This window comes from Terasakiella brassicae (genome assembly GCF_014641495.1).
Lineage (GTDB): Bacteria > Pseudomonadota > Alphaproteobacteria > Rhodospirillales > Terasakiellaceae > Terasakiella > Terasakiella brassicae.
The window spans coordinates 56,900-114,148 of record NZ_BMHV01000006.1 but is presented as its reverse complement, the minus strand read 5'-3'; the positions used below and the strand labels follow the sequence as shown (position 1 = coordinate 114,148).

General features: G+C 47.0%; 57 protein-coding genes, 1 pseudogene and 1 riboswitch (2 of these 59 only partly in view). Of the genes and pseudogenes, 20 read left to right on the top strand and 38 right to left on the bottom strand.

The window, feature by feature from the left end; translation table 11 throughout:
* From acs to IEW74_RS05680, 16 genes and pseudogenes are all read right to left on the bottom strand, one after another.
* Positions 1 to 1,063: the 5' portion of an acetate--CoA ligase gene (gene acs / locus IEW74_RS05750; protein WP_188662643.1), read on the bottom strand. The gene continues 875 nt to the left of window position 1, outside the view; the window shows 1,063 of its 1,938 coding nt (coding positions 1-1,063); its start codon is at positions 1,061 to 1,063; its stop codon lies beyond the left edge, outside the window.
* 210 nt (positions 1,064 to 1,273) lie between these two features.
* Entirely contained in the window at positions 1,274 to 1,615 is a 342-nt protein-coding gene (locus IEW74_RS05745; protein ID WP_188662640.1) for a Rieske (2Fe-2S) protein, read from the bottom strand.
* Positions 1,612 to 2,025 (bottom strand): EVE domain-containing protein, encoded by a 414-nt coding sequence (locus IEW74_RS05740; protein WP_188662630.1) that lies wholly within the window; start codon positions 2,023 to 2,025, stop codon positions 1,612 to 1,614. The genes IEW74_RS05745 and IEW74_RS05740 overlap by 4 nt, the downstream gene beginning before the upstream one ends.
* 14 nt (positions 2,026 to 2,039) lie before the next feature.
* Positions 2,040 to 2,324 carry a YciI family protein gene (locus tag IEW74_RS05735; protein WP_188662628.1) on the bottom strand — a complete coding sequence of 95 codons (285 nt, stop codon included), beginning with the start codon at positions 2,322 to 2,324 and terminating at the stop codon, positions 2,040 to 2,042.
* Positions 2,325 to 2,326: 2 nt separating this feature from the next.
* On the bottom strand, positions 2,327 to 3,316 hold the full coding sequence (locus tag IEW74_RS05730) for an NAD(P)H-dependent glycerol-3-phosphate dehydrogenase (protein WP_188662626.1): 990 nt from the start codon (positions 3,314 to 3,316) through the stop codon (positions 2,327 to 2,329).
* A 63-nt stretch (positions 3,317 to 3,379) separates the two neighbouring features.
* Positions 3,380 to 4,306 carry a hypothetical protein gene (locus IEW74_RS05725; RefSeq protein ID WP_188662623.1) on the bottom strand — a complete coding sequence of 309 codons (927 nt, stop codon included), beginning with the start codon at positions 4,304 to 4,306 and terminating at the stop codon, positions 3,380 to 3,382.
* A gap of 19 nt (positions 4,307 to 4,325) precedes the next feature.
* Positions 4,326 to 4,688, bottom strand: a complete 363-nt coding sequence (locus tag IEW74_RS05720) for a helix-turn-helix domain-containing protein (RefSeq protein ID WP_188662621.1) — start codon at positions 4,686 to 4,688, stop codon at positions 4,326 to 4,328.
* A 29-nt stretch (positions 4,689 to 4,717) separates the two neighbouring features.
* On the bottom strand, positions 4,718 to 5,305 hold the full coding sequence (locus IEW74_RS05715) for a Smr/MutS family protein (RefSeq protein ID WP_188662619.1): 588 nt from the start codon (positions 5,303 to 5,305) through the stop codon (positions 4,718 to 4,720).
* Positions 5,289 to 5,972 carry a LutC/YkgG family protein gene (locus IEW74_RS05710; protein ID WP_188662617.1) on the bottom strand — a complete coding sequence of 228 codons (684 nt, stop codon included), beginning with the start codon at positions 5,970 to 5,972 and terminating at the stop codon, positions 5,289 to 5,291. The genes IEW74_RS05715 and IEW74_RS05710 overlap by 17 nt, the downstream gene beginning before the upstream one ends.
* Complete coding sequence (locus IEW74_RS05705) at positions 5,969 to 7,393, bottom strand: LutB/LldF family L-lactate oxidation iron-sulfur protein (RefSeq protein ID WP_188662615.1); 1,425 nt, start codon at positions 7,391 to 7,393, stop codon at positions 5,969 to 5,971. The genes IEW74_RS05710 and IEW74_RS05705 overlap by 4 nt, the downstream gene beginning before the upstream one ends.
* A 4-nt stretch (positions 7,394 to 7,397) precedes the next feature.
* Positions 7,398 to 8,168 carry a (Fe-S)-binding protein gene (locus IEW74_RS05700; RefSeq protein WP_188662613.1) on the bottom strand — a complete coding sequence of 257 codons (771 nt, stop codon included), beginning with the start codon at positions 8,166 to 8,168 and terminating at the stop codon, positions 7,398 to 7,400.
* Between the two features lie 38 nt (positions 8,169 to 8,206).
* On the bottom strand, positions 8,207 to 9,097 hold the full coding sequence (locus IEW74_RS05695) for a DMT family transporter (RefSeq protein WP_188662611.1): 891 nt from the start codon (positions 9,095 to 9,097) through the stop codon (positions 8,207 to 8,209).
* A gap of 181 nt (positions 9,098 to 9,278) precedes the next feature.
* Positions 9,279 to 10,487, bottom strand: coding sequence for an SLC13 family permease (locus IEW74_RS05690; protein WP_373283783.1), 1,209 nt, complete (start codon positions 10,485 to 10,487; stop codon positions 9,279 to 9,281).
* An 87-nt stretch (positions 10,488 to 10,574) separates the two neighbouring features.
* A pseudogene (locus IEW74_RS17585) lies at positions 10,575 to 11,054 on the bottom strand (SLC13 family permease); the annotation flags it as partial.
* A gap of 321 nt (positions 11,055 to 11,375) precedes the next feature.
* A complete protein-coding gene (gene typA / locus IEW74_RS05685; RefSeq protein WP_188662607.1) occupies positions 11,376 to 13,193 on the bottom strand; it encodes a translational GTPase TypA in 1,818 nt (605 codons plus the stop codon).
* A gap of 121 nt (positions 13,194 to 13,314) precedes the next feature.
* The gene (locus IEW74_RS05680; RefSeq protein ID WP_188662604.1) at positions 13,315 to 14,310 is read right to left on the bottom strand and encodes an adenosine kinase; all 996 of its coding nucleotides are present in this window, start codon (positions 14,308 to 14,310) and stop codon (positions 13,315 to 13,317) included.
* 225 nt (positions 14,311 to 14,535) lie between these two features.
* Between IEW74_RS05680 and IEW74_RS05675 the strand changes: the two genes are divergently transcribed.
* Positions 14,536 to 16,716 (top strand): PAS-domain containing protein, encoded by a 2,181-nt coding sequence (locus tag IEW74_RS05675; protein WP_188662603.1) that lies wholly within the window; start codon positions 14,536 to 14,538, stop codon positions 16,714 to 16,716.
* 47 nt (positions 16,717 to 16,763) lie between these two features.
* Positions 16,764 to 16,940: a hypothetical protein gene (locus IEW74_RS05670; RefSeq protein WP_188662594.1), complete on the top strand. Its 177-nt coding sequence runs from the start codon at positions 16,764 to 16,766 to the stop codon at positions 16,938 to 16,940.
* Between the two features lie 4 nt (positions 16,941 to 16,944).
* Here the strand turns inward: IEW74_RS05670 and IEW74_RS05665 are convergent, their stop codons facing one another.
* A complete protein-coding gene (locus IEW74_RS05665) occupies positions 16,945 to 17,436 on the bottom strand; it encodes a low molecular weight protein-tyrosine-phosphatase (RefSeq protein WP_188662592.1) in 492 nt (163 codons plus the stop codon).
* A 39-nt stretch (positions 17,437 to 17,475) separates the two neighbouring features.
* On the opposite strand from IEW74_RS05665, the gene cobB reads away from it, so the two are divergent.
* Both cobB and IEW74_RS05655 read left to right on the top strand, forming a co-directional pair.
* Positions 17,476 to 18,201, top strand: a complete 726-nt coding sequence (cobB, locus tag IEW74_RS05660) for a Sir2 family NAD+-dependent deacetylase (protein ID WP_188662590.1) — start codon at positions 17,476 to 17,478, stop codon at positions 18,199 to 18,201.
* Positions 18,202 to 18,780 carry a uracil-DNA glycosylase family protein gene (locus IEW74_RS05655; protein ID WP_188662588.1) on the top strand — a complete coding sequence of 193 codons (579 nt, stop codon included), beginning with the start codon at positions 18,202 to 18,204 and terminating at the stop codon, positions 18,778 to 18,780. It abuts the gene before it with no gap.
* Here the strand turns inward: IEW74_RS05655 and IEW74_RS05650 are convergent.
* Together IEW74_RS05650 and IEW74_RS05645 are read right to left on the bottom strand one after the other, a co-directional pair.
* A complete protein-coding gene (locus IEW74_RS05650; RefSeq protein WP_188662587.1) occupies positions 18,777 to 21,560 on the bottom strand; it encodes a [protein-PII] uridylyltransferase in 2,784 nt (927 codons plus the stop codon). The genes IEW74_RS05655 and IEW74_RS05650 overlap by 4 nt on opposite strands.
* Positions 21,561 to 21,599: 39 nt before the next feature.
* Positions 21,600 to 22,634, bottom strand: coding sequence for a polysaccharide deacetylase family protein (locus IEW74_RS05645; RefSeq protein WP_188662584.1), 1,035 nt, complete (start codon positions 22,632 to 22,634; stop codon positions 21,600 to 21,602).
* Between the two features lie 159 nt (positions 22,635 to 22,793).
* On the opposite strand from IEW74_RS05645, the gene IEW74_RS05640 reads away from it, so the two are divergent.
* Complete coding sequence (locus IEW74_RS05640) at positions 22,794 to 23,375, top strand: hypothetical protein (RefSeq protein WP_188662582.1); 582 nt, start codon at positions 22,794 to 22,796, stop codon at positions 23,373 to 23,375.
* On the opposite strand, the gene IEW74_RS05635 is transcribed toward IEW74_RS05640, so the two are convergent.
* From IEW74_RS05635 to IEW74_RS05625, 3 genes are all read right to left on the bottom strand, one after another.
* Positions 23,364 to 25,637, bottom strand: coding sequence for a nitric-oxide reductase large subunit (locus tag IEW74_RS05635; RefSeq protein ID WP_188662580.1), 2,274 nt, complete (start codon positions 25,635 to 25,637; stop codon positions 23,364 to 23,366). The two genes, IEW74_RS05640 and IEW74_RS05635, sit on opposite strands and share 12 nt — an antisense overlap.
* 82 nt (positions 25,638 to 25,719) lie before the next feature.
* A riboswitch (cobalamin riboswitch) is annotated at positions 25,720 to 25,899 on the bottom strand.
* A 28-nt stretch (positions 25,900 to 25,927) separates the two neighbouring features.
* Positions 25,928 to 27,196, bottom strand: coding sequence for a murein transglycosylase A (mltA, locus tag IEW74_RS05630; RefSeq protein WP_188662578.1), 1,269 nt, complete (start codon positions 27,194 to 27,196; stop codon positions 25,928 to 25,930).
* A gap of 12 nt (positions 27,197 to 27,208) precedes the next feature.
* Positions 27,209 to 27,907, bottom strand: a complete 699-nt coding sequence (locus IEW74_RS05625; RefSeq protein WP_188662576.1) for a Tim44/TimA family putative adaptor protein — start codon at positions 27,905 to 27,907, stop codon at positions 27,209 to 27,211.
* 115 nt (positions 27,908 to 28,022) lie between these two features.
* On the opposite strand from IEW74_RS05625, the gene IEW74_RS05620 reads away from it, so the two are divergent.
* Both IEW74_RS05620 and secB read left to right on the top strand, forming a co-directional pair.
* Complete coding sequence (locus IEW74_RS05620; RefSeq protein WP_188662574.1) at positions 28,023 to 28,532, top strand: FxsA family protein; 510 nt, start codon at positions 28,023 to 28,025, stop codon at positions 28,530 to 28,532.
* A gap of 68 nt (positions 28,533 to 28,600) precedes the next feature.
* Complete coding sequence (gene secB / locus IEW74_RS05615) at positions 28,601 to 29,089, top strand: protein-export chaperone SecB (protein ID WP_188662572.1); 489 nt, start codon at positions 28,601 to 28,603, stop codon at positions 29,087 to 29,089.
* 65 nt (positions 29,090 to 29,154) lie between these two features.
* On the opposite strand, the gene IEW74_RS05610 is transcribed toward secB, so the two are convergent.
* The 6 genes from IEW74_RS05610 to IEW74_RS05585 are packed head-to-tail and all read right to left on the bottom strand — an operon-like array spanning position 29,155 to position 33,337.
* Positions 29,155 to 29,775, bottom strand: a complete 621-nt coding sequence (locus tag IEW74_RS05610) for a FecR family protein (RefSeq protein ID WP_188662570.1) — start codon at positions 29,773 to 29,775, stop codon at positions 29,155 to 29,157.
* Entirely contained in the window at positions 29,776 to 30,456 is a 681-nt protein-coding gene (gene dnaQ / locus IEW74_RS05605; protein WP_188662568.1) for a DNA polymerase III subunit epsilon, read from the bottom strand.
* A gap of 2 nt (positions 30,457 to 30,458) precedes the next feature.
* Complete coding sequence (gene coaE / locus IEW74_RS05600; protein ID WP_188662566.1) at positions 30,459 to 31,049, bottom strand: dephospho-CoA kinase; 591 nt, start codon at positions 31,047 to 31,049, stop codon at positions 30,459 to 30,461.
* Positions 31,050 to 31,051: 2 nt separating this feature from the next.
* Positions 31,052 to 31,891, bottom strand: coding sequence for a shikimate dehydrogenase (locus IEW74_RS05595; protein WP_188662564.1), 840 nt, complete (start codon positions 31,889 to 31,891; stop codon positions 31,052 to 31,054).
* A gap of 23 nt (positions 31,892 to 31,914) precedes the next feature.
* A complete protein-coding gene (locus IEW74_RS05590) occupies positions 31,915 to 32,502 on the bottom strand; it encodes a Maf family protein (RefSeq protein ID WP_188662562.1) in 588 nt (195 codons plus the stop codon).
* On the bottom strand, positions 32,492 to 33,337 hold the full coding sequence (locus IEW74_RS05585) for a pyruvate, water dikinase regulatory protein (protein ID WP_188662560.1): 846 nt from the start codon (positions 33,335 to 33,337) through the stop codon (positions 32,492 to 32,494). Before IEW74_RS05585 ends, IEW74_RS05590 begins: the two co-directional genes overlap by 11 nt.
* A 431-nt stretch (positions 33,338 to 33,768) precedes the next feature.
* On the opposite strand from IEW74_RS05585, the gene hemE reads away from it, so the two are divergent.
* The 3 genes from hemE to hemJ are packed head-to-tail and all read left to right on the top strand — an operon-like array spanning position 33,769 to position 36,325.
* Entirely contained in the window at positions 33,769 to 34,809 is a 1,041-nt protein-coding gene (gene hemE / locus IEW74_RS05580) for a uroporphyrinogen decarboxylase (protein WP_188662558.1), read from the top strand.
* A 35-nt stretch (positions 34,810 to 34,844) separates the two neighbouring features.
* Complete coding sequence (gene hemH / locus IEW74_RS05575; protein ID WP_188662556.1) at positions 34,845 to 35,885, top strand: ferrochelatase; 1,041 nt, start codon at positions 34,845 to 34,847, stop codon at positions 35,883 to 35,885.
* Positions 35,886 to 35,890: 5 nt separating this feature from the next.
* Entirely contained in the window at positions 35,891 to 36,325 is a 435-nt protein-coding gene (gene hemJ / locus IEW74_RS05570) for a protoporphyrinogen oxidase HemJ (protein WP_188662553.1), read from the top strand.
* A gap of 4 nt (positions 36,326 to 36,329) precedes the next feature.
* Here the strand turns inward: hemJ and IEW74_RS05565 are convergent, their stop codons facing one another.
* Complete coding sequence (locus IEW74_RS05565; RefSeq protein WP_188662551.1) at positions 36,330 to 36,944, bottom strand: hypothetical protein; 615 nt, start codon at positions 36,942 to 36,944, stop codon at positions 36,330 to 36,332.
* Between the two features lie 335 nt (positions 36,945 to 37,279).
* Here IEW74_RS05565 and rho point away from each other — a divergent pair, with 335 nt between their 5' ends.
* On the top strand, positions 37,280 to 38,539 hold the full coding sequence (rho, locus tag IEW74_RS05560; protein ID WP_188662549.1) for a transcription termination factor Rho: 1,260 nt from the start codon (positions 37,280 to 37,282) through the stop codon (positions 38,537 to 38,539).
* Between the two features lie 76 nt (positions 38,540 to 38,615).
* On the top strand, positions 38,616 to 39,587 hold the full coding sequence (locus IEW74_RS05555; RefSeq protein ID WP_188662547.1) for a glycosyltransferase family 2 protein: 972 nt from the start codon (positions 38,616 to 38,618) through the stop codon (positions 39,585 to 39,587).
* On the opposite strand, the gene IEW74_RS05550 is transcribed toward IEW74_RS05555, so the two are convergent.
* Together IEW74_RS05550 and IEW74_RS05545 are read right to left on the bottom strand one after the other, a co-directional pair.
* Positions 39,584 to 40,153, bottom strand: coding sequence for a potassium channel family protein (locus IEW74_RS05550; protein ID WP_188662545.1), 570 nt, complete (start codon positions 40,151 to 40,153; stop codon positions 39,584 to 39,586). The two genes, IEW74_RS05555 and IEW74_RS05550, sit on opposite strands and share 4 nt — an antisense overlap.
* Positions 40,150 to 40,896 carry a DUF4197 domain-containing protein gene (locus tag IEW74_RS05545; RefSeq protein WP_188662543.1) on the bottom strand — a complete coding sequence of 249 codons (747 nt, stop codon included), beginning with the start codon at positions 40,894 to 40,896 and terminating at the stop codon, positions 40,150 to 40,152. The genes IEW74_RS05550 and IEW74_RS05545 overlap by 4 nt, the downstream gene beginning before the upstream one ends.
* 126 nt (positions 40,897 to 41,022) lie before the next feature.
* On the opposite strand from IEW74_RS05545, the gene IEW74_RS05540 reads away from it, so the two are divergent.
* Entirely contained in the window at positions 41,023 to 41,850 is an 828-nt protein-coding gene (locus tag IEW74_RS05540) for a pirin family protein (protein ID WP_188662541.1), read from the top strand.
* A 208-nt stretch (positions 41,851 to 42,058) separates the two neighbouring features.
* Here IEW74_RS05540 and IEW74_RS05535 read toward each other — a convergent pair whose 3' ends face one another.
* The 3 genes from IEW74_RS05535 to IEW74_RS05525 all read right to left on the bottom strand — a co-directional run bounded on the left by IEW74_RS05535 (position 42,059) and on the right by IEW74_RS05525 (position 45,682).
* Positions 42,059 to 43,033, bottom strand: coding sequence for a quinone oxidoreductase family protein (locus IEW74_RS05535; RefSeq protein ID WP_188662539.1), 975 nt, complete (start codon positions 43,031 to 43,033; stop codon positions 42,059 to 42,061).
* A gap of 22 nt (positions 43,034 to 43,055) precedes the next feature.
* A complete protein-coding gene (locus tag IEW74_RS05530; RefSeq protein WP_188662537.1) occupies positions 43,056 to 43,526 on the bottom strand; it encodes a methylated-DNA--[protein]-cysteine S-methyltransferase in 471 nt (156 codons plus the stop codon).
* 113 nt (positions 43,527 to 43,639) lie between these two features.
* Positions 43,640 to 45,682, bottom strand: coding sequence for a thioredoxin domain-containing protein (locus tag IEW74_RS05525; protein WP_188662535.1), 2,043 nt, complete (start codon positions 45,680 to 45,682; stop codon positions 43,640 to 43,642).
* A gap of 151 nt (positions 45,683 to 45,833) precedes the next feature.
* Here IEW74_RS05525 and IEW74_RS05520 point away from each other — a divergent pair, with 151 nt between their 5' ends.
* From IEW74_RS05520 to IEW74_RS05495, 6 genes are all read left to right on the top strand, one after another.
* A complete protein-coding gene (locus tag IEW74_RS05520; protein ID WP_188662755.1) occupies positions 45,834 to 46,088 on the top strand; it encodes a DUF6489 family protein in 255 nt (84 codons plus the stop codon).
* A gap of 8 nt (positions 46,089 to 46,096) precedes the next feature.
* Complete coding sequence (mnmE, locus tag IEW74_RS05515; protein WP_188662533.1) at positions 46,097 to 47,428, top strand: tRNA uridine-5-carboxymethylaminomethyl(34) synthesis GTPase MnmE; 1,332 nt, start codon at positions 46,097 to 46,099, stop codon at positions 47,426 to 47,428.
* 174 nt (positions 47,429 to 47,602) lie between these two features.
* Positions 47,603 to 49,474 carry a tRNA uridine-5-carboxymethylaminomethyl(34) synthesis enzyme MnmG gene (gene mnmG, locus IEW74_RS05510; RefSeq protein ID WP_188662752.1) on the top strand — a complete coding sequence of 624 codons (1,872 nt, stop codon included), beginning with the start codon at positions 47,603 to 47,605 and terminating at the stop codon, positions 49,472 to 49,474.
* Positions 49,475 to 49,578: 104 nt separating this feature from the next.
* Positions 49,579 to 50,196 carry a 16S rRNA (guanine(527)-N(7))-methyltransferase RsmG gene (gene rsmG, locus IEW74_RS05505; protein ID WP_188662531.1) on the top strand — a complete coding sequence of 206 codons (618 nt, stop codon included), beginning with the start codon at positions 49,579 to 49,581 and terminating at the stop codon, positions 50,194 to 50,196.
* Positions 50,193 to 50,981, top strand: coding sequence for a ParA family protein (locus tag IEW74_RS05500; protein WP_188662529.1), 789 nt, complete (start codon positions 50,193 to 50,195; stop codon positions 50,979 to 50,981). Before rsmG ends, IEW74_RS05500 begins: the two co-directional genes overlap by 4 nt.
* A 2-nt stretch (positions 50,982 to 50,983) precedes the next feature.
* The gene (locus tag IEW74_RS05495; RefSeq protein WP_188662527.1) at positions 50,984 to 51,997 is read left to right on the top strand and encodes a ParB/RepB/Spo0J family partition protein; all 1,014 of its coding nucleotides are present in this window, start codon (positions 50,984 to 50,986) and stop codon (positions 51,995 to 51,997) included.
* A 264-nt stretch (positions 51,998 to 52,261) separates the two neighbouring features.
* Here IEW74_RS05495 and IEW74_RS05490 read toward each other — a convergent pair whose 3' ends face one another.
* Positions 52,262 to 52,762 (bottom strand): GNAT family N-acetyltransferase, encoded by a 501-nt coding sequence (locus IEW74_RS05490; protein ID WP_188662525.1) that lies wholly within the window; start codon positions 52,760 to 52,762, stop codon positions 52,262 to 52,264.
* A gap of 104 nt (positions 52,763 to 52,866) precedes the next feature.
* On the opposite strand from IEW74_RS05490, the gene IEW74_RS05485 reads away from it, so the two are divergent.
* The gene (locus IEW74_RS05485) at positions 52,867 to 53,757 is read left to right on the top strand and encodes a LysR family transcriptional regulator (protein ID WP_188662524.1); all 891 of its coding nucleotides are present in this window, start codon (positions 52,867 to 52,869) and stop codon (positions 53,755 to 53,757) included.
* On the opposite strand, the gene holA is transcribed toward IEW74_RS05485, so the two are convergent.
* The 3 genes in view from holA to leuS are tightly spaced (at most 19 nt apart) and all read right to left on the bottom strand, a layout consistent with a single transcriptional unit that may run on beyond the window.
* Positions 53,754 to 54,785, bottom strand: coding sequence for a DNA polymerase III subunit delta (gene holA / locus IEW74_RS05480; RefSeq protein ID WP_188662521.1), 1,032 nt, complete (start codon positions 54,783 to 54,785; stop codon positions 53,754 to 53,756). The two genes, IEW74_RS05485 and holA, sit on opposite strands and share 4 nt — an antisense overlap.
* A gap of 19 nt (positions 54,786 to 54,804) precedes the next feature.
* On the bottom strand, positions 54,805 to 55,356 hold the full coding sequence (locus IEW74_RS05475; protein WP_188662519.1) for a hypothetical protein: 552 nt from the start codon (positions 55,354 to 55,356) through the stop codon (positions 54,805 to 54,807).
* A protein-coding gene (leuS, locus tag IEW74_RS05470; protein WP_188662517.1) for a leucine--tRNA ligase crosses the window boundary here: on the bottom strand, positions 55,343 to 57,249 show its 3' portion. 661 nt of this gene lie beyond the right edge of the window; only the last 1,907 of its 2,568 coding nucleotides appear in the window; the start codon falls outside the window, past its right edge; its stop codon occupies positions 55,343 to 55,345. Before leuS ends, IEW74_RS05475 begins: the two co-directional genes overlap by 14 nt.

Here is a 57,249-nt window from a genome sequence, read left to right as displayed (position 1 = left end):
CCGTTGGTGCAGTGTAAAAGATATTGACTTTGTGCTTGTCGCAAACTTCCCAGAAACGTGAAACACTCGGATAATTCGGCACGCCTTCAAACATCAAGGTGGTCGCCCCGTTGGCAAGCGGACCATAAACAATGTAAGAGTGACCGGTTACCCAGCCCACATCGGCTGTACACCAGTACACATCACCTTCATGGTAATCGAACACATATTCGTGCGTCATGGAGGCATAAACCAGATAACCGCCTGTGGTATGCAGAACGCCTTTTGGTTGACCCGTGGAGCCGGATGTATAAAGGATGAACAACGGGTGTTCGGCATCAAGTTCTTCCGCCGGACAATCACTGGACGTTGCAGCCGTCACATCTTCGTACCAAACGTCGCGACCGTCTTTCATATTGATGTTGCCACCTGTGCGTTTCACAACGATACAGGTTTCTACATCAAATTTTTCCATCGCCGCATCGGCGTTGGCTTTCAACGGCACTTTACGACCACCGCGCAAACCTTCGTCCGCTGTGATCAGGCATTTTGCATCGCAGCCTCTCAAACGGTCTGCCAATGCATCCGGGGAGAACCCGCCAAAGACGATCGAATGGATCGCACCGATCCGCGCACAAGCCAGCATGGCAATCGCGGCTTCCGGGATCATCGGCATATAAAGGGTCACACGGTCGCCTTTGGTAACACCGCGCGCCTTCATGGCGTTGGCGAGTTTACAAACACGCTCATGCAAATCTTTATAAGTGATGTTTTCAGATTCTGACGGGTCGTCGCCTTCCCAGATAATCGCAACCTGATCACCACGCGTTTCAAGGTGACGGTCCAAACAGTTGTGAGCAACGTTTGTCGTGCCATCTTCAAACCAGCGAATATCAACGTTGTGTGTATCGAAAGACGTGTTTTTTACTTTGGTATAAGGCTTGAACCAATCGATCCGCTTACCGTGTTCGCCCCAGAAGGCATCAGGGTTCTCAACGGATTGCTTATACATTTCCAAATATTTTTCGTTGTCAACATGTGCCTTTTGGGCAATCTCGGGGTTGACGGGGTAAATGTCGGACATTTGGTGCGAATCTCCCTAGGTGTGTCTGTTATGAGCACGTATTTTCGTGCTTCGGTTAAACGTGTGTGCATTGCACTGCGCGTGATTATGTCAGAAACTCAGCACGAAACAAGTGAATAAATCACTGTTCGTGGACGCAACAATGTTTTAAAATTGGTCTTACCGGAGCAGGCATTAGGGGAAATCCCTAGTCTCTTTGTGGTAAAAGCCTTACAAGTCTTTGGGGACAAAGAGTTCTTCCCCCCTTATTTCATAAGGAACGGGGGCTAACTTCTTGCCCAGACAGGGGCCATATACGCATTCGCCGTCTTCAATTTTAAAAAGCGCCCCATGTGTCGAACACATGATAAAATTCTTTTCCATATCCAAGAATCGATCCGGTTCCAGGTTCATGGGAATCCCCAAATGCGGGCAATTATTGATAAAGACGGAAAGCTGCCCATCCTTTTTCACCACCAAGATAGATTGGTCGCTTTCCCCGCGTGTGACAAAGAATTCCTTGCTGTCTTCGTCTTCAATCTCGTGAATGCTGCATAATTTATGCTCGCTCATTCTTCTACCCCTCCCAAGGCATTGATCAGTGCCCACGCATCCGGCGCAACCGGCAGAACAGATAGGCGGGCCTGTTTCACCAAGGCCATATCTGCAAGACGCGGGTCGTCTTTGATTTGTTTCAGGCTGACAGGGTGTTTTAGGGGGTGCAAAGCTTTGAAATCAACACAAACGAAACGTCCGCTTTCATCACTGGGATCAGGATAAGCCGTTGTCACAACTTCGAGCACACCGACAACGGCCTTTTCTTTTTGTGAGTGATAGAAAAAGGCAAGATCACCGACTTCCATCGCTTTCATATATTTCGCAGCCTGAAAATTGCGCACACCGTCCCACGGTTCCACGCCTTTTTGAACGTGATCCGCCCAAGACCAACACCCGGGTTCGGATTTGACCAGCCAGTAGTTCACGGCAATCTGTTTCCTTATTCAGCCGGTAGAACTTTTTTCCATTTGGAAATCGTTACGGATTCAAACAGACCGGCTTTTGCGTAAGGATCATTGGCACAAAAGTCTTCGGCCTCTGCCCGGGTGTCCAAATCCAGAATAACCACCGAACCATTCATCTGATCGTCTTCGTCACTTAATGTCGGACCGGCGGCAAATAATTTATCGCCATAGGATTTTAAATACTCCACATGGGCGGGACGGTTGTCCAAACGGACTTGCAAATAGTCTGCTTTATCAACGCATTTCACAACAAACAACATATTTAAATCTCTTCTCTAAAGGGACGGGCAAGCAGGTCATCGACAACTTCATTGATGTCGGCGCCTTCATTTAAAATCCGGTTCACGGCCTTGCAGATCGGCATGTCCACATGCAGGCTGGCGGCCAGTTTACAAACTGATCGCGCGGTGAAAACCCCTTCGGTTACGGCTTTGCGAACTTTCAGAATATCTTCCAGTTTTTCCCCATGTCCCAAAGCGACACCAAGGGAAAAGTTGCGCGATTGCATGGAATTACAGGTCAAGGTTAAATCGCCCATACCGGACAGGCCCATCAGGGTTTCCGGCTTTGCCCCCTTGGCCACACCCAGACGGGTCAATTCCGAAATCCCCCGCGTGATCAAGGCCGCACGTGCATTATCGCCAAACCCTTTGCCTGATGCCATGCCGCTGGCAATCGCCAAAACGTTTTTCACCGCACCACCGATCTGCGCACCGACAATATCGTCACTAGCATAAATTCGAAAACGGCTGGACCCCACCACCTTGGCCATTATCATGGCCCGATCCATTTCTTTCATCGCCAAAGTACAGGCGGACGGTAAAGCATTGGCAACTTCGATCGCGAACGTTGGGCCGGACAAAATACCAATTTCCACATCCGGTAATTCTTCACCAACAACTTCGCTCATAATCAAACCGCTATCCAGTTCAATCCCTTTGGCACAAATCAACAAAGGCGTGCCTTTTTTCCAAATCGGGCGCAAGGCTTTACAGGTTGCGCGTACATGTTGGGCGGGGGCAACCATCAAAATGACATCGCTGCCAATGATATCTATTAAATCCGATGTCGCACGAATATTGGGATTCAAATTTGTGTTGGGTAAATAAATCGGGTTGGCGTGGCTGCGATTGATCGCCTCGGCGACTTCCGGCTCATAAGCCTGCAATAAAACCTCATTGCCGGCACGTTGCATTGCACAGGCCAGCGCCGTACCCCACGCACCGGCACCTATAACACCAACTTTGTTCATTTCGGGCCTTTCCGTTTATTTTGTTCTTCCCTTTATGCGAGGAAAAACAGACAGGGTCAAATATTACTGCGCATTCAATATGGAAATGGATTTGACGGTGAAATCGCCTTTTTTATTGGTCAAAATAAATCCGGTAAAATCATCCTTGAAACTATGATCATTCACGTCAATCACAACTGTATCATCCACACGCACGGTGATCCGTCCACCAGATCCACGTTTCCACACCAGTTTGTGATTTTTCTGATCTTCCAGCTTTAAAGTATCATAGCGTGCAACGACAGCCGCACTATTGCTGTAATGGCGCACCAATTGCAGGGCAGGGGATTGCCCCCCTTGATAAACCAAACGATATCCGGTTTGACGGTTGGTGCCCTGATAAGGACCAAATTCCAAATGACCTGCCGCCACCCAACTCGACATATCCATATCAATTTCGAAACTATTGGAAATGGCTTGATCTGTATAAATTTCGGCAACCGAGACCACGGATGTGTCTTGTGTCTGTTCCTGTGGTTGGCTTTGGGTTTTACCCCCCAAAACAGCCCCCAGCACACCAATCAGTAATTCTTCTTTCGAAACTTTGCGCGCCGATGAACTTTCTGCATTTGATGTCGTCGATGATCCATCGACAAATGAGCGCAGACCATAGCCTTTTTCAATCCAGTATTTCCCGCTGACGACCTGCCAAACGGGATTTTCCGTAAAATTCCCATCGGCAAAATCATCTTGCAAAGCCACACGGGGCACTGTTGTCTGACCATATCGATTGGTTAAATTTTTCAAATCCTGCAAAAAACGGGGATCTGCCGCACGGGCCTGTTCGGCTTCGTTCACCAAATCGTTTAATTCCCGGATCATATTCTTCAAGGCATCGGTATTTTGGCTCACCTCTTTATTAGGGTCTGACCAACTGGAATAACGCGCTTCACTGGCGTGCAATTGAAAACTGATCAGACACAAGGCCATTCCCAGAAGCAATTTTTTCATTATTCTTCCCTCCCGTTCCTTAACTTGGAATTGTTTCTTCAATGCGGGCAATTAATTCAGCAATTGTTTCTTCGTCCAGACGACTAATGCGGCGCGACAATAAATTTGCCAACAACGTTGCATTTGCAGAACGATCAACCGTATCCACAACAATACGGGGATGAGACAGGGTCGCCAATTCTTTCAATTCTTCAGCATCATCCCAGATTAAATTAAAATACCCGGCAACCTGCATTACAAAACCCGGACCGGGTTTGCCCCGCTTGCCATGTTCCAATGCCGACAAATAAGCAGAAGACACTTCAAGGTCCTGCGCCATTTGCTTCAGTGAAATGCCACGATTTTTTCGCAGCTCACGTACTTTTTCGCCAAACGGTGTCACATTTATTATCCCGTTTTCAGTTAATTCGGTTAACGCCACCGTTTTAATAATATATATAGCGCGCCTTCGCCACCTTCATTTTTAGGGGCATAGGTAAAAGCAATGATTTTGGAACGCAAACCCGGCTGATTCAGCCAATGCGGAACCATTTGCCGTAAAACACCAATTTTGCCGTTTAGTTGCGTTCCCTTACCCGTCACAACGGATACGCAACGTTTACCTTGTGAAAAGGCCGTGCTCATAAAACGCAACAAAGCGGCGTGGGCTTGGTCCTGTGTCATACCATGCAAATCAAGACGGCCTTCTATCGCCATTTGCCCCCGGCGCAAACGTTCCATTGTGCGTTTGTCCACGCCGCTGGCTTTGCCATGTTCCAAATGATGAAACTGTTTATGCGATTCATCCGGGCGATGGGTGGGCAAGGGCACCGCCGTATCCGGGAACGGGCGTGTCGCCACCGGTTCCGGGATCGGGTCTGCACCGTCCAGATCGACAAAACGACCGGGCAGGGGATTGACGTCATCGGTGACCTTTTTCCACAACTGCGCTTCGCCCACACTGAGGCCACGGTGACGTTTTTGCGGGGCTTCTATATATTTTTTATCCTTCTGGCCCATCACTTTCTACCAACAAAATATGCAGTTTACGCGGACCATGCGCCCCGAGTAACAACGTTTGTTCAATATCAGCCGTGCGCGATGGACCCGCCACCCAGTTCAGGGCACGCGGCATAAAATCCCCACTGTTGCTTTCGCGACGCAGACGGGCATAAACCGCCTCGTAATCGCCGACAAGATCATCGGCCTTTAACACAATCATATGATTGTCCGGTAAGAAATTCAGGGTTGTCGGACTTTGTGCCCCCGATGTCAGCGCAAGGGATCCCGTTTCCGCCACACCGGCAAAAGCCATCACCAGACCATTCAGATCATCGCCCGCACTGGGGCCAAAACTTGTGTGCAGTTTTGACCAATCCAGATTTTCTAAATCAGGGTGAGGCGCAATACGGATTGCCGTCCCCAGATCATTATCTTTTAGATATTTTGCTACAGCACGCGGCACACCGTCCAAAGATTTCAGACGGGACACAGTCGCATTGACTTCTTTTGCCATTTTCACAAACAGGCTGATCTGTTGTTTAGGGGTGCCGCTGCCCCGTTTCGGGATTAAATTGGCCTTGGGTTGGGACAGACGTTCAACAAGGCTCAAATCATCTTCGCGTTCCATCGCACCGCGCCCCAGTGACCAACGAATACGCCCCAGAATATAATCACGTGAACTCATGTACGACGCCCCCCTTTTTCAGACCAGCGTTGTTGGAACGTTTTACCTTCCGGTGCCGGGAAATCACGGTTTTCCGTCCAGCCGTTTTTCAGGGGAAACGCCTTGATATGCCCGGATTTTCGACCCATAAAGCCCATAATCCGCATCTTCCAACCCGCAACCCTGTGATAAAGTTTCGGACGCAACGCCCACCAGGCCCACCACGTCATAGCCAATCGTTGCATAGTCGGAACGGGACCATCTTCCCATTGTTTTTTCCGCCAGGAACGCAGCATCTTGGGGATCGGAATACGCACAGGACAGACTTCTTCACATTTCCCACACATGGTCGAAGCATTGGGCAAATCACATGATTTTTCCAAACCATACAGGGCAGGGGTTAAAACGGATCCCATTGGCCCGGGATAGATCGACCCATAGGCATGACCGCCGACACTTTGATAGACCGGGCAATGGTTGATACAGGCCGAACAGCGAATACAGCGCAGCATATCGTGCGTGTCATGGCCCAGCATACGCGAACGTCCGTTATCCAAAATGACCACATGAAATTCATCCGGTCCGTCCGGGTCGGTTTCCCCGCGTGGCCCGGTGGAAAAGGTCGTATAAACCGATTGTTCCTGCCCCGTGGCCGAACGTGCCAGAACCCGCAGTAACGTTGTGCAGTCTTCCAATGTCGGCACAACTTTTTCAATGGAACAAAGAACGATATGAATACGCGGCAACGTCTGCGTCAGATCCCCATTACCTTCATTCGTTACGATAACGGTTGAACCCGTTTCCGCCACCATAAAGTTCGCACCCGTAATCCCGACATCGGCGGCAATAAATTTTTTGCGTAGCATGGTGCGGGCTTCGACCAGCAAATCTTCGGGGGCATCCAGATTACGATCTTTCGGTAATTCCGTATGGGTTTTGCGAAAGGCTTCTTCCACATGGCTTTTGCGCAGGTGAATGGCGGGTGCGATAATATGACTGGGCGGTTCATTGCGTAACTGGATAATATATTCACCCAGATCGGTTTCAATCGGGATCAGGCCTTTTTCTTCCAGATATTCATTGATCGCCATTTCTTCGCCGATCATGGATTTGCCTTTGGTGATGGTTTTTGCCCCCACCGCTTCGCAAATTTCATAAACGATCTTGCGCCCATCCTTGATATCGCGCGCCCAATGGACCTTGCCGCCGGTTTCCACCACACGGCTTTCAAATTGTTCAAGGTAAAAGTCCAGATGGCGCAGCGTATGGTCTTTGATATCGCGGGCCTGATCGCGCAAATCCTCAAATTCCGGCAAACGCTCCATCGCTGCCAGCCGTTTTAACGGAAAACCGGTTCCCAATTTCTGCAAGGAAGCCTGAAGGTCATTGTCTTTCAACGCCTTCTTGGCATTTTCTTTAAAATTATGGGCGTTCAGTTTCATCGGTTTAGCCCTTTCCTTGTGAAATTGGCGGCACCTCATCACACATATCTGCTAGAACCTCGGCAATATGGCGCACTTCCACCGTTTCCCCGCGTCGTGTCATCCGTCCGGCGATATTCATCAAACAGCCCAGATCACCGCCCAAAACGGTTTGCGCCCCGGTTTTCAGCAAATCATCACATTTATCATCGGTAATGCGCGACGATATATCGGAAAACTTCAGACAAAATGTTCCGCCGAACCCGCAACACCGTTCCGCTTGTTCGGCTTCCACCAGTTCAAGCCCCTCGACACTGTCCAACAGTTTGCGCGGTTGCTGCTTGATCCCCAATTCGCGCAAACCCGAACAGCTGTCATGATAGGTTGCTGTACGGTCCAAGGCGGCTTCGACCTTGTCCACATGCAGGACATCACTGAGGAAAGTCAAAAGTTCATAGGTTTTGGTCGACAGGTTTTGCGCGCGTGTCAGCCAGTCGGGACAGTCTGCAAACAATTCCGGATAATGCACCCGGATCATCGCCGCACAAGACCCACTGGGCGCGACAACGTAATCGAATTGTTCAAATTCTTCGATCACCATTTGCGCCATTGCCTTGGCATCCTCATTATCGCCACTGTTATAGGCCGGTTGACCACAACAGGTTTGACGTTCCGGGACACAGATTGAACACCCTGCATCTTCCATCAATTTTACGGCTGCAAAGGCAACAGTCGGGCGAAACAAATCTACCAGACAGGTTACGAACAAACCGACATTTTTCTCATTTTCCGACATGCCATGAAGATGGCCTTTTTAGACGCAATTGACAAGCATTATGCCGTTTTACGCCGCCACAGGGGGAGAAGTTCAACCGACAGAATGCTGATAAACATAATTGCGGCCCCGAAATAACCCTCAACAGGCAAGCGTTCGCCTAAGATAATAGCACCAGCCAAGGCAGCGAACAGGGTTTCCCCACTCATAATAATCGCTGCATCGGCCTGTCCTGTATAAGTTTGGGCCACGGCTTGTAAGGTAAAGGCAATACCAACAGACAAGACGCCCGCATAAAAAATTTCAAATCCTGCCGCCATTACATTGGCTATGCTGAAGTCTTCAAAGATCAACCCACCCGTCAAACCCAACATGCCACATACGAGAAACTGCGTGGATGCCAGCATTACCGGGGTCGAACAATTGCGAACGACAAACCCGACCGTAATGATTTGAGCCGCCCAGAAAATGGCAGAGACCATCATCCAGAAATCCCCGGTACTTAACCCGCTGAGATTACCGCCTGACAGATAATATGTGCCAACCATACATCCCACCACGGACGGCCAGATTGACCAATGGGGGAGTTTGCGCCAGAAAACCAGCAACATCAAAGGCACCAACGGCACATAAAGCCCGGTTAAAAAGCCCGCATTGGTCACCGATGTCATGGAAATCCCGATTTGTTGGGTAATCGAAGCCGTAAAGATAAACACCCCGCAAAGCGCCATGCCCAACCAGTCTTTAAGACTGACCTCAGCACCCCTTTGGCGATATTTCGATAATTCACGCAAGGCCAAAGGCAACACAACCAATCCACCCAACATAAAACGGATTCCGGTAAAATAATACGGGCCGATATTTTCCATGCTGGTATGTTGGGCAACAAAGGCTGTGCCCCAGATCAACGCTGTGATGAGCAGCAGAATATTGGCTTTTAGACGGTTCATTTCGATCTCTACGCTTATTCTTATTTTGGCAGATACCTTTGGAATAATTTTACCAACTGGTCAACCTTTCTTTTAACCTTTCCAAACAGGTCTAACTGGTCATTGAAAAAGTCTGGTGATGGATGCGCGCAGAACAAGTGCTTCCGATAAGATGGAAACCCTTCTTGATCACCGATTGCTTCTAGAATGGGAAAAATGCAGGTATAACAAAGAGGGCTAAACCGGCGAATATAATATTTAGAGGTAGCCCTACTTTTAAGAAATCTTTAAATTTATACCCTCCCGCACTATAAACGAAAGTATTGGTTTGATAGCCAATTGGTGTGGCAAAACTGGCTGAAGCCGCAAACATAACGGCCATAATAAATGGGCGCGGGTCATAGCCTAATTGCAAAGCAAGCGAAATCACAATCGGGCCGATCAGCACGGCCACAGCATTATTACTAATCATTTCGGTGAGAAGGCTGGTCAATATATAAACAGCCGCCAAAATAGCCAATGGCCCGACATCGCCCAATGATGTAACGGCTGTTTCAACAATTAAGCGCGCCGTTCCCGTTTGTTCCATTCCCAGACTTAGTCCCAGCATACCGAAAATTAAAAACAAAATACGCCAGTCAATGACATCAAATGCCTCTTCCGGATCAATGCAGCGGGTGATCATCACAACAACAGCTCCAATCAGGGCCAACCCCGCAATTGGCATGATGCCGATTGCGGACAAAACCATAACTGCAATCATCGTCAAAATCGCAATACGGGCTTTATTGCGCCTAATTGGTCGTTCTTGCGGCGTAGAAAGATTGATCACCCCCCCATCTTTGACCAAACGCTGGATCCCCTCGATTGATCCATCAAGAAGCAAAGTATCCGCAAACTGAAGGCGGATTTCATCCATTTGATCTGAAATATTACGATCATTTCTATGAACAGCCATCAAGTAGGCGCCATAGTTTCGTCTTAAATTGATCGTTTCAAGCGTCTTTCCTCGCAGATGTGACTTCGGACCAACACTGGCTTCCATCGTGATGGTTTGCTCTGCCGTTACAGGTTCCATCCCTTGTCCTGATAAGTCCTTGAATTCTACGCCCCCATCTTCCTTCATACCCAGAATTTCAGCCGTATCGGTCTTTATCACAATCCGGTCACCCGCTTGAAGCTTAAGCGTGTTCAATTTTTTACGCAAAGAGATTTCACCACGGATTACATCCAAAATGCGCGAATGCTGCGTGTTAAAAGGAAGTTCATCAAGCTTCTTACCCAAATATTTCGAGTGAGTTGGAATGAGAATCCGCGCCATGAATTTTCTTTTTTCACCGTGGTTCAAGACACCTGTCAAAGATACTCTATCAGGTAACAAAAAGCGGCCTGCAAAGACCATGTAAATCATGCCGACCCCCGCAAAAATCAAACCGGGTAACGTCATTTCAAACATAGAAATGACAGGTTGCCCTGTTTGTGATGCAACAGTACTCACCAAAATATTGGTCGATGTCCCAACCAGAGTTAAGGACCCACCAAAAATTGCTGAAAAAGACAAGGGAATCAATAATCGAGACGGGGACACATTGATACTTGCTGCCAGCGAAATAACGATCGGTGTCATAAGAATAACAACAGGTGTGTTATTCATAAAGGCAGACGCCAACATCGTGCCAAACATCATAAACAGCATGGCCCGCAGAAAGGAACCTTTCGCATATTTTTTCAGGCCTTCGCCCAAAATGGATAAAACCCCCGTTCGTTCCAAAGCGGCGGACAAAATAAACATCATCGCAATTGTTATCGGTGCACTGGAACTAAAAACACTCAGAAATGTTTTAACGTCGATTATATTTGTCGCAACAAGAGCAGCCGTGGCCGCCAAAGCAATCACTTCCGGAGGATAGATTTCTTTAAAAAAACTCAAAAAAACGATACAAAGCAAGGATAAGACAAATATTTGCTCAAGCGACATGAAATCACACTAAATTTAATGTAAAATTAAAATAAAGAGCACCTCGAAAAGTACATCCCCTGAATGTAAACTTTAAAATTCCGAAAATAAAGACCAAAGTCACAGTGCCCGATAAACCCGCATCCCTCACCAATATTCATTGATAATATCATTTTTATAAATAATAACAGGTAGTTATACTAAAACATTGCCTATTAAAAAAGAGCAGGCTGTTTTGTGCTATGGAATTTTCCCGGTATGGTTCCCTGCAGGTTTTCGCAACCTTTGATGACAGGGAGACCAGCCCGGCGATTTAATCAAATCAACTTGATCGTATTTTGTTTAACCCACTGTTTTTTCTGCACGTTTTCGTACATGCGGGTCAAGGTGGAATTTGCGCAAACGGATGCTTTCCGGTGTCACTTCCACGAGTTCATCATCCTGAATATAAGCAATGGCATCTTCCAGGGTAATCACGCGCGGCGGTGTCAAACGAATGGCATCATCCTTGCCGGAGGCGCGGTGGTTGGTCAGTTGCTTGGATTTCATGGCATTGACTTCAAGGTCGGTCCCTTTGGCATGTTCGCCAATGATCATCCCTTGATAAATCTTGGTTTGCGGACCGATAAACAACGGGCCGCGCCCTTCAAGGTTTGCCAGCGCATAACCGACAGCCGCACCCGCAACCATAGAAATCAGAACCCCGTTACGACGTCCCGGAATCGGACCGGCATAAGGACCAAAATGGTGGAAGGTACGCGCCATAATCCCGGTACCGCGTGTTTCTGTCAAAAATTCCCCGTGATAACCGATCAAGCCACGTGCCGGTACATGGAAGGTCAAACGGGTCTTGCCGCCACCGGAAGGGCGCATTTCCGTCATTTTGCCTTTGCGGATCGACAGACTTTCCACCACGATACCGGAAAATTCTTCATCCACATCGACCTGAACTTCTTCAAACGGTTCCAGTTTTTCACCTGTTTCCGGGTCTTGTTGAATCAAAACGCGCGGACGTGAAATCCCCAGTTCGAAGCCTTCGCGGCGCATGGTTTCAATGATAACGCCCAACTGCAATTCACCCCGACCGGCAACTTCAAAGCTATCGGCATTTTCGGTTTCATTGACCGTAATGGCAACGTTGCCTTCGGCCTCGGCAAACAAACGATCACGGATCATACGCGATGTCACTTTGGACCCTTCCTGACCCGCCAGCGGTGAATCGTTCACAGAAAATGTCATGGCGAGGGTCGGCGGATCAATCGGTTGGGCTTTTAACGGTACCATCAATTCCGGGGCACACAGGGTATCGGCAACGTTGGCCTTTGTCAGACCGGCAACGGCGACAATATCGCCTGCGTGGGCTTCATTGACCGGAACACGTTCCACACCACGAAAAGACAGCAATTTGGTGACACGCGCCTGTTCGATGATTTCGCCGTCTGCCGTCATGGCTTTCAGGTTGGTATTGACTTTAAACGTCCCGGTATGGACACGTCCGGTCAGGATACGACCCAAAAACGGATCGGATTCCAATGTTGTTGCCAACATGGAAAACGGCTTATCCAGATCACCAGCCGGTTCTTTGACATGTTTCAGGATCAAATCAAACAACGGTGTCAGATTGGTACGATCCCCATCCGGTGTTTCCGCCGCCCAACCATCCCGGCCTGAGGCAAACAAGGTCGGGAAATCAAGTTGTTCGTCATTGGCATCCAAGGCACTGAACAGATCAAAACATTCGTCTTGGACTTCATAGGGACGCGCATCGGGGCGATCGGCCTTGTTGACCACCACGATCGGCTGCAATCCCAGTTTCAGGGCTTTACCGGTTACGAATTTGGTTTGCGGCATTGGACCTTCAGCAGCATCGACCAACAAGACCACGCCATCGACCATAGACAGGATACGTTCCACTTCCCCGCCGAAATCGGCGTGACCGGGTGTATCGACGATATTAATACGGACATTATTCCATTCAACCGATGTACATTTTGCCAGAATGGTAATGCCACGTTCTTTTTCAATATCCCCGGAATCCATAATACGTTCTTCAACGCGCTGGTTTTCACGGAACTGGCCGCTTTGTTTCAAAAGTTCGTCAACCAAAGTCGTTTTACCGTGGTCAACGTGTGCGATAATCGCAATATTGCGAAGTTCCATGAATTTAATCCGTCTGTAGGGAATATGATTTGCGCGGGACTATACGCTTAAATAAAAAAACAGCAATAAAAAAACCCCTACAAACCGCAGTTCATAGGGGCTTTCTTAAAAGTATCATAAATTACGCGGACAAAGCAGCACCGGCAAGGTCTGCCAAATCAGCCTCGGGTCGCGCCCCGTAATGGCTGATAACCTCGGCAGAACAAATAGAACCGAGACGCGCACATGTTCCCATATCAAATTCTTTGGTATAGCCAAACAGGAAACCCGCCGCATAAGCATCCCCGGCCCCGGTGGTATCCACAACATGATCGACTTTTTCCGCATCAACCACATGGATTTCATTACCGGCAATCACAACGGAGCCTTTTTCCCCACGGGTCAGGGCCGCAACGCTGCATTTATCGCGCACGCATTGCAGGGCCGCATCAAAGCTATCGACTTCATAAAGAGATTTGATCTCGTCTTCATTGGCAAACAAAATATCGACGTGATGTTCAACCAAATCCTGAAAAGATTTACGGTGACGATCTACACAAAAAGCATCCGACAGGCTGAGTGCGACCTGACGTTCCGCCTTATGCGCTGCCATTGACGCTTTTAAAAAGGCTTCTTTTGCATGATCCGGGTCCCACAAATAGCCTTCCAGATACGTTACTGCGCCTCGGGCAATATAATCCGGGTCGATATCATCCGGCATCAAATTCACACAAGCACCCAAGAACGTGTTCATGGTGCGTTGCGCATCATCTGTCACCAAAATCAAACAACGGGCCGTACTGGGGCCGTCACTGGCATGTTTAGACGCAAAATCCACACCGGCAGCTTTGATATCATGGGCAAAAATCTTGCCTAAACCATCATCTTTGACCTTGCCGATAAAGGCGCCTTTTGCCCCCAGGCTGGCCAAACAGGCAATGGTATTGGCCGCAGACCCACCGGAACATTCCACCCCCGGACCCATTTTATCGTACAGACGGTCCGCTTGCGTTGCATCGATCAAGGCCATGCCGCCTTTGGTCAACCCGTTTTCCACGATAAAGGCATCGCTGGAATGGCTCAATACATCGACAATGGCATTGCCAATACCGATCACATCGAAATCTGCTTGCACCATGTTGTCCTCATCTTCCCATAAACATCAATTTGCGCGCCAGTATAGAAGGATCGATTTAAACAACAAGAGAGAAATATATGCTTTTTGGTTGTATCTCTGGTCGCTTAAGGTATTGTTACAATATAAAATAAATATGTAACATTGACGTTGTCCGATTGTAACAGGAAATTGGCGGGTCTGCATTTGAAGCATAAATCGCAACTTATAACCGGCTTATCTTTTGTATTGGCCGTAATCTTTCTTGTCGCCCTCGGCTGGTTTGCTGCACGGGAGACGGGGGAAACTGCGGCTCGGGAAATTGATCAAAACCTCAGTCATCGCATCACCCTCTATAAGAATTTTCTACAGCGAGAACTTAATCAAGTTGATTATATCGCCAGCATCCTTGCACAGAACCCGCAACTTATTGCCGCTTTACAGCCAAATGCTGTGGGACGTTATATTGATGTTGCAAACAATCTTCTCAAAACAGCCAATCAGAAACTCGAAACTGCAACCGTCTTTTTAATGGATAAAAACGGGCGCACAGTTGCCGCCAGCAATTTCGATCAGGAACATAGTTTCATCGGGAAAAATTACTCATTCAGGCCCTATTTTAAAAATGCGTTAGAAAAAGAAACCGGTCGTTTTCTCGCCGTTGGAATTACCTCCTATCAACTGGGGTATTATGTCGCCCATGCGATTAAAAATGGCGGCGAGACGGTAGGCGTTATCGTCATCAAAATCGATCTGCGCCATATCCAGCAATTCACCAAAGATATGGATGGCGATTATTTCATCGCGGATGAGCGCAATATTATCTTTCTCAGTTCCAATAAAACGTTCGAGTTAAAATCCCTGACGACCATTTCCGCAAATGATCGACGCTATATTTCGCGCACCCGCCAATATCCCATCCATAAGATTGAAACGCTTGAAAACCATGTTTCCGATACAAAATATGGTCAATTTAATACCTATCGGATCAATTATAATGAATATTTTGTCAGAAAGGTCTCTTTGGAAGAACTGAACTGGACCGTTTGGCTTTTCGCACCCACGGCCCCCATCCGAAATCAGGCTCTTTCCAGTGCCATTGGCATTTCTTTAATCGGGTTAATGGCAATGGTTGCCTTTTACCTGCTTTATAAACGGCGCAAAGATAGTGAACGGTTCCAAACGATTGTGGACAATCTTCCCAGCGGGGTGACCTTTTTTGACAACAACCTGCAAATGCTGATTTGCAATGAAATGGTTAAAAAAGTCCTTGATTTTCCCGATAGTCTGTTTCACGGCGGATTACCCAGTTTACGAACGCTGCTGCGTTTTAATGCCCAGCGCGGGGAATATGGGGAAAATAACCCCGATCTTGTCATTGCCGAACAAATTGAAAAGGCCAAACAACGCATTGATCATGTGTTTGAACGCAAAAGACCTGACGGCACCATTCTGGAAATTCGCGGCGTTTGGTTGGATCAAGGCCTGATCACCACCTATACAGACATTACCGATCGCAAAAAGGCCGAAGAAGAAGCCATGCGGACCTCCGGTTACTTGCGCGCTTTGCTGCAAAATATGGATCAAGGCGTTACCGTAACAGACGAAAATCTGAATATTGTTTTCTGGAACAATGCCTTTTTCGATCTTCTGAAATTGCCGGACCACCTTAAAAAGCCGGTGATGAAATATGAAGACCTGATCCGATATAATGCCATTCGCGGGGAATATGGTCCCGGTGACCCCGAACAACATGTCAAACTGCGGGTTCAGGCCTCGTTAAAATTTGAACCCCATAAGTTTGAACGCACCAGACCGGACGGACATACCTTACAGGTTACCGGCAAGCCGTTGCATATTGATGGGGAACCCTTTGGCTTCATTTCAACCTATGTCGATATTACCGAACATAAACGTATGGCGACACGGTTGCGCAAACTGGCCAATACCGATCCATTAACCGAACTGAACAACCGCCGTCATTTTACCACTTTGCTGGAACGCGAAATTAAACGCAGCCGGCGCAATGGCAACCCCTTGTCCCTTTTGTTGCTTGATCTTGATCATTTCAAAACCGTCAATGATCGCTTTGGTCACAATTGCGGCGATATGGCCCTGAAAGCATTTGCCGATACCAGCCGTGATATCTTGCGCGACATTGATGTCATCGGTCGCTTAGGTGGCGAGGAATTTTGTATATTCCTGCCCGATACAGACCGTGAAGGTGCCTATATACTTGCCGAACGTATGCGCCAAGGTGTTGAAAATATTGATCTGGTCAGCGACAAAAATGAACCGATCAAACTTACTGTCTCCATCGGTGTGGCCATGCTTGACAATGTCATGGGCGACCGGATCGAAGATATCCTGCAACGCGCTGACAAAGCCCTGTACCGTGCCAAAAACGAAGGGCGCAACCGGGTTTGTTAAATTAATCGTCTCGTCTTTTCATAAATTGAAAAAGAAAGGACCAAAATATGACATACCCTTATGAAATACAAACACCTCACGGTCTATATCCACAAGATGGGCACAAGCTAGACCGTATGATTTTAGATGATCAACTTGTCGTCCAAATCGGACACGCCAAAGAACATCAATATATTATTCCTGAACTTGATTACAGACAGTTTATTAAAGACGGAAAACTATAAATCCTTAAAGATAATTCCGTTCAATATCGCGCAACAAACCGTTTGAGGCTTCTTCCACCAAATCCAATACATAATCAAATCCGGCCGGGCCGCCATAATAGGGGTCGGGAACTTCTTCTTCCGGGCTGTTGGGGTCAAAGCCTAAAAACATATGCAAACGGTCTTCATAACCGGGCAAGCAAATCTGTTGCAGTTGCGCATAGTTGCTGCGATCCATCGCCAGAACATAATCAAATTCTTTGAAATCAATCGGCTTGGCCTGACGTGCCCGTAAATCCGAAAGATCATAGCCACGCACCTTTGCGGCAGCTTGTGCCCGTTTATCCGGTTCTTTACCCACGTGCCAATCCCCGGTTCCCGCAGAATCGGTTTGAATATGGTCTTGCAAGCCTTTTTGCTTCACCAAATCACGAAACACCCCTTGTGCAGTGGGGGAGCGACAAATATTTCCCAGACAGACAAACAGGACTTTAACCACACTTTTCTCCCTTTTCATTTTCCCCTAATATGAATTCAAACGAATTTGGGAGCAACCATGAATGTACGTATCGACAAAGAAGGCACCATCGTCATCCTGACAGGCGCGGGTATTTCACGTGAATCGGGTCTGGATACATTTCGTTGCGAAGGGGGTATCTGGTCAAAAGTCAACCTGGAAGATGTTGCCACCCCCGAAGCCTTTCAACGTGACCCAAAAATGGTGCAGGCTTTTTATAATGCCCGGCGCAAACAATTGGTTTGTGAGAAACCTCAACCTAATCCCGCTCATCTTGCCCTTGCTAAACTGGAACGCAACTGGCCCGGACGTGTCCTGATCGTCACACAAAATATCGATAACCTGCATGAACTTGCCGGATCAAAAGATATTATTCATATGCATGGGGAATTGATGAAAATCCGCTGTAACCATTGCGGTGCTTTGCATCTTTGGGAAGAGGATCTCTATATCGACACCCCCTGTCCCGATTGTGCCGAAATCGGCGGTTTGCGCCCCCATGTGGTCTGGTTTGGTGAAATCCCCTTACAAATGGATGATATTTACGCCGCCTTGCAAGATGCTGATCTTTTTATGTCCATCGGGACATCCGGCAACGTCTATCCCGCTGCCGGTTTTGTACAAGCCGTATCCGGTTTGGGTCACTGTCACACGGTTGAACTGAATCTCGATCCATCCAACGGGGCCACCCAGTTTCAAGAAACCATCTACGGCCCGGCAAGTCAGATTGTTCCGGCTTATATAGACGCGTTATTGGCGGATTAAATGGAAGACTTACTCAAGGAAATACGCGCCTGTACCTTGTGCCAAGACTTACCCTTAGGGCCGCGTCCGGTCATTCGGGCACAAAAATCAGCGCGGATTTTGATCATCGGACAAGCCCCGGGCACAAAGGTACATGAAAGCGGTGTGCCGTGGGATGATCCAAGCGGGGAGCGTTTGCGTGACTGGCTGGCTGTGGATAAAGAAACGTTTTATGACGACAGTCAAATCGCCATTATGCCGATGGGTCTTTGTTATCCGGGACGATTGGATAAAGGCGGGGATAAACCGCCACCTGCACAATGCGCCCCCACATGGCATGATAAGGTCTTACAGGAATTGGAAAATTTACAACTGACCTTGCTGGTTGGGTCGTATGCCCAAAACCGTTATTTAAAAGGCGTTCAAAAGAAAACCATGACCGAAACCGTGCATCACTGGTCAGAATATCTCAAAGACGGATACCTGCCTTTGCCCCATCCCAGTTGGCGGGTAACGAATTTAATCAAGAAAAATCCGTGGTTTGAAGATGAGCTGCTTCCTGACTTACGCCGCCTCGTTCATCACCACCTTAGTCTTTAAACACCCAGACGTTCGCGCCGTTTTTCCGGTTTATGGAAATTTTCTTCGGTAATGGTTTGCAACAAGCGCGTCTTGATGTTCGCCAGTTTACTTTCTGAATTTACCTTCAAACCAAAAACGTCTTTGACATAAAACACATCGACCGCGCGTTCCCCAAACGTTGCAATATGGGCAGAATTGATTTGCAGGCCCAAATCGGTCAACGTGCGGGTTACATCATAAAGAAAGCCCAGCCGGTCACGTCCATTGACTTCCACCACAGTAAAGGCATTGGACACTTTATTATCGATCAAAACACGCGGGGAAACCGTAAAGACATCGCGGCGCGATTTTAAGGTATTCTTGGTGACTTTTTCCAATTCGCTGGCGGGATAAATCTCACCTTTTAAGGCCTTATCAATCCGTTCTGCCAAACGTTTGATTTTTGTTTCTGAATCAAAGGCTTCCGCACTGTGATCCTGTACAGAAAACGTATCCAGCGCCATGCCGTTTGATAACGTTGCAATTTTTGCATCGACAATAGACCCGTTGGTCAACGCCATCGCCCCGGCAATGATCGAGAACAACCCCGGGTGATCCGCCGTATAAATGGAAATCTCGCTGACATTGTTAAAGGTATCATGTTCCACATTGATATGAATCGGGCCACCTTCCTGTGCCGCCCGCCTGACAAGGGCAGCATGCCTGGCTTGAACATCTGTTTCAAAACTCAGCCAATAACCGGGGTTGCCTTGTTCAATAAATTCTTCAATCTCGTCTGCCGGCCAATCCTGTAACGCATCACGCAGGGCATTTTGCTTGGCTGTCACACGGGCCTGAACACCACCGGCGGCCAATTCCCCGCCGCTTAAAACCTCCAACGCCCGCATATAAAGAACGCGCAGCAAGTTACCTTTCCAGCCATTCCAGACATCCGGCCCAACCGCACGGATATCACAGGCCGTTAAAACCAACAGCAGGCGCAGGCGTTCCGGTGACTGGACAATATCGCAAAATTGCTTGATCAGGTTGGGATCTTCTAGATCGCGTTTAAACGCCACATTGGACATGGTCAAATGATGGCGTACCAACCATGCAACTGTTTCGGTTTCTTCGTCATCCAACCCCAGACGCGGACCGAGTTCCAGCGCAACCTCTGCGCCCAATTCAGAATGATCCCCACCACGGCCCTTGGCAATATCATGCAGCATCACCGCCACATAAAGGGCACGCCGTGAAATAATTTCATGTATGGCAACCGAACTTGCCGGTAATTCATCTGCATTTTCGCCCAACTCAATACTGTTGAGTTCCCCAATCGCCTTGATGGTATGTTCATCAACCGTATAGGTATGATACATGTCGTACTGCATCTGGGCCGTAACACGGGCAAAATCTGGGATAAATTTACCCAAAAGACCGACTTCCCCCATCATCCGCAAAATGCGCTGCGGTTTTTTAAGCGAGGTCAACATATCCATAAACAGACGGTTGGCATCCGGGTCGTCGCGCAGATCATGATCGACCAAACGCAAATTGGCACGCACCTGTTTTAAGGCAAAAGGATGAATATCCAGATCATGTTCCTGCGCCACACTGAACAGTTCAAACATCAACAGCGGATTTTTGACCAGCGCATCCTTATCCCCCAGTGTTAAACGCCCGGAATCAACTCCAAACCCTTCCACATTGCGTTTAAACAGGTTGGTGAGCATGGTAAAACGCTGTTGCTGTTTTTTGTGTTGTTCGTCCAGAACCGCACATAAATTACGCGTCAAATCCCCAACCGTTTTTGCCGTCAGATAATAATGTTTCATAAAACGTTCAACAGCGCGCAAATTGCCCCGGTCTTTATATCCAAAAGTCAGGGCCAATTGGTTTTGCACATCAAATGTCAAACTTTCCTGCGCACGATTGGTCAGATAATGCAGGGCACACCGCACAGAAAATAAAAAGTTCACCGCCTTTTTAAAAGCCGCCGCATCATCTGCCGTAATCACATCGTATTTGACCAGTTCGCGCCAACGTTCCACACCGTAAATATATTTACCGATCCAATAAAGCGTTTGCAGATCGCGCAAACCGCCTTTGCCTTCTTTCAAATTGGGTTCGACCACATAACGGGTATCGCCCATGCGTTGGTGGCGTTCATCGCGTTCTTCCAACTTGGCATCAACAAATTGACGCCCCGACACATCAATCACCTTTTCTTTGAAACGTTGCTGAAATTCATCAAAAAGGTCTTTGTTCCCCCACAAATACCGCCCGTCCAGCAGGGCGGTCTGAATGGTTAAGTCATCTTTTGCCAGTTTAATGCATTCATCAATACTGCGGGTGGAATGACCGACTTTCAGACCCAGATCCCACAACAGGTACAGCATATATTCCACAGCCTGTTCGACCTTGGGCGTCTGCTTATAAGGCAACAGAAACAGCAAATCGATATCGGATTGCGGCGCCATTTCCGCACGCCCATATCCACCGACAGCCGCCACACAAAACTGTTCCGCCTTGGTCGGGGTATGAATGGCATAAACGTATTTGGTGGTAAAATCGTAAAGGGTGCGGATAATTTGATCGATTAAAAAAGCATAATTATGAAACGTGACAATTCCGTTAGCTTCTTTTCGTTCAAACCGATCTTTGATTTCCTGACGCCCGTCTTTCAAGGCCCCTTTGAACAACTTCAAAACATCATTTTGCATTTTAGAAGAATAGCCGGACCAACCGGCCATATTTTCCAATTCGGCCCACAAGGCTTTGCGGTCAATGATTTTGCGTTGTTTTCGGATTTTGGCCATTCTTTTTTTAACACTTTTCTAAATGCACTATAGTCAAATTCAAGGGGCAACGTAAAACTGACGTCCAAACCAGCGCCAGCGTCCGTCCCCTGCCGGCATCGTACAATTCAACCGCGTACGGCCCACCGGCATCTCTTTTTCAAACCGGGCTTCCACGCGGCGGTCAAATCGTTCTAAACGCACCTTTCCTTCATGGGAAGAAAAACAGGCCAAGGTATCCAGATCCCCGACTTTTTCACCAACGGTAAAACCGATAATCGGCGGATTGCGACTGCCCACCATCATATCGCGCGGCCCGATGTCTTTAACATGCAGGGATTTAGCCTGTGCCACCATTTGAAAACGTTTCAGATCCCCATATTTTTCATTTAAGGCAAATCGGGCCAGATAATAAATATCGTCCCCAATGCCAACGGCACCACTATGCTGTCCAAATGCCGCACGCATTCCAAACCCACGCACCACGGACACGGCGGTCAAACTGGCTTCCCCATAAGGATAAGCAAATAAATCGGGACGGTAGCCCAATTCTTTTTCAAGGCGTTCAAGCGATCGTGACATTTCATCGCCCATGCGCGACTGTGACGCCGCTGCCATATGAAGATGGCTGGCCGTATGCGCCCCAATGCTGACCAAGGGATCTTTATCCATTTCACGAATTTGATCCCAGGTTAAATGCCCGGCATAGCCCCGATCAATGGGGTCGGTTGAAATAAAAACGGTAAAAGGAATACCCGCCTTTTTAAAACGCGGATAGGCTTTCTCATAAATACTGGCATAACCGTCATCAATGGTAATGCTTAGGGCTTTATCAGGCAGTTCCTCGCCCGCACGGATTTTATCAACCAGATCGCTTAAGGCCAAAACGTTATACTCGCCTGTCTTGATCTCTTGCAGATGTGATTCAAACTGTTCGATTGAAATGTTTGTCGATGGGAAACTCTCTTCTCCAAAACGGTGGTACATCACAACACTTGCCGAAGACTGTGCAAAAGCGGGCAGGGCACTACAAGCAACAAATCCAAAGGCGGTTAAGGCCTTTTTCCAATTGGAGAATGAATGACCGAGTTTCATCAGATTAACTTCCGCCGCATTTTTTTATGAGTTTATGATTTAAACCCGTACTATCCCAAGAAGGATTCAAAAGAGCAAGGCATAATCCCGATCTCGGGAACTAAATATACTTCTCGTTTTTTCTAATTTATACCCCATATCATAAATATGAAACCATTGATGAAATCACAGTGGGGACAGACCTATAAAGACTGGCATATCCCCCTGTCACAAAACAATATATTGCTGAAGGACGCCTTGGCCGATATGCATTTGCATTCTCATGGGCAGGGTGCGATTCCACTGATCATACAATTGGTGGAAAACCCACGGTTTCGCCTGCCGGGGCTTGAGCTTTTTCACGGGGCCGTTAATCTGGATGATCATGACTGCATCCATATTTTGCTAGGCCGGGGTATGTTACCCAAGGATGAGGCCTTTGTGATTGGTTTTACGATGGGATCAACCGGACAGGTCGGTGCGTTGGAAGAAAAGCTTTATCGCCTGATCTCACAATATCTTTACCCTGATGTCTACAAATTTAAAGAAGACGATCTAGAAATTTTCCGCGATGGGCTGCATCTTGGCATGCTTTGCCGCAGTGACGCGCTGGATAAGGTTGATTACGGCCCTCTTATGGATAAAACATTGGGCGAGGTGCGCAACAGGCTGGGCATTGATACCGCCTTGTTAAAAGCCTATTACGCACTGGAAGCCAAACGTTACCCCTATGCCGGGGAAAGTATGCGTTTATTGAATTGAACGTTTCCGACTGAGGACAAACCACACCAACGGCACCACACCGCCCACCACAAACAAAATCCCCCCGACAGATCGGAAAATCGTCAGATTGCGAAAAACCTCACCGGAAACAACTTCCCATGAACGGGCTTTCCAGAAACCTTCTTCCAAAACGGTGATGACCTGATAGACCCCGACTGGAAAAAGATCGAGAAACATCATCAAAGCCACCCCGATATTTAATGACCAGAAGGCCGTGCGCAAAAGTTTTGCATTCCAACGGGTTTCACATAACAAATGCTGGCAACAGAACAGCATCCCGGCAATGGCGATATTGCCTTTTACGCCAAACATGGCCGCATGTGCATGATTCCCGGTCAGATAGGTCGCATGTTCAAAATAATTGACAATCGGCAGGTTAATCAGGGAACCAAATACACCGGCGCCAAACACATTCCAGAAATTGACTGCAAGGATAAAATACCAGACCTCCGTCATCACGCGGGTTTGTTTGCCTTGTCCCTGCAACCCGGTTGCCCGCTGTTTTTCCTGATGCAAACGCCACGCATCCAGCGTCAACAGTAATAACGGCAAGACCTGAAGGGTGGAAAACACACTGCCCAGCGCAATAATACTGGTCGGTTTGGCAATCCAGTAAAAATTATGGGCCACCCCCAATGTTGCCGTTGCAAAAAACAACATAACCGCCAGAAAAATCACCCGTTCTGCCATAAGTCGCGTGATCAATCCCATTTGCACCATCATATAGGCCACAATCACGGTGGTAAAAACTTCAAACGTGACTTCCACCCACATATGAACAACCATCCAGCGCCAAAAATCAGCCACGGCAAAATTGCTATCCGGCAAAACCAACAGGCTGAAAAACAAAAACAGCACCATGACCGCACTGCCATATAACAACCAGGCAGGAACCGACCAAATATTTTGCCGGTTTAAATGCGGTTTGATCCCGCGATAAATAATCAGGATCCACAGGCTGAAGGCGACCAACAACAGAATTTGAAACGCCCGGCCCAATTCCATAAATTCCCAGCCCTGACTGCCAAACCAATAAGAAAGCGTATCGTTTATCCGGCCTGTTTGCCCCAGATAAATCCCGATCATACCGCCGACCCCGACAAAAGCGCACATCCAGAACATCAGATTAATCAAACCGACTTGCCCCTTGGGCGGTTGGGACAGGGCGGGCAAAAAGAAAATCGTATAACCTGCCCAGCAGATAAAAAACCACATGATCTGAAACAAAGTATGGTAACTGCGCGCGACATTAAACGGGATAATTTCGCCCAGATATAGACCAAAGGGGCGGACAAAATCAGTTGCCGCCAAAATACCGAACAAGACTTGCAAGGCAAACAATGTCATTGCCAACATAAAAAATTTATAAGTGACGCGTTGTGTGGGGCGAATGGTTTTCTGTTCCAGATCAGCTGTGCTTAAAGACCGTTCGCCATGACTGTGAAACGGATCATAATGGGTTGATTTCATTTGGCCATACACATACAGAACCAAACCAATGCCTAGAAATAAAACAAAGATGGAAACCATGCTCCAAAAATAGGTGGGCGCACTTGGTTCATTTCCGACATCCGGGTCATAAGGCCAGTTATGGGTATAGGTATGGTTTTCACCGGGTCTGTCCGTGCCCGCAACCCATGCTCCCCAATAGAAAAAGGCGGATAAGTCCTTTATATCCTGCGGGTTACGAATATATCCGGCGCGAAAATATCCGGGATGGGCCGGATCACGAAACATAGCCTGATAATAGATGGCAATTTCGTCAATGGCATGGACTTGGGCCGCATTCAGCAAAACCACATTCGACGACTCATTCCATCTGTTGAAATGAATTTCACGTTTAACACGGGCGGCAATCGCATCGCGTTCAAAATCCGGCAAGGGTGCGGCTTGTTCCTGTTCATAATAGCGGCGCATGGCTTGCCCCATCAGATGCAAAGCCTCGGCGCTAAAATCCGGGCCACGTTCTGCCCCATCCCCCCAAAAAGAGCCATAATTCATCAGACCGCGTAAATGAAAGAGCTTCTGGCCGCGTTTAATCTGATCTTGCGATAAAATAACCTGTCCGGCTTCATCCAGATAATCCGGTAAGGGCGGAGCACTGGAATAGGTCCGGTCTCCTAAAAAATACAATCCGGCCAGACAGATAAAAGAAATCGTAAAAAACTGTACGAACCACAGTTTTTTATCAATCAGCATTTCTGCCATATTTCTACATTTCTTCAAATGAATGCTGGGCATCGTCAACTCCCCGTGACAAAAGCCAGGGCGTCGAACAAGCAAAATGCTTGTCGATCCCTTTTGCCATCAGGTTTCGCCCGTCAATTAAAAGATATTCCCTGTTCGTCTTCTGGCTTTCGGATCGTCTGTTTTTCCAGTCCTCCTTCCCGAAACAAATCATGTTCAGTGGATTTATAAATGTTGGAAAAACATCCCCGATTACAGCGGCGGGACCGCCACGGATTTACACCGTGTTCCGTTAACAGGTCACGGCTATCTATCAAGCAAAGGTTTGAAAAACAAGCGTTAAATTAAGAATTTGGGCTGTCTTGTGCGACATCACAGACTTCACAACGGCTTAGCGAGTTTGCTGGAAGAAGTGCAAAGAAACTGCCTGTTTCTTTCATCTTACCGGCGCGCATGGCCGCCTCTTCGCCAAATCCCCAAAAGACATCACCGCGTACAACGCCTTTGATCGCCCCACCTGTATCCTGTGCCACAACCAGTCGGGATATTGGGTTTGGTGTCACCGGATCGGTAAAGGTATGAAGGTAAAGCGGTAACCCTAATGGTAAGAACCGTTTATCAATGGCAAGCGAGCGTCCCGGCGTCAGTGCAACGCCTTGTGCACCGACCGGACCGTCATCTTTAAGTTCGCGAAAAAAGATGAAAGAGCTGTTTTCACGCATCAACTCCTGCCCCTTATCGGGATGAGCCGCCAGCCAGCTGCGGATAGCTTGCATGGACATCTCTTCTTTGGACACTTCGCCGCGATCAATTAAAATACGCCCGATTGAGGTATAGTCATGGCCATTGTGACCGTCATAGCCAACACGCATGGTGGACCCATCAGCAAAAACCACCCGGCCTGATCCCTGAATATGCAGGAAAAAGGCATCGACCGGATCATCCACCCAAACCAGTTCGAGATTTTTACCACGCAGTTTCCCTGCATCAATCTCGCTTCGTGACGCATAAGGGACCAGTTGTCCGTTTTCCAGACGTCCGGCAAGGCGTTTGCCTTTCCAGTTCTGTTTAAATTCACCCAGACCGACCAGAACCAAATCATCAGGTCGTTTATAAAGCGGGGTTTGATAGACCCCGCCTTGGGTCAGTGCCCCGCGAAGGGCTGCTTCATAATATCCGGTAAACAACCCGCTGGCCGCACGGTCTTCTGCAAGATCGCTGACCAAATAAGGCTGGAAAAACATTTGATAAAATTCGCGGGCTTTCTGACTGTCACCATCGGGTAGGGAATAGGCCTCGGTACAAATTGGTTTCCAATCCCCGGCAACACCGCCGATCCCATTGGGGCCAATCGGTTTATTTTCATCCATACGCCCAAATGTCTGGCAGGATTTACGCAAGGCCGGGATGGAATTGGCAATTTGATCGTCTTCCCAGCCCGGCAAGGTAGCATAGGAAACGGGCATCAGGCGAATATCATGGCGTTCCGGCATATCCGGTGTCGCCATGACTTCGTGTTTATCCATATCATGTGACGGCGTGCAAGCACCGATAACCGAGACCAGCGCCAACAGACTGCATATCTTTAAGTAAGACCCCCGCCCCACGAACATGAAAAAAGCCCTCTATTCCGCTTGGGTCGCTTTCAGGAACCAAATCGGGCTGTTTGAAGTGATATCACGTTCAAACGTCCAGACATCGGTAATGGTATCGATATAATTGCTGTCCCCATCGACCACTTCACCATCTGCGTCACAGGTAACATTGACCTGTTCACTGACAATACGGACGGTAACTTCCGCCATTTTGTTTTCAAGTGCAGCGTCAATAATTTCTAATGAGCCAATCCCAATCAAGGTGGTTTCCAGTGTTTCACCGGCTGCCTTGCGGGCCTCCAGTGCCGATTCGAAATTGTGATAGACTTCCGGGGTCAGCAGATTTTTCAGCGTTTCCCGGTCATCACCGGCAAAGGCTGTCAAAATCATTTCAAAGGCACCGCGCGCGCCTTCCACAAAACCATGTTGGTCAAAATTGGGATCCGCCGCCATGATCTCCGCCAAAGCCTGTTGAACAGGACCAACCGGTTCAATCTCATTCACTTCGGGTATAGGATGTTGATTTTGTTGATTTTGCGGGCCGGAACCCGGCAAATGGATCACATTGTCCTGAGAGGATTCATTGTCTTCATCCATCGGATCGGGGTTGAAGATATCGCGATGATTGCGATTGTCTTCGTTTCCATCCTTACTGCCCAGCACACTGCGAAGGCGCAGGAAAATAAAGACCGCAATCAGGGCAAGGAGTATGAGATCGAAATTAGCCATAATGATGTTTCAAACCTGTTATCTTTTGCAAGTAGTGTAGCTTGCGCTTAAGCTGTTGTAAAACTAGATAATCTTAAATCGCCAAAAGGGCAAGGTTTCACGAAAGTAAGGTTTTATGGGTTTTATTGTTCTACTCGTCTTTATCATCGTTCCGATCATCGAAATTTCCGTTTTTATTCAAGTCGGTGACTGGATCGGTTTATGGCCGACCATCTCTATTGTTATTTTAACGGCGATTGCAGGAACGGCACTGTTGCGCCAACAAGGTCTATCCACCTTGATGAAAGCCCAACAATCCTTGAACGAAGGACGCATGCCCACAAGCGAGCTTTTTGACGGGGCCTGCCTGTTGGTCGCAGGCGCTTTGTTACTCACCCCCGGATTTGTCACCGATGCCATCGGATTTTTGCTGTTTTTGCCGCCGTTTCGCACGTTTTTACGTTCCAAAGCAGGCAGCATTATCAAAAATTCCCGCAATATACATATTGTCGGGGGCGATATGGGTCCTCACCACCCTGAGGGCAATTCCCCTCCTCATAAATCTGAAAATTCAACGGTTATTGATGCGGATTTTGAAGAAGTTGATCCCAATCCCGACAGTCCCTGGTCTGACAAAAAGGATTAAGTTGAGTTTGGCACAACTTTTATGCTACGACCTTGCCCAACATTTTTTCTTATCAGGAGAGTAGGGCAATGGCCGACCAAAACGAACAAGCAACCGAAGCTGGCGAACAAGAAGCTGCACCGTTTCTCATTCACGGTCAATATATCAAAGATTTGTCTTTTGAAGTTCCCAACGCACCGGGCATTTTCGGCAAAATGATGCAAAACCAGCCCGATGTTTCTGTAAATGTCGATGTGGATGCTGCCAAATTGTCCGAAACGCAGTTTGAAGTGACATTGAAAATTCGTGCCGATTGCAAAGTGGGCGAAGATGTTGCCTTTATTTGCGAACTGGCTTATGGCGGCATTTTTGAACTGAACGTTCCGGCAGAACATCTCGAACCGATGTTGTTGATCGAATGCCCGCGCATGCTGTTCCCGTTTGCCCGCAACATCGTTGCCAGCACAACACGCGATGGTTCTTTCCCGCCGATGATGTTGAATCCGGTCGATTTTGCATCCATGTACCGTGCCCGTCTGGAAGCCCTTCAAAATCAACCAGAAGCCGGTCAAGCCTAAGCCGATCGCCTCTATATAAAATAAAAACGGCTTCTGGTTTATTCAGAAGCCGTTTTTTTTACTCATTAATGAACCAAACTTTTTGCTTTTTCCCGTTTTTCATCACCCCAGTCTTGGGCCGGTGTCGGGGCAACATGATCATGTTCTAAAGTCGTCCCGGTATTTTCACCTTTTAAGAAAACTTCGCCAGCGTGGTTTTTCACATGGACACCGCCGCCGGACCAATGGGCAACCTGCAATTTACCCTCCATTTCGCCAACAAAAAACTTGGTCCCACGAATACCGATGGTCGCATGTCGGGTTAAAACTTTCATACCATCTGGATTGGCTTTGGCAATGGAACCGGAAACGCCATCCATTGCGCCTTTCAGCAATTCCACAACCACATTGTCATTACCTGTCCCGAATGTATAATCATTAACAACAAAAGACGTTTGCGCCCCCAGTTTAAAACGACCGTCATCCGCCATGGCAATTTCCAGACGCGAGTCCGGCCCGGTTGATAAAATATCACCGATCATCACCTGATCGCCTTCTTTTAAAACACGAACCTGTGCATTTTGAACGGCCAGGGCCGAACCGCTTATAAGGTGAACTTTTCCGGCAACGCCTTTTGCAAAATCTGCCTGTGCGGCAAACCCGGCCAAGATCAGTGCCAGAAAGAACAAAGGGATAAAGCGTTTCATTTATGTTTCCTCTCCCGCCAACCAAATGGGATTTTTTATTTTTTCCAAAAAAGCCGCATGGGCGGCAAGTTCTTCTTCACTTGCGTGATGGGCCCGTGGCTCTCTAAATATTCGTTCTTTTTTAATCGTATCATCATCGCTGCCTGCTTCTTTTGCCAATTCCAAACCGGGTTGGCGCCCGCCGATCAATTCCAGATAAACTTCGGCCAGCAGCTCACTATCCAGCAAGGCACCGTGTTTTTCCCGGTTCGAGTTATCAACATTGAACCTGCGACACAATGCATCCAGATTGGCTGGTGATCCCGGAAATTTTTTGCGCGCAATGATCAGGGTATCAACGATATTATTGCCCATTTCGGGAAACTGATGGCCTTTTAATTCCCAATTCAGGAAGGGCACGTCAAAGCCTGCGTTATGAATAATCAAGGTGGCATCCCCGATAAAATCCAGAAATTCCTGTGCAACTTCTTTAAATAACGGAAAGTCACGCAAAAATTCTTCAGACAGACCATGAACCCGAAAAGCACCTTCCGGTATATCACGTTCCGGGTTGATATATTGATGATAGGTGCGCCCGCTCGGCATATGGTTGATCAATTCCACACAGCCGATTTCAACAAGTCGATGTCCTTGTTTGTATTCAAAGCCTGTGGTTTCCGTATCGAGAACGATTTCGCGCATGATCAATCCTGAAGTTCGTGGATTATCTTTTTAACCTGATTACGGGCAACACGAAAGCCCGATCCGGTAAAAATAATATAATCTGCCTTGCGCCGTTTTAAGGCATCCGGCATTTGTTTTTTTACAATTGCCCTATATTTTTCATCGTTCATTCCCGGTCGAGCCATCACCCGTTTTTTTTGTAGCGTTTTTGAAGCTGAAACCACCGCAATAGCATCACAACGATGTCCCCCGCCTGTTTCAAATAATAAGGGAATATCGAGCACGACAAGCTTGCGTCTTTGCAATCGGGCCAATCTTAAAAACTTTCTTTCTTCTTCACGAACCATCGGATGCAAAATGGCTTCCAGTTTTTTTAAGGCCGGGTCATTGCCGAAAACCTGCGCCCCCAGTTTTTGACGATCCACCGCACCGTTTGCATCCAGACAATCCCCAAAAGCCTGTTCAATCAAAGGGGTTGCCCGTCCATGTGCCCCCATTAATTTATGAACCGTTGCATCGGCATCATAAACAGGGACGCCATATTGGCGAAAGATCGACGCGGTTGCCGATTTTCCCATTCCGATTGAACCGGTCAGGCCAAGAACCAGCATATTTAGTTTTCCAGAACATACTGGCGTAAATCTTCATCTACGACCGGGTCTACGCCAAACCAGGCTTCAAAACCGGGGCGGGCCTGATGAAGCAACATACCCAAACCATCGACAACCGAACAGCCATGAACATGGGCTTTTTCCAACAAATTCGTTATTAACGGGGCATAGACAATATCATTGACCAAGGCTGTTTTTGGTAAATCAAACAGATCAATTTCCAACAAGGCTTGCCCACTCATCCCCAAGGTTGTTGTATTGGTTAAAAGATTGGCCCCACATAAGGCTTGTTCGCGTTCATGCCAATCGACAACCGTGATGGGGGCATCCAGTTCCTCAGCCAGTTTATCGGCACGTTCTTTGGTGCGATTGGTCAAACGGATTTCAGAAACACCCGCTTCTGCCAAGGCAATCAAAACGGCACGTGCGGCCCCGCCAGCCCCTAACACAACAGCTGGGCCAGCATCGGCCTGCCAGTCAGGTGCCCCACAAATTAAGTTTTGATAAAACCCGTAACCATCTGTGTTATCCGCAAAGATCGTTCCATCTTCTTTAAAAACCAAGGTATTGGCGGCCCCTATTTTTTTGGCCCGCGCACTCACTTCATCGGCAATTTTCAGGGCGGTTTCTTTATGAGGAACGGTTACGTTTGCCCCTTTAAACCCCATTGCCTGCATGCCGTGAACCGCCTTGGCAAAATGGTCCGGTTCGACAGGTAAGGGAATATAGGTTCCATCAATTTTATATTTTTCCAACCAGAAACCATGCAATCGCGGAGATTTGGAATGTCCGACAGGCCAGCCGATCACACCGGCAATTTTGGCTTTCCCTGATAAAATCATTGATCCATCTCCCCTTACATTGATTAACGCGTTAAAATATCACGCGATCGTAAAAATTCCAGAAGCGCCAAAAGCGGCAATCCCAAAATCGTGAAATAATCACCTTCAATACGGCTGAACAGCTGAACACCTTTGCTTTCCAGACGATAACCGCCAACCGTTGTCAAAACATCATCGCCTATATCTTCTAGATAACAATCCAGAAACATATCGCTAAAATCGCGCATTTCCAATTCTGCATCCTGCGCATAGGACCAGATCAGTTCCCCGTTTTTGACGATTGAGACCGCACTGATTAAATGATGAATTTTTCCACGTAAATCCATCAATTGTTTTTTGGCTTCTTTTTGATCAACCGGTTTGTCATATCTTTGGCCTTCACATTCCATCATTTGATCGGCCCCGATAATATAAGATCCGGGATATTTTTCAGAAACAGCCATCGCCTTGGCAAACGACAGTTTTAACGCGGTTTGGCGAACGCTTAATCCTTCGCTTTTAATAAGATTTTCATCCAGATCGGCAGGACAGCATTCTATATCCAGCCCGGCCCCTTGTAATAAATCAGCCCGGGATTTGGAGGCAGAGGCTAAAATAATTTTATTCACCATCCCAATTGCTATCCTCGTAAGCCTGATCGCGTTTCATTTTCAGGTTTAAAATAGCGGTCGCCGTTTCTTCAATGGATTTGCGGGTCACATCAATCATCGGCCAGCTGTGTTTATTACATAACTTACGGGCAAACTGGACCTCATCCACCACTGTATCCAGATCCACATAATCGGTATGTGCGGTTTCATTGAGCAGATTTAAACGGTTTTTACGAACCTGAATAAGACGGCGCGGATCTTTCGTCAGCCCCACGATTAAACATCCGGCAAATTTTGGATCGCTTAGATCAGTGGGCAGCGGACATTGTGGCACAATTGGAATATTTGCTGTCTTTAATCCTTTATTGGCTAAATAAACACAGGTTGGTGTTTTTGATGTTCGTGATACACCCAGCAAAATAATATCGGCATTGTGGATTTCATGGCTGGATTGCCCGTCATCATGGGCCAAGGCAAAATGCATGGCCTCAATCCGTTTAAAATAATTTTGATCCATTTCATGTTGAAGACCGGGCTTAAAGCTGGCTTCGGCACTGAATGTGTCTTTCAAAGCTTCCATGATCGGATCAAGAACGGCAATGCAGGGAACGCCTAAACTTTCACAACCTTTTTCCAATTGGGCACGCAGGTTTCGATCCACCATTGTAAAAATAACCACACCCGGATGGTTTTTGACACCATTGAGAATTTTGGCCACCTGACCGCTTGTACGCACCAGAGTCCAGACGTTTTCACAGACGGTAATGCCCTCAAACTGGGCAATACAGGCCCTAGCCAGTGTTTCGATGGTTTCCCCGGTGGAGTCGGAGACAAGATGGATGTGATAGTTGTTCATAAGTCCGCCAAACCTGGGGATAACTGGCCCAGTTGATCACAAGGGCCAATTCCATCCCGCTATTTGCAAAAATTCTCAACCCGCTTATCAGGCTATGCATAATTCTTTTGTACTCTGCCGCCTTGTGTGGACAAAGGTCTTTTTTTGAAAACTTATCCCCGTTATCCACAGAATTAAACACAGATCGGGCGACTCCGCTAAGATTTTGAGGCGACTCCGAAGGTAAAATTCTAAAATCCACAAGGCCGACTCCAATCCAGCCATATTTTAGCCAGAAACGTCCTTCATATGGGGACAGCTTGTGGATTAAATTTGATCCCCGTTATCCACAGGACCAACATCAACAACAAACTAAAGAAAATAACCTTTACTATTGTTATTGAACTGTGAATAACTCATCAAACTTTAGGGATCGAAGGGAAGACCGTATTATGGCATCGACAGACAAATTATTCTTACGCGCACTCAAAGGCGAAAAAACAGAACGTCCGCCGATTTGGTTAATGCGTCAAGCCGGACGCTATCTTCCCGAATATCTGGAAACCCGTGCCAAATCCAAAAATTTCCTGCATTTTTGTTATTCCCCGGATTTGGCAGAAGAAGTCACCTTGCAACCCCTGCGCCGTTATGGTTTTGATGCAGCTATTCTTTTTGCAGATATTTTAACTATTCCCGATGCTTTGGGACAGAAGGTTGAATTTGTAAAAGGCGAAGGCCCAAAACTGGAAGCTATTCGCGATATGGACGGGCTTTCAAAATTGAGCTTAGATGGGATCCATGATCATCTCGCTCCCGTCTATGAAACTGTCTCCAGGTTAAGTAAAAGCATTCCTTCCAGTACCGCGCTTATTGGTTTTGCCGGTGCGCCTTGGACAAATGCGACCTATATGGTCGAAGGTGAAGGATCAAAAAATTATGAGACAATCCGTCTTATTGCTTATCAGGATCCTGATTTCTTCCAGTCCTTAATTGATATGCTGGTTGAAGCGACTGCCGGATATTTGATTAAACAGATCGAAGCGGGTGCAGAAGCTGTCCAGATTTTTGACAGCTGGGCCGGTGTTCTTCCCGAAGATCAATTTGATCGTTGGGTGATTGCGCCAAATAAAGAAATTACCCGCCGCATCAAAGAAGCCTACCCGGATATTCCGGTTCTTGGCTTCCCGCGTGGGGCCGGGCCGCTTTACAAAAAATTTGTTCTGGAAACAGGGGTTGACGGTGTCAGCATTGATCAAACCGTTCCATTGGATTGGGCCGCCAAAGAACTGCAACCGTTATGCTGCGTTCAAGGAAATTTAGACAACCTGTGTGTGGTTGCCGGGGGCGAACAAATGGAAGTTCAGGTTCAAAAAATCCTTGATACCCTAAGCGATGGTCCCTTTATCTTCAACCTTGGTCATGGCATTGTGCCACAGACACCACCGGAAAATGTCGCGCGTGTGGTTGAGATGGTTCAAAATTATAAAAAGTGATCCTTCCTAAATAAAAGAAAAGAAGAGGGGAAAATATGAAGCTTGCTATTGTATTATTTAATCTGGGTGGTCCTGATTGCCCGGAAGCGATTGAACCTTTTCTTTTCAATTTATTTAACGATAAAGCAATTATTGGCGCACCGCAGCCGATCCGATGGATGTTGGCGCGTTATATTTCATCGAAACGCGCCCCGATTGCCGCCGAGATTTATTCCCATCTTGGTGGGAAATCCCCGCTTTTGAAACTGACACAAAATCAGGCCGATGCTTTAACGGCATCAATTTCAAAAGAAATGGGCGAAAGTGTTGAGGTTCAATCTTTTATTTCCATGCGCTATTGGCATCCGATGAGTGATGACTGTGCCCAAAAAGTAAAAGAATTTAACCCGGATCATATTGTTTTATTGCCGCTTTACCCACAATTTTCGACAACAACATCTGAATCTTCGCTAAAAGATTGGGAACAGGCGGCTAAAAAAGCAAAAATAACAGCCAAGACGACTTCAATTTGCTGTTATCCGACAAATAATGGATTTGCAAGTGCCATAACTGATCTGTTACTTCAACAAATTGAAGAAGCTTCCCATATTGGAAAACCGCGTGTTCTTTTTTCGGCTCATGGTTTGCCGAAAAAAATTGTCGAGCGCGGGGACCCTTACCAGTGGCAGGTTGAACAAAGCGCCTTGGCTGTGGTTGAAAAACTGAACATGCCCAATCTGGACTGGTGGGTGAGTTATCAAAGCCGTGTCGGGCCGTTAGAATGGATCGGGCCGGACACAGAAGATGAAATCAGCCGGGCTGGTCGTGAAAAAGTGCCCTTGATTGTAGTTCCTATCGCCTTTGTTTCCGAACATTCAGAAACTTTGGTTGAATTGGATATCGAATATAAGGAATTAGCCCAAAAACAAGGGGTCCCCGCTTATTTTCGAACACCTGCGGTAGGGACACATCCGTTTTTTATTGATGGCTTGCGTGATCTGGTTATTTCCCACATCTCAAATAAATGCGATGTGAAACCTGAAGGTGGCGTGCGTCTTTGTCCGCAAAAATACGGTCGCTGTATCTGTAAGGGATAAATAGAATGTTTGAAGACAGTTATTTGTGGTTCAAGGCGCTTCACGTGATTTCTGTGATGGCCTGGATGGCAGGATTATTTTATCTGCCGCGCCTTTATGTCTATCACACAAATGCAGAAACAGGTTCTGAACTGTCGGAAACATTAAAAATAATGGAACGTCGTCTTTTGCGCGCCATTATGTATCCAGCAATGGTGTCTTCAGCCATTTTCGGAACATTACTGCTGTTTGAAATTCAGGCATGGGATCAAGGTTGGCTTCACGTCAAACTTTTGTGTGTCGGGCTTATGATTGTTTTTCATTTTATGCTGGCAAAATATCGGCTGGATTTTCTCGCCGATAAGAACCAGAAGACTGAAAAATTTTACCGTATGATCAACGAAGTGCCGACAATCTTGATGATTGTTCTGGTTATTATGGTGATCGTAAAACCGTTTTAAGCTTTTATTTATCTGCCTTGTCCATTTCCTTTTTCGCAGCAATCACTCCGGCACAATCGGTTACCTGTAATTCTTTTAAATCTTTTGGCAGGGACAATGCGCTGTAGCGTCCGGAAACAACATAAATGCTGGTGAAATATTCCAATTTTGTCTTCAGGGCCTTTTTAATGGCTTCGCGCACGCCCGTGTCCATTCCTTCAGTCTCTGCATTACCGCGTCGATCAATTTTTGGCGGGTTTTCAAAGAAATAATGGTTGATTTGATCGCGAATTCGACTGGTTTTTAAACAGGCGCGATGTCCGAGAAGAAATTTACGGGGTTCTGCATAAACTGTCATACGGGCATTTAGACGTTTTGAAGGAATATAGGTCTCAAAAACACCTAAGAATATAATATCGCCGTGCTTTGCCGGGTCGCTATCCATCGAACCGCTACTATTTCCCGAACCACCTTTGTCACTTTTATCTTTAGAGCTGCCTTCATCACTACTGTCTCCTGATTTTACACCTTGTCCGGCGGCTTTCAATCGGTTGAATCCAGCTCCTGCATCTACATTTTCAGACAGAAAAAGGGAAAATATGAAAAATAATCCAGTAATTAGACAGATTTTTTTGACCATGATTCCACGCTCTTTATATTTGCTAACTGTTTCATACTATTCTCTTTCCAGTAAACTGAATGTCGGCTGCAAAGGCAACAGCAGATGTGAAAGAAATTTTGATGACTTGACTTTTATGTTGATTTTGAGGTAGAGCAATAAAAGCAACCGGATTAAAATTTTGGTTGTCCTTCCTTCTTTTGAATTTTCTGTTTTCGAAAGTATTCTTTTTTCGATTTAATCTTCAGAAAATAGAAAATCATTATATTTCAATAAGTTAGTAATCGCGTAGCCTTAAACGACGACATACAACAGACTTATCCTTTTTCCCATTTCACTATGTATGTAGATCACTTATGAATCTTCAGGAACTTAAAGAAAAATCCCCTGCCGACCTTTTGGCTTATGCTGAAGAGTTGGAAATTGAAAATGCCGGCAATATGCGCAAACAGGAATTAATGTTTGCCATTTTGAAAACTCTGGCGGAAAATGATATCACGATTTATGGTGGTGGCGTTTTGGAAGTGTTGCAAGACGGCTTCGGTTTTTTGCGTTCACCAGAAGCCAATTATCTGCCGGGACCGGACGATATTTATGTGAGCCCCAATCAGGTTCGTAAATTTTCGTTGCGTACAGGCGATACGGTTGAAGGTCAAATTCGGGCGCCCAAAGATGGCGAACGTTATTTTGCCCTGTTAAAAGTTGAAAATATCAACTTTGAAGAAGCAGCCAAAGCCCGCCACCGCGTCCATTTTGACAACCTCACACCGCTTTATCCGGATGAGCGTTTAAAAATGGAAATTGATGATCCGGAAAGCAAAGATTACACCCCGCGTGTTATTGATCTGGTTTCCCCGATCGGGAAGGGACAGCGCGCCCTTTTGGTGGCCCCGCCGCGTACCGGTAAAACCGTGATGTTGCAAAATATCGCCCATTCCATCGCAAAAAATCATCCGGAATGTTATCTGATCGTTCTCTTGATTGATGAACGCCCGGAAGAAGTGACCGATATGGACCGTTCTGTGAAAGGGGAGGTGATTTCCTCCACATTCGATGAACCGGCAACCCGTCACGTTCAAGTCGCTGAAATGGTGATTTCCAAAGCCAAACGTTTGGTGGAACATAAAAAAGATGTGGTCATCCTGTTGGACTCCATTACTCGACTGGCGCGCGCTTATAACACCTGTGTTCCTTCATCCGGTAAGGTTTTGACAGGTGGTGTGGATGCAAATGCCCTGCAACGTCCAAAACGTTTCTTCGGGGCGGCACGGAATATCGAAGAAGGTGGTTCTTTAACTATTATTTCCACGGCCCTGATCGATACAGGTTCGCGTATGGATGAAGTGATCTTTGAAGAATTTAAAGGCACGGGTAACTCCGAGATTGTGATGGATCGCAAACTTGCCGACAAACGGACCTTCCCGGCAATCGATATCACGAAATCCGGTACCCGTAAGGAAGACTTGTTGGTGGAAAAAGACACTCTGTCCAAAATGTGGGTTCTGCGTCGTATTCTGGACCCGATGGGCACAGCAGACGGTATGGAATTCCTGCTGGATAAGCTGCGTTATTCCAAAAACAACGATGATTTCTTCGATTCGATGAATTCTCGTTAATCAAGAAAAGGTGCCCCTCGCGAAAGCAGGGGCCTCTTTTTTTTATGTTGTTTTTTATCAGACAAGTACATGCGTTATGACTGCTGTTTCCTATGTAATTACCGTTTTTAATAAAGAAGAATATTTGCCGGAAGTGATCCGTTCCCTTGAAGCACAAATCGGGATTGAGGACCGCGAATATATTTTTATTGATGATGGATCCAGTGATCGTTCTGTTCAGGTTATTCGTGATTGCACCCGTGATCTGGATGCAAAAACAATCATTATTGAACAGGAAAATCTTGGGGCGTCGTGGGGAACAAACGCAGGTGTTGAAGCCGCCAGTCACGAATGGATTAAGCTATGTGATGGGGATGATCTGTTAACGCCACAATCGAGCCAATGGTTAATTGAAGCCTGTGAAAAATTTGATGTGCCCCATGCCTGGGGACAATCGGCCTATTTTGAATGGCAAGGTGAAGAAGATCCCTTAACCCGCGATGCCCCTTATCCGCAAATGGAAGTTATGGAAGACGGATTGAAATTTTTCATCCGCAATAATCCAGCGAATTCCACCTGTATGTTATTTAAGAAAAGCTTTTATCAACAGGTTGGGGGATGTGATTCACGTCTGGTTTCGCCGGATCAAATGCTGTTTTTGCGTCTTTTTGCCCATGCCAAGGGTGCACGCGTTCATGGGGATGTTGGTCTGTTGCCCCATGCAGCGCCTGATCGTTTATCTGCGCAAAAAGGGCGTTCCCGATATGAATCGGTCTTGGCGATGTATTTTACCATTTTGGAAAATCCGCCATTATTAACGCCTGATCATATTGATTATGCCTATAAACGGGCCATTTCACGGGCTGAACGTTTCCATCGCAAAGTCTATGGTGGATTGTTCAATCGGTTTTTATGGGATCATATTCGCACAAAAATATGCCCTCATAAGGACAAAGTTTCCGCGATTAAAAATTGTTTGGCCGCCTTCACACCGGATGGCAAAATCGAACGTTCAATAGATTGGAAACCGGGAGCGGGGAAAACGGGTAAAGCATCGGCTGATTTTTAAGACCCTGTCTTCATTTCCCGCAAGGCTGCTAAAATATCGTCTGTGTCTTTATCGATTTTACGATTAAGCACTTCGTTATTTTTAGACAAGGCAACGATCATACTGTTGAGTTCTTTATTTTCTGCCGCAATTTCACGGATAGATTCATTAAGCTCTTTATTCTGTTTACTGAGCATTTCAATACGTCGATTTTGTTGATGCAACATATCGGTTGTTGCGGCCCGCACCACTTTGTCCAAAATGATGGACCCAAAATATCCGGCAAATGTACCGAATAAACCAATACCCATTGCAGCCAAGGGAACCGCAATTAAGCGACCGATCAGGGTGACGGGATAATGATCGCCAAAACCGATAGTGGTGACGATCATAAAACAGAGCCAAACCGCATCCGACCAGCTTTTGATATTGGCGTTCGGATCGCCCATTTCCACCCAGTAAAGAGCGGGGCCGCAGATGGCAATCACAAAAAATGTGATGCCACCCAGCACGATTAAAACGCTGACAAAATCCAGTTTGGAGATTGAGAGAAAGCGAAAGTATCTTTGAAAGAAAATAGGGATCATTGGCCAAAGACGGTTTTTAAAATCTCGGTTGTACGTTTTGCCGGATCATTACGAATGGCGGCTTCTTCCTGTGCGAGGTAATGAAAGATGCCCTCCATCGCAAGGGTAGTTGTGTGATTTACCAAATCAGCTTTGACATCAGGGACAAACGGCATGGATTTATATTCGCCGATCAAGATATCATAAGCTTGCAGGGCACCAACGTCTTTTAAACTGTTTTTTGCCACTGGCTCAATCATGGCCCGCAATTTATCCGATGATACCTTTTTAAAATACTGGGTGGCGGCATCCTGTGGCCCTTGATAAATGGCGCGGGCATCTTCCAGTTTCATATTTGAAATGGCATCCCAGACAATTTCTTTGGCTTTTGGCGCGGCCTGTTCAGCAGCCCGGTTGATTTTAAGCTCTACATCGTCTGCCAGTGAAGACAGACCGACTTTACCAAGAAGTTTTTGAACTTGCTGTAATTGTGTGGGCAGGGGAATATGAATAGCAGGGTCCATATTATATCCGTCTTTTGCGCCAATTTGCGAAACTACCCGTTGGGTGCCAACTTTCAGGGCTTCCTGTAATCCTTGGATGATTTGATTTTCACTGAGGGTAGAAACAGAACTGGAATTGCCTGTGACAGAATTCGTCAGATTATCAATTACTGTTTTTTGAAAGGTATCTTTGAAATCTAGGGCATGGGCAGATGTTGCCGTTAAGAAAAAAGCGGTGGAAAGAAGAAGAAGTGTGCGCATAAGGATCAATCCTGTTTTCGGCGTTTCACGTGAAACAATCAGTTTCCGATTCAGTCTCTAATCGAAAAGGTTAAATTATCATATCCTATTTTCATGGAATGGTAAGATGGAAATTAGGAAACTGTCATGCAAAGAACCATTGATCAAATTATCTCTCCGGTCTCTACATCCGATGGGGCCGGTGTGAAAATAAAACGGGCAATTGGAACATCGACATTGGATCATTTGGATCCTTTCCTTTTGCTGGATGTTTTTGGATCGGAAAAAGGTACGGATTATATCGCCGGTTTTCCTGATCACCCCCACCGTGGATTTGAAACTGTCACCTATATGTTGAACGGTAAAATGCGCCATCGTGATAGTGCTGGCAATGAAGGATTGCTGGAAACCGGTGGGGCACAATGGATGACGGCAGGGCGTGGTCTGGTTCATTCTGAAATGCCGGAACAAAGCGAGGGATTGATGAAAGGGTTTCAAATCTGGGTCAATCTACCGGCTGATAAAAAAATGATCCCACCGCGTTATCAGGACATTCAACCCGATGCGATTCCAACGGCCCACATAGACGATCGGGCTGAGGTTAAAGTTATTGCCGGGCAGCTGTTTGATCTTGTCGGTCCGATTTCTGATATTGCGACAAAACCGTTATTTATCGATGTCATCTTAAAACCAAATCAGGAATTAAGCCTTCCCGTACCAGAAGGACAAACGGCATTTCTTTATATTTATGAAGGAAAAATGCATTTGGATGGGGAAGATATAGAAACCGACCGTCTGGTTATTTTGGAAGATGGTGATGAAGTGAGCGTTCTGTCCTGTACGCAGGAAACCCGTTTTATCTTGCTCGCAGCAGATCCGATTTGTGAACCGATTGTCCGCTATGGCCCGTTTGTAATGAACAGCCGAGAAGAGATTTATCAAGCCTTTGAAGATTTTAAAAACGGTAGTTTCTAAAGAAAAGGCCCCTGTTATCTTATAGGGGGGGCGGACTGCTAACAAAGTTTTTTGAATAAATCGTCAATCACAAACCGTCATCCTGCACTTGATGCGGGATCCATTTAAAATCAATAAGAGGAATTTCTCATGCGATATCAATGGATCCCCGATCAGGGTCGGGGATGACGGTTTAGGGCTTTGTCAAATAGTCTGAGCCTTTTTATTTTTATGGAATGAGAATGGTTGACCCTGTGGTCTTGCGATCTTCAAGATCCCGATGGGCTTGCGCGGCGTCTTTGAGGTCATATTTTTGATTGATATGGATTTTAACGGCACCAGATTTTACAACATCAAACAGGTCATTGGCGGCCCATAACAAATCATCACGTTTGGCAACGTAGCTCATTAAAGTGGGGCGGGTGATGAAAAGGGAGCCTTTTTGTGCCAGCAAAGCCGGGGAAAAATCGGGAACGGGGCCTGTGGCATTGCCGTAAGTCACCATCATCCCAAGGGGGCGTAAACAATCAAGGGAACCTTCAAAGGTGGCTTTGCCGATGGAATCATAAACCACAGGAACGCCTTCGCCATTTGTCAGTTCACGTACCCGGTCTGTAAAGTTTTCCTCCCGATATAGAATGGGGTAATCACACCCCTGTGCCTTGGCCAGTTCTGCTTTTTCAGGGGAACCGACCGTACCGATGACCGTTGTCCCTAATGATTTTGCCCATTGGGTTGCAATGGTGCCAACCCCGCCGGCGGCTGCATGAAAAAGAATGGTATCTTGTGGGCCGACTTTATAAATCCGGCGCAATAAATAATGCGCGGTCATGCCTTTTAACATCATGGCAGCGGCCGTATCGAAATCAATTTCATCGGGCAGGGGAATGACGACATTTTGGTCGAAATTTCCAAGCTCGGTGTAACAGCCAAGAGCGGCCCCAATACAGACCCGTTGACCGATTTCAAATTGATCAACATCACTGCCCAAGGCCTCAATAATCCCTGCGCCTTCCATCCCGATGGCGTGGGGCAGGGTGGGGACTGGATAAAGACCACTGCGGTGATAACAATCAATGAAGTTTAAGCCGATGGCTTTAAAACGAATTTGTACTTGATTGGCGGTGGGGGCAGTGACGGTGATATCGTCATAAGACAGTACTTCCGGGCCACCGGGTTTATGGATACGAACGGCGTGGGTCATTTATCGGTCCTTCCTGTGTGTTTTATTTGTTTAATGTACTTAAGACGGCTTTTTCCATACGCAAGAGCTGTTCTTTGGTCTCAATCCCATCACCGCCGGAATATCCTGTCATTTTTCCACCAGCCCCAAGCACACGATGACAGGGGATAAGGATGGGAATAGGGTTTTTTCCGCATGCGCCCCCGACAGCTTGGGCTGCAGAATGAATGTTTTTGGCAATATCGCCATAGGTCCAGGTCTCGCCAAAGGGGATTTGTTGCATCTGGTCCCAGACTTTTTTCTGATGTTCTGTTCCCATTGGATCAAGGGGAAGGTCAAATTTTGTCAGTTTTGCGCTGAAATAGGCAGATAATTGTGCCTTTGCTTCTTTCAGCAAAGGCGTTTCCACACCGGCAGGGGCTTGTCCCCATTCAACGACCACAATTTTTCCATCCTCTTCAAAAAGGGAAAGGGTACCAACCGGGGTCATAAGGGAGCTGCACAGGATATCCATAAGGTTTTTTCTTTCTTGTTTGTGGCTTAAACATAACGTTTACGAAAATAATCCACGCTGTCAAACTGCATATGGAGTTTTCACCTTATATTATATATGACCCATGAAGCTTATTAGAGGGGACTTTGTTTTGTAAGATCATTCAAATGTGCTTCCAACATAGAAGGTTCGGTTAAGGGCGGGGAACAGGTTGCATTCTGACAGACATAGGCAGTTGCCTTTTGGTTATACAGAACCTTGCCTTGTAGAATTTCAGGGGTATTTTGCTGATTTTGACCATCTCCTAGTAGAACTTTTCGAGTGGGAGAAGGATATAAATAAGCCTTATTTATCAATGAATTGATATCATTTGTTCCGGTTTTTCCAACAACAACGATGGTTTCCATTGCTTCAAACCGAATAAGGGCGCTGCATAGTCCGGGGGCGGCAAATATTTGATTGGGATCGTCATTGCCAAACAATTGCATCAATTGATTGAAGCGTTCCTGATACTTGGGATTGCCACTCAAATGATAAAGATCACACAAAACATGAGCCATTAATCCATTACCCGAAGGGGTCGCACTATCGTTGATTGGTTTGGGCCGCACGTTTAAGCCTTCGACCGTTTGTTTATCGGCAAAATGATATCCGTGATTTTCAACATCCCAAAAATGATCTTCTAAATGATCAGACCATTTTAGACAGTCTTGGTAATATGAGGTGTGTCCTGTGGCTTCATATAAGGCGAGGGCGGCCAGACAAAGATTGGCGTAATCTTCCAGATAAGCCGTGGTCGAATGACGGCCTTTAAACCAGCTATGATAAAGGATACCCTCTTTGATCATGGTCTTTTTCAAGGTGGCATAAAGGTCTTGTGCTTGTTTGATCCAGTCAGGTTGATCAAAAACGAGGGCGGCTTCAGACAAGGCCTTAATCATCATCGCGTTCCAGTCGCATAGGACTTTATCATCACGTGCGGGCCATATGCGTTTTTTACGCTCCTGATACAGGGTTTGACGCAGTTTATCTAATTTGTCTTCTTGAGCCGGGTTTTCAAACGGAGTTACGCGGCGCAAGATATTGTGGCCTTCCCAATTTCCCTGTGAGCTAACGTCATAGGCTGTTTTAAAGAGGGGAGAGTCGTTTTCTAAAAGCCGATCAATTTCATCTTCGTTCCAGACATAGAACTTGCCTTCGACACCTTCGCTATCGGCGTCATAGGCACTGGCAAGGGCAAAACCGTTGTCGGTTTCCACGCGCATTTCATTGAAAATCCAGTCGATGGTTTCAAAGACGCTGCGCTTGAATAAGGGGTTTTGATGTTTGCGCCAAACCATTGTGAGTAGGGAAACAAGTTGGGCATTGTCATAAAGCATTTTTTCAAAATGCGGCGCCAGCCATTCTTCATCGGTCGAATATCGGGCAAAACCGCCGCCTAAATGATCATAAATTCCGCCCAGACACATTTTTTCCAGACTGAGGCAGAGAAGGTGATCAATTTGCGGGTTTTTCTTTATCCAGTTTGTACGCCATAAAAAATCAAGCAAAACCGGTTGTGGAAATTTCGGGGCGCCCTGTAATCCGCCATGAACAGGATCAAGATTTCGCTGGATAAAAGGAAGAGTATCGCACATGGCTTTTAGATGAAGCCCGCCATTGCCGCGTGGTTTGCTCATATCTTCCAAGGCATCGGCAATGGCCGTGACGTTCTGGCTGACATCCTCTTTTTTACTGTGATAAATATCGGCGATGGTTTTTAAAACGTCTTTAAAAGACGGACGACCATAAAGGGCTGTCTTCGGAAAATATGTTCCCCCCCAGAAAGGCTGTCCGCTTGGTGTTAAAAACATGGTCAAAGGCCAGCCACCGGGTTGACCGAGAACGCTTAGCGCACGTTGATAAATATGGTCCACATCGGGATGTTCTTCACGGTCCACCTTGATATTAATGAATAACTCATTCATCAATTGGGCGGTTTCTATATCTTCAAACGATTCATGGGCCATGACATGACACCAGTGGCAGGCAGCATATCCAACTGACAACAGAATGGGTTTATCTTCGGATTTTGCTTGTGCAAAGACGCCATCGTTCCATATTTTCCAATGGACGGGATTGTCTGCATGTTGCAAAAGATAGGGGCTGGTCGATTGTCCAAGCTGGTTTTGGGACATAATCCGCACTTTCGTTTTCTTTGCTGGTTGTTTCCAGCTTTTCGTGTTTCGAAAAAAAGTACAACCCTTTTTTCTATGAGGGATAGACCTGCACGCAAAAGATTGTCACATTAGACAGAGATGGCCCTCAGCTGAATGTTGGAAGAATATGATGAAAATTACGATAAATATTGATTGCACGCCTGAAGAGGCCCGTACCTTTATGGGATTGCCGGATGTGAAGCCCATGCAGGAAATGATGATGAAAGAAGTTGAAGAGCGGATGAAATCCAATCTTAATGCCATGGACCCTGAAACATTGTTTAAAACCTGGCTTCCGGCCGGGATCTCCAATATGGAGCAATTGCAGAAAATGTTTTGGGCACAATTTAACAATGGCCCAATCGGCGGCTCTTCTAAAGAATAAAGAAAAAAATGAACGATCAAACAATTTATGCACTGGCCAGTGGCGCCGGGCGTTGCGGTGTTGCGGTTGTCCGCCTGTCGGGACCGCAGGCCTTTTCTGTCTTATGCCGATTGTCCGGTAAATCAGATTTTAAGGCACGTTATGCGCATCGCGTGCAATTGATTGATCCTGTTGAGGGCGATCCGATTGATGACGGATTGGCCCTTTATTTTCCTGCCCCTCATAGCTTTACCGGTGAAGAGGTTGTTGAATTTCAAATCCACGGCGGGCGGGCGGTTGTGCAGGCATTACTGGATAGTCTTGCCCAAATGGACGGTCTGCGTTTGGCGGAACCGGGAGAATTTACCCGTCGGGCCTTTGAAAATGACAAGATGGATTTAACGGCGGCAGAAGGTCTTGCAGATTTGATCCATGCTGAAACGCGCGCGCAGGCCAAGCAGGCCTTGCGTCAGATGGAAGGGGCGTTGGGCACTTTATATAATGACTGGGCGGATCGTATTTTACATATCCTTGCGCATTTTGAAGCTGTGATTGACTTCCCCGATGAAGATTTACCTGAAGAAGTCGAAGCCGGTGCGCGGGCCAAGGTAGCAAACTTACAGCATGAAATCGAAGATCATTTAAAAGACGGTCATCGTGGGGAGCTTCTGCGTGATGGTGTACGTCTGGCGATTGTCGGGCCACCGAATGCAGGAAAATCCAGTTTATTAAACCAATTGGCAAAACGCGAAGTCGCCATTGTGTCTGATATCGCCGGGACAACACGGGACATTATTGAAAGTCATCTGGATATCGGGGGCTATCCAGTCGTTGTCTCCGATACTGCCGGATTGCGCCATAGTGAAGATGTGATCGAAATGGAAGGCGTGCGCCGTGCGCAGGATCGGGCACAATCATCTGATTTGAAAGTGGTGATGTTTGATGCGGCAGACTGGCCTAATCTCGATCAAAAGACTTTGGATCTGATTGATGATGACAGTCTGGTTGTTCTTAATAAAATGGATCAGGCAAAACCCGATGTTGCTGATATAGGTGGGCAGAAACCGATATATATGTCAGCTAAATCAAAAGAGGGACTGGTTGACTTTTTCAAACGTTTGGAAGAAGAAGTGGCGACGCGTTGTATGATGACAGGCGCACCGGCCTTGACACGCGCGCGACATCGCGAAGCCTTGGAAGATTGTGTTGAAGCCCTTGTTCGTTTTGCCGAGATTGATCTGCCGGAACTGGCGGCTGAAGATTTGCGCATGGCGACACGTGCGTTAGGGCGCATCACTGGGCGAATCGATGTGGAAGATGTGCTTGATGTCGTCTTTAGTGACTTCTGTATCGGGAAATAAAGTGTTTCACGTGAAACACAAACCCTGCATTTCGTAAAATAAGATGAATGAAAACATCAAATCTGGCTTTACGCGCAGGTTATGAACGGTGTTTTCCACTGTTTTATCCATAGGCTTTAAATAAGTCTATTTTCCAAATTGACTTCACCGGGTGTGATACATACATTGCGCCTTATGAAAACATATGACGTGATAGTGATTGGCGGCGGGCATGCCGGTTGCGAAGCCGCAGCAGCAAGCGCGCGAATGGGGGCCAAGACCCTTCTTCTCACACAAAGATTAGACGCAATTGGTGAAATGTCGTGCAATCCGGCGATTGGTGGATTGGCGAAAGGTCACCTCGTGCGCGAAGTTGATGCGCTTGACGGTATTATGGGCCGCGCGATTGATCAGGGCGGTATCCAGTTTCGCATGCTCAATCAATCCAAGGGTCCAGCCGTGCGCGGACCGCGTGCACAAGCTGATCGCAAGCTTTATAAACAAGCTGTTCAGGCGTTGTTATCCACACAGGATAATCTGGAACTGATGGAAGGCACCGCCGAAGATTTGACACTGGAAAATGATGATCAACGTGTCAACGGTGTGGTGTTGGGTAATGGCGAAACTTTGCGGGCCGGGGCGGTGATTTTAACCACAGGCACCTTCCTGCATGGGCTTATCCACATTGGTAAAGAAACATGGCCGGCAGGGCGCATGGGGGATGAACCGTCTATCGGTTTGGCAGAAACCTTATCACGTTTGAAATTTAATCTTGGTCGTTTAAAAACCGGGACACCCGCGCGTCTGGATGGCAAAACAATCGATTGGGATGTTTTGCAACGACAAGATGGCGATACACCGCCGCAGCCGTTTTCCTTTTTGAATGATGAAATTACCACGCCGCAAATTCCGTGCTATATCACGCGTACAACGGAAGAAACCCACGAAATTATTCGATCTAATATGGATCAGGCACCGGTTTATTCCGGGCAAATTCAAGGGCGCGGGCCACGTTATTGTCCATCGATTGAAGATAAAGTCGTGCGTTTTGCGGAAAAGACCAGCCACCAAATTTTTCTGGAACCGGAAGGATTGGATACGGACAGTGTTTATCCCAATGGGATTTCAACGTCTTTACCACGCGATATTCAAATGGCCTTTATGCGATCTATTCTCGGTTTGGAAAAGGTCGAGGCATTAAAGCCCGCTTATGCCATTGAATATGATTTTGTGGATCCGCGTGAATTGCGCGAAACCTTTGAAACCCGCAAGGTCAGCCATTTGTATTTTGCCGGCCAGATTAATGGCACGACCGGCTATGAAGAAGCTGCCGCCCAAGGTTTAATGGCCGGGGTCAATGCCGCGCTAAAAGCATCAGGTAACGAGGATCCGTTTATTTTTGATCGAGCCACCGCTTATATCGGTGTGTTGGCAGACGATTTGGTGACCAAGGGAACGAACGAACCTTACCGCATGTTTACCTCACGGGCAGAATATCGTTTGATTTTGCGTGCCGATAATGCCGATCAACGCTTAACCCGTCGCGGGATAGAGATCGGCTGTGTGGGTGCAGAACGGGCAGGGGTCTTTGACGCCAAAGAAAAAGCAATTTTAGAAGCAAAAGCCCGCATGATGGAAATTAATGCCACACCGCAGGAATTGGCAGAATACGGTATTAAGGTCAACATGGATGGTCAACATCGTAGTGCGATGGCCCTGTTGGCTTATCGGGATGTCACGCTGGATCGTCTAAAAGGGATTTGGCCGCAATTGGGTGATATCACCGGCGCGGTGGCCGAACAGGTTGAAATTGAAGGCCGCTATGCGGGATATCTGGAACGTCAAGAATCTGATATTCGGGCCTTTCGCCGGGATGAATCTTTGGAACTGCCAGCAGATTTGGATTATATGGCGATCGAAGGAATGTCAACGGAAGTGCGCTCAAAACTGGCGGAACATAAACCCTCAACGCTTGGGGCTGCCGCGCGAATTTCAGGCATTACACCGGCGGCTTTAACCGCTTTGCTGGGATATGTTAAGCGCAATAAATCGAACAGAGTCGCTTAGAGTTAATTTGTTGCATTTGTTTCACGTGAAACAGGGATAATTAACAAGACTTGTTTTAGAAATTAGGGTAGATTTGTCGATAGAACGACATTTGCAGGGGTAAAATGGGATTTCAGGCACAACAAGATCAATGGAATGCACTCGATGTTTCACGTGAAACATTGGATCGTCTCCAAGCTTATGGGGACCTATTGGTCAAATGGCAGGCTAAAATCAATCTGGTCAGTAATTCAACATTGGATGATTTATGGACCCGTCATCTTTTGGATTCTGCGCAAGTCTATCCCTATCTGCCTGAAAATTGTAAAACGCTGGTCGATATCGGATGCGGGGCAGGTTTCCCCGGTTTGGTTTTGGCAATTATGGGGGTGGAAGATGTTCATCTGGTTGACTCCGATGCCCGTAAGATGGCTTTTGTCCGCGAAGCCGCACGGGTGACGGAAACCCACGTTACCATTCATAATTGCCGAATCGACGATTTAAAGGAAAGCGGTTTTGCCGATGTCGTGACATCTCGGGCTTTGGCGAATCTTGAGAAACTCTTGTCTTTTTCTGCACAGTTGCGAAAACCGGATGGACGTTGCATTTTCCTGAAGGGCCGCAAGGCTGAAGAAGAAATAAAAGACGCCCGCAAAGTATGGGATTTTGACTGCGATACTGAACAAAGTTTATCAGACCCGGAAGGGCAGATACTCATCATCGAAAGGATGACACCTAAATGACGCAATCAATTACACCGCGTATTATTGCCGTCGCCAACCAAAAGGGTGGGGTAGGTAAAACCACGACAACGATTAATCTGGCAACGGCTTTGGCTGCTGTTGGTAAGCGCACACTCGTTCTGGATCTTGATCCACAAGGCAATGCCAGTACGGGATTGGGGGTTGATCATGACCAACGCAGCCGGAATGCCTATCATGTTTTGATGGGCGATATTTCGCTGGATGCGGCTGTTCAGGATTGTAAAATCCCCAATTTGTCGATTGTGCCCAGTGGGTCCGATCTGGCCGCCGCCGAGATTGAAATTCCCGAATTGGATCGTCCGCAGTTTTGCTTGAAAGAATCTATAGAAGGTATCAGCGGCTACGATTTTGTATTAATTGATTGTCCTCCGGCTTTGGGTATGTTGACGATCAATGCGCTTGTGGCTTCCGATGCGGTGATGGTGCCCTTGCAATGCGAGTTTTTTGCTTTGGAAGGGATTTCGGCCCTTGTGAAAACCATTGAACGGGTCCGCAAAAACTTCAATCAGAAACTTGAAATTCAGGGCATTGTTTTGACCATGTTCGATAAGCGCAATAATTTGAGCGATATGGTCGCCAGTGATGTGCGTGAATTTTTTGGGGAAAAGGTCTATGAGACGGTTATTCCCAGAAATGTGCGGGTTTCAGAGGCCCCCAGTCATGGAAAACCGGTTCTTTTATATGATCATAATTGCGCGGGATCGAAAGCTTACCTGCATCTCGCCAGCGAAGTCTTAAAACGCGAAAACAGGAGCGCAGCATAAAAATGGCAAAAGAAACGAAACGCCGCAGTCTTGGTCGGGGGCTTTCTGCCCTTTTGGGTGAAGAAACCGCCAGCGTTGTTGAAGATCAAACCTTGTCGTCAGAGGAAAATACAACGGCTTCGGGCCGCAGCGGTGGCGATGTGGTGCCGTTTTCCAGTGGCAATCAAAAAACAATCGCCATTAGCAAGCTGATCCCCGGTAAATATCAGCCGCGTACACATTTTGAAGAAGATGCGATTGAAGGCTTGGCTTCTTCTATTAAAGAAAAAGGGATTTTACAGCCGATTTTGGTGCGCCCTCATCCAGAACGTCCCGGCGAATATGAAATTATTGCCGGGGAACGCCGCTGGCAGGCTGCACAACGCGCGCAATTGCACGAAGTTCCGGTCATTATTAAAGAAATGGATGATCGTGATGCGGCTGAAATTGCCTTGGTGGAAAACCTGCAACGCCAGGATTTATCCCCGTTGGAAGAAGCCGAAGGGTATAACCGTTTAATGGCGGAATTTAGCCATACACAGGAAGCATTATCCAAAGCCTTGGGGAAAAGCCGTTCCCATGTTGCCAATATGATGCGTCTGTTGGCCTTGCCGAGTGAGGTAAAATCTTTCCTTGAAGATGGTTTGTTATCCACGGGTCATGCGCGGGCCTTGTTGAACTGCGAACAACCAGCAGAAATTGCCAAGCAGGTGATTAAAAAGGGACTGAATGTTCGCCAAACCGAAAGTCTGGTTAAAACAGCGGGTGTCCAGTCTCGTCCCAAAGCGAAAAAAGAAAAAGATACCGATACGATTGCTTTGGAACGTGATTTAACAGATCTTTTAGGCGTTAAAGTTGATATTAAGGCGAGCCAAAAAGGCGGGGCGCTGACGTTACATTACAGCTCATTAGAACAACTGGATGATCTTCTTCACCGTTTAAGTCATGGTCAGCATGGAAAAACAGGCCAAGATCAATCAGAAGAACTTGATCCGGTGAGCCCGTTTGAAGTTGAAGAAGAATTAAACAAACTTTGATGACTTTAAATATTAACAAAACATTAAGAGGCTCAAAAAAATGAGCCTCTCAGGTTATTAACAAAGCCCTGTCTTGTCATCCTCGACCCTGATCGGGGATCCAGTCTTCGCGGATTTTAAACATTAACCCTTTGATTTTAAATGGATCCCGCATCAAGTGCGGGATTGACGATTTTTGATTGGCGAGTTATCCAAAGCACTTTGTCAGCAGTTTGAGGATCAAAAGAATGAGCCTCTTTTTTTATATGATCAGATTTGATGAAGCTAAAGTCTTAATCGGAGCTTTTCTTCCTGAACTTCAACACCCCATTGAGTGTCGAGCTTACTTTCTTCTAAAGTAAATCCAAACCGGCGATAGAGGTGGCCGGCGGGCTCCAGTCCGGCTAAGGTCCAAAGATAAATCGATTCGTACCCTTTGGTTTTGGCAAAATCGATAGTGGATTGTAGAAGACGTTTTCCAAGGCCTTGTCCTTTGGCGTCCTCGTGCAGAATAAACCATCGAAGATGAGCCCCATCTTTTTCAGCATGGGAGCCATCCAATGTAATGGTCCCGTAAAACTCACCATCCTTTTCCAGTGACCAGATGCAAGAGACATCTTTATCATAACATTCCATAAACATGGAAAGTTCGCTGGCAACTTTGCATTCAAAAAATTTCCAGAATTTCCATTTTTCAATATAGGCGCGCCCATGCAAGGCCGCAGTCCGTCCGATCAGACCGGGTTGATAACCCGTCAGGAGATTGAAGTCTTGTGCTTTGCTCATTTTCTTTACATCTGCAAAAATACATTATAAATACTAATTAAGACTAGATTATCAGGTTAAAAAATGGCTATAAATAGGAAATATTGCAATAACGGAATGCAAAAATGCAGAACTGGGATGATTTACGCTATTTCTTAGCTGTCGCACGTAGTGGGAGCTTCTCTGCTGCGGCTGAGAGCCTGTCTGTCAATGGCTCAACAGTCGGTCGCCGCATTGATCAGCTGGAAGAAGATTTAAAATGCAAACTATTTGATCGTTATCGTTATGGTATGAACTTGACTCCGCAAGGGCGGACCTTGTTGGATCATGTTCAACAAATGGAAAAATCTGCAAGCAATCTGGAACAAACCCTTAAAGGAGCAGATGATGCACTGAATGGTCAGGTACGTATTTCAGTCACCGATGGGTTGGGGTCTTTTTGGCTGACACCAAATTTAGCTGATTTCCAAAAATCCTACCCACAGATCAGTCTGGAGATGGCCAGCGAAAGTCATTTTGTGAATTTGGCAAACCGGGAAGCTGATATTGCCATTCGATTGAGCAAACCGGATGATCCGGCCTTAATTGCCCGTAAAGTCGGGATTGTGCCGTTTCATGTTTTCGCGGCGCCAAGTTACATTGATCGTTATGGTGAACCGCAGAACTGGGCGGATTTGAAAGGTCACAAACTGGTGGATTATTTCGGCTATAAGGAAAGTAAGGCTTTATCCCTTTGGCAGGAAACGGTGAAACATCATGATCAGGTGGTTTTTCAAACCAATAGCGCCATGAGTTTTGTCAGCGCTTTGCGGGCCGGCATGGGCATGGGGATGTTGCCACGTTTTTATCGCCATGCCGTGAGCGATTTGATCGAGCTTGATTTACGTGCAGACCTGTTTGAAATGCCGATTTATCTGGTGACCCATGAGGAAACCAGTCAAACGGCCCGTATTCAGGCGGTGAAGGATTATATCGGGGCGCTATTTGATCGTGATCGTCGTGCCTGGTTCAGCTAACGCCGGGGGGCACGTGCGGCTTGGGCGATGCGCATCAAGGCGCGTGAACAAACGGTTTCCGGTGGATTTCCGGTTATTTTACAATCACGTTCGGCCTCTGTCAGAATATCCAAGGCCAGAGCAATCCGATGTAAGTCCCAGCTTACCAGTTGTTTTTTAAAGGCAGGAACTTGCTTAAAGATAATAGGTGGGCGAAGTTTTTTTATGGCTTCTTCCCCATTATATCCTTTTTGCATGAAACCTTTGGCTAAATGCAGGCGATGAAAATGGCGCGCGAGCATGCGCAAGATCATAATGGGCTGGTTTCCCTCGTCAAAACAGCGCATCAAGGCCGTTTCAAGCTGCGCATGATCCCCATTGGCGGCAGCGATGGTGACATTATCTAAAGAAAAAGCACCGCTATCACCGATACAGGCCATTGCATCATTAAGGGTTACGGTTTTTTCCTCCCCCATATAGATGGCGAGCTTTTCCAGCTCCCCCCGGCTGACTTGGCGATCAGAACCCAGATGATTGAGCAAATATCCCATCGCATCGCGATCGGCATTCAAGCCATGCTTTTGCAGGGTTTCGCGCACGACATCGGACAGATTACGGCCTTCGTCCCCATAACAGGCAACGACCGCTGCGATGGATTTTTCGCTTTCAAAGAGTTTTCGCAATGTGGATCGTGCGCTTAAATCCCCACCTTCCAAAACGATCAAAGCATCGCCGATAGGATTACTGAAGTAAGTCTTAAAAGCGGCTGTCAGGCTGTCGGCAGCGTCCTGAATGCGGATAAAACGCCGCCCGCCTGTCAGAGACATGGTGGCGGCTTCGTCGGCGATCAAGGCCGGGTCGGATTTAATGTCACCGGCTTGTAAAACAACACTGTTGAACGGATCGTTTTCATCGTCGAGAATCGTTTTCCCCAATATTTTTCCGCGCTCAAATACCAATCCTTGATCGGGGCCATATAACAAAATACAGCGCACATCCGGCGAAGGCGATTTGATAAATCCGTCTGCTTTTGCTGCACTGATTTTCATATGACGGCCTAAAAACCCGTTATTTCATGATACGGATTGGTTTTTCCGTTTGGGATGCGGGCGATTTATTAAGTAAATGAACGGCGATTCTACGATGGATATCGCGGGCAACGGATTTAATTGCACGTGTACGGGCATCGCGTTTGGCAAACTCCGTTCCGGTCGGGGAATTCAAGATATTAAAGGCAACGGTTGAACGGCTTAATCCATTTAAAGGTGCGTTTCCCCTAAACTCAAAGAAAGCGGAAACAATCAGGTTTGCACGGGTGGCAAATTCATTTTTTCCGATGCCCGTATTGCTTTGTGTTTCGTTATAAATGATTTTCAGCTTGTACGCCGGGTGTGTCGGTCGTCCCTTTGGATTGAACAAATTCAACAATTCATTATGAAGCATTTGCCCTTCACGGTCTTCAATTTCATATATCCAGACTTTGGCCAGTTCATTTTTCATAATCTGGTTTTCAGCGGTTTTTCGTTTGCCATGAACGGGTTGAAAGCCGCAGGCGCCAAGACCTGCGACAATCAAAAGACAAACAAAAACTTTTAATATGAAAGAGTTACGCGACGACATTGATAATCCGCTTTGGTACAACGATGACTTTACGAGCTGGCTTTCCATCCAGAATAGCTTGCACTTTTTCAGAGGCCAAGGCCAGCTTTTCAATTTCTTTGATATCCATATTGACCGGAACTTCCAATTGGTCGCGGCGCTTGCCGTTGACTTGGATCGGCATAACGATGGTATCTTCTTTGAGAAGGCTATCATCGGCAACCGGCCAGGAAACCTCGCATAAAATGCTGTCATGGCCGAGTTCGGCCCACAGTTCAGCGGCGATATGCGGTGTCATCGGGGCAATCAAACGCACAAGATATTCATAACCTTCGCGCAAGACCCAGGCATCATCACCTTCAACGCCATCCAGTGTGCCCAATGTATTGGTCAATTCACGCAGACGGGCAACGGCCTTGTTGAAGTGGAATTTGCCCAAATCATCGGTGACGGCAGCGATTGTTTTATGAACTTGTGCGCGGACCTTTTGTGCCTCATCAGAAAGCGTTGCAGGTTGTGCCGTATCTTTGGCCGGATAAGCTGCCTTTGGTTCGGTGATTAAGCGCCAGAGACGGTTCAGGTAACGCCATGCCCCGTCTACCCCGGAATCTGTCCATTCCAGATCACGTTCCGGCGGGCTGTCAGACAGCATGAATAAACGCGCGGTATCCGCCCCGTAAGAAGAGATAATCAGTTCAGGATCGACAACGTTTTTCTTGGATTTGGACATCTTGATGGATGGGCCAACGTTGACCGCCCGGCCATCATTTTTGTGAATGACCTGACCGTCTTCATTTCGGACCGCATCACTGGGTAACATCCAGTTGCCATCGGCGTCTTTATAGGTTTCGTGGCAGATCATGCCTTGTGTCAAAAGACCGGTAAACGGTTCTTCTGCAGATAGATAGCCGCATTTCTTCAAGGCGCGTGTGAAGAAACGTGAATAAAGCAGGTGAAGAACCGCATGTTCAACACCACCGATATATTGATCAACCGACATCCAGTAATCAGCCGCCGCTTTATCGATGCCGTTTTCCGATTTTGGGGAACAATAACGTGCGAAATACCAGCTCGATTCGAAGAAGGTATCAAATGTATCGGTTTCACGGCGCGCGGCTTTACCACAGCATGGGCAATCAACATGTTTCCAGCTGGGGTGACGATCCAGCGGGTTGCCGGGTTCGTCGAAATCGACATCTTCGGGCAACTCGACCGGAAGCTGGTCGGCAGGAACTGGCACAATGCCGCAGCTGTCACAATGAATAACCGGAATGGGGCATCCCCAATAGCGTTGGCGTGAGACCCCCCAATCGCGCAGACGGTAATTGACCTCTTTTTCACCGATGTTCAGCTCAGCACATTTGGCAAAAATGGCTTTTTTGGCTTCGGCAACGCTCATACCCGTCATAAAATCGGAATTGATCATGACACCATCATCGGTGAAAGCGTCATTTTCGATGGTAAAGCTTTCAGGGTTTTCCAGATCGGCCGGGGCGACAACCGGAACAACGGGCAGGTCGTATTTGCGGGCGAAATCCAGATCGCGTTGATCCCCGCTCGGGCAGCCGAAAATGGCGCCTGTGCCGTATTCCATCAAAACAAAGTTGGCGACATAAACCGGCAGTTCCCAGCTTTCATCCAGCGGATGTTTGACTTTCAGCCCGGTATCGAATCCTTTTTTCTCCGCCTTTTCGATGGCCTCTTCGGATGTACCTGTTTTATTACATTCCTCAATAAAGGCCTGTAAGTCCGGATTCGTTTCCGCCAATTCAACAGCAATCGGATGGTTGGCGGAAATGGCACAGAAAGACGCGCCATATAAGGTATCGGGGCGGGTGGTATAAACCTCCAGCGAATCGTCGCGATCCACCAATTGCCATTTCAGGCGCATGCCCTCAGATCGACCGATCCAGT

Excerpts from the sequence above, each read along its gene's own strand:
- holA (WP_188662521.1), bottom strand. The coding sequence starts at position 54,785 with ATGAAAATCAGTGCAGCAAAAGCAGACGGATTTATCAAATCGCCTTCG.
- IEW74_RS05655 (WP_188662588.1), top strand. The coding sequence starts at position 18,202 with ATGGAAGACTTACTCAAGGAAATACGCGCCTGTACCTTGTGCCAAGAC.
- IEW74_RS05745 (WP_188662640.1), bottom strand. The coding sequence starts at position 1,615 with ATGAGCGAGCATAAATTATGCAGCATTCACGAGATTGAAGACGAAGAC.
- IEW74_RS05635 (WP_188662580.1), bottom strand. The coding sequence starts at position 25,637 with ATGCCCAGCATTCATTTGAAGAAATGTAGAAATATGGCAGAAATGCTG.
- hemJ (WP_188662553.1), top strand. The coding sequence starts at position 35,891 with ATGTTTGAAGACAGTTATTTGTGGTTCAAGGCGCTTCACGTGATTTCT.
- IEW74_RS05545 (WP_188662543.1), bottom strand. The coding sequence starts at position 40,896 with ATGCGCACACTTCTTCTTCTTTCCACCGCTTTTTTCTTAACGGCAACA.
- hemH (WP_188662556.1), top strand. The coding sequence starts at position 34,845 with ATGAAGCTTGCTATTGTATTATTTAATCTGGGTGGTCCTGATTGCCCG.
- cobB (WP_188662590.1), top strand. The coding sequence starts at position 17,476 with ATGAATGTACGTATCGACAAAGAAGGCACCATCGTCATCCTGACAGGC.
- IEW74_RS05590 (WP_188662562.1), bottom strand. The coding sequence starts at position 32,502 with ATGGTGAATAAAATTATTTTAGCCTCTGCCTCCAAATCCCGGGCTGAT.
- secB (WP_188662572.1), top strand. The coding sequence starts at position 28,601 with ATGGCCGACCAAAACGAACAAGCAACCGAAGCTGGCGAACAAGAAGCT.
- IEW74_RS05495 (WP_188662527.1), top strand. The coding sequence starts at position 50,984 with ATGGCAAAAGAAACGAAACGCCGCAGTCTTGGTCGGGGGCTTTCTGCC.
- IEW74_RS05705 (WP_188662615.1), bottom strand. The coding sequence starts at position 7,393 with ATGAAACTGAACGCCCATAATTTTAAAGAAAATGCCAAGAAGGCGTTG.
- mltA (WP_188662578.1), bottom strand. The coding sequence starts at position 27,196 with ATGTTCGTGGGGCGGGGGTCTTACTTAAAGATATGCAGTCTGTTGGCG.
- IEW74_RS05540 (WP_188662541.1), top strand. The coding sequence starts at position 41,023 with ATGCAAAGAACCATTGATCAAATTATCTCTCCGGTCTCTACATCCGAT.
- IEW74_RS05475 (WP_188662519.1), bottom strand. The coding sequence starts at position 55,356 with ATGTCGTCGCGTAACTCTTTCATATTAAAAGTTTTTGTTTGTCTTTTG.
- IEW74_RS05485 (WP_188662524.1), top strand. The coding sequence starts at position 52,867 with ATGCAGAACTGGGATGATTTACGCTATTTCTTAGCTGTCGCACGTAGT.
- IEW74_RS05610 (WP_188662570.1), bottom strand. The coding sequence starts at position 29,775 with ATGAAACGCTTTATCCCTTTGTTCTTTCTGGCACTGATCTTGGCCGGG.
- IEW74_RS05645 (WP_188662584.1), bottom strand. The coding sequence starts at position 22,634 with ATGAAACTCGGTCATTCATTCTCCAATTGGAAAAAGGCCTTAACCGCC.
- rsmG (WP_188662531.1), top strand. The coding sequence starts at position 49,579 with ATGGGATTTCAGGCACAACAAGATCAATGGAATGCACTCGATGTTTCA.
- IEW74_RS05670 (WP_188662594.1), top strand. The coding sequence starts at position 16,764 with ATGACATACCCTTATGAAATACAAACACCTCACGGTCTATATCCACAA.
- IEW74_RS05690 (WP_373283783.1), bottom strand. The coding sequence starts at position 10,487 with ATGATTTACATGGTCTTTGCAGGCCGCTTTTTGTTACCTGATAGAGTA.
- IEW74_RS05725 (WP_188662623.1), bottom strand. The coding sequence starts at position 4,306 with ATGAAAAAATTGCTTCTGGGAATGGCCTTGTGTCTGATCAGTTTTCAA.
- IEW74_RS05665 (WP_188662592.1), bottom strand. The coding sequence starts at position 17,436 with ATGAAAAGGGAGAAAAGTGTGGTTAAAGTCCTGTTTGTCTGTCTGGGA.
- IEW74_RS05595 (WP_188662564.1), bottom strand. The coding sequence starts at position 31,891 with ATGATTTTATCAGGGAAAGCCAAAATTGCCGGTGTGATCGGCTGGCCT.
- IEW74_RS05650 (WP_188662587.1), bottom strand. The coding sequence starts at position 21,560 with ATGGCCAAAATCCGAAAACAACGCAAAATCATTGACCGCAAAGCCTTG.
- IEW74_RS05735 (WP_188662628.1), bottom strand. The coding sequence starts at position 2,324 with ATGTTGTTTGTTGTGAAATGCGTTGATAAAGCAGACTATTTGCAAGTC.
- IEW74_RS05640 (WP_188662582.1), top strand. The coding sequence starts at position 22,794 with ATGAAATCACAGTGGGGACAGACCTATAAAGACTGGCATATCCCCCTG.
- IEW74_RS05700 (WP_188662613.1), bottom strand. The coding sequence starts at position 8,168 with ATGTCGGAAAATGAGAAAAATGTCGGTTTGTTCGTAACCTGTCTGGTA.
- IEW74_RS05535 (WP_188662539.1), bottom strand. The coding sequence starts at position 43,033 with ATGACCCACGCCGTTCGTATCCATAAACCCGGTGGCCCGGAAGTACTG.
- hemE (WP_188662558.1), top strand. The coding sequence starts at position 33,769 with ATGGCATCGACAGACAAATTATTCTTACGCGCACTCAAAGGCGAAAAA.
- IEW74_RS05625 (WP_188662576.1), bottom strand. The coding sequence starts at position 27,907 with ATGGCTAATTTCGATCTCATACTCCTTGCCCTGATTGCGGTCTTTATT.
- IEW74_RS05620 (WP_188662574.1), top strand. The coding sequence starts at position 28,023 with ATGGGTTTTATTGTTCTACTCGTCTTTATCATCGTTCCGATCATCGAA.
- IEW74_RS05680 (WP_188662604.1), bottom strand. The coding sequence starts at position 14,310 with ATGGTGCAAGCAGATTTCGATGTGATCGGTATTGGCAATGCCATTGTC.
- dnaQ (WP_188662568.1), bottom strand. The coding sequence starts at position 30,456 with ATGCGCGAAATCGTTCTCGATACGGAAACCACAGGCTTTGAATACAAA.
- rho (WP_188662549.1), top strand. The coding sequence starts at position 37,280 with ATGAATCTTCAGGAACTTAAAGAAAAATCCCCTGCCGACCTTTTGGCT.
- IEW74_RS05555 (WP_188662547.1), top strand. The coding sequence starts at position 38,616 with ATGACTGCTGTTTCCTATGTAATTACCGTTTTTAATAAAGAAGAATAT.
- IEW74_RS05520 (WP_188662755.1), top strand. The coding sequence starts at position 45,834 with ATGAAAATTACGATAAATATTGATTGCACGCCTGAAGAGGCCCGTACC.
- IEW74_RS05500 (WP_188662529.1), top strand. The coding sequence starts at position 50,193 with ATGACGCAATCAATTACACCGCGTATTATTGCCGTCGCCAACCAAAAG.
- IEW74_RS05730 (WP_188662626.1), bottom strand. The coding sequence starts at position 3,316 with ATGAACAAAGTTGGTGTTATAGGTGCCGGTGCGTGGGGTACGGCGCTG.
- typA (WP_188662607.1), bottom strand. The coding sequence starts at position 13,193 with ATGGAACTTCGCAATATTGCGATTATCGCACACGTTGACCACGGTAAA.
- mnmG (WP_188662752.1), top strand. The coding sequence starts at position 47,603 with ATGAAAACATATGACGTGATAGTGATTGGCGGCGGGCATGCCGGTTGC.
- coaE (WP_188662566.1), bottom strand. The coding sequence starts at position 31,049 with ATGCTGGTTCTTGGCCTGACCGGTTCAATCGGAATGGGAAAATCGGCA.
- IEW74_RS05710 (WP_188662617.1), bottom strand. The coding sequence starts at position 5,972 with ATGAGTTCACGTGATTATATTCTGGGGCGTATTCGTTGGTCACTGGGG.
- IEW74_RS05715 (WP_188662619.1), bottom strand. The coding sequence starts at position 5,305 with ATGGGCCAGAAGGATAAAAAATATATAGAAGCCCCGCAAAAACGTCAC.
- IEW74_RS05530 (WP_188662537.1), bottom strand. The coding sequence starts at position 43,526 with ATGGATATCCTGTGCAGCTCCCTTATGACCCCGGTTGGTACCCTTTCC.
- IEW74_RS05490 (WP_188662525.1), bottom strand. The coding sequence starts at position 52,762 with ATGAGCAAAGCACAAGACTTCAATCTCCTGACGGGTTATCAACCCGGT.
- mnmE (WP_188662533.1), top strand. The coding sequence starts at position 46,097 with ATGAACGATCAAACAATTTATGCACTGGCCAGTGGCGCCGGGCGTTGC.
- IEW74_RS05550 (WP_188662545.1), bottom strand. The coding sequence starts at position 40,153 with ATGATCCCTATTTTCTTTCAAAGATACTTTCGCTTTCTCTCAATCTCC.
- IEW74_RS05525 (WP_188662535.1), bottom strand. The coding sequence starts at position 45,682 with ATGTCCCAAAACCAGCTTGGACAATCGACCAGCCCCTATCTTTTGCAA.
- IEW74_RS05585 (WP_188662560.1), bottom strand. The coding sequence starts at position 33,337 with ATGAACAACTATCACATCCATCTTGTCTCCGACTCCACCGGGGAAACC.
- IEW74_RS05695 (WP_188662611.1), bottom strand. The coding sequence starts at position 9,097 with ATGAACCGTCTAAAAGCCAATATTCTGCTGCTCATCACAGCGTTGATC.
- IEW74_RS05565 (WP_188662551.1), bottom strand. The coding sequence starts at position 36,944 with ATGGTCAAAAAAATCTGTCTAATTACTGGATTATTTTTCATATTTTCC.